We start from the raw sequence: 57,671 nt of genomic DNA on the forward strand, positions 1-57,671 counted from the left end.
CCGTGTCCCTGGGCGCCGATGGGCGCACGCTGACCATCGACAGCGAGGCCGGCACCACCACCTGCACCCCCTGGGACGGCGAACTCGAGGCCGCGCGCGCGTCGAACCTGCCCTATGCGCCGATCTGCGACCAGCGGTTGTTCGTGCGCAACCACGGGTCCGGCAGCCGCACCACGCGCGAGGCGGTGACGGATTTCCTGCGCAGCTATGTCCCGTTCGGGGAAAGCCTCATCAACGTCATCAAGGACACCCTCTACGAGGATGCCTATCTGACCTCGGCCCAGACCATGGACGAGGCCGAGGCCGGCTCGGTCGTGGCGGCGCTGGGTCAGGCCGACCTGCGCTCGCACCCGGTGATGCGCTCGAACCTGCGGGTCGATCTGGTCGGCGCCGAAGCCACCCAGATGGAGGCCGGAAGCTGGTATGCCGTGCAGAACGCGCCTGGTATCTACGCCAGCGTGGTGCAGCCCGGAATGGTCAGCCAGGCGGTGCTGAACGTGCCCGGCGCGAACGGTCTGGACGGGGTCGAGAACCGTTCGGACGTGCACATGTTCGCCTTTGATCTCAGCCGGTTCGATCTGCGCTACGAGGTCGGCACCGATCACCCGCAGGTGGACTGGTCGCCGCGCCCCTCGGGCCAGGGCCGCGATTATTCGCTGCCGGGTCCCGACGGGTTCGGCACGGTCGATCCCCTGCAAATGACCGGCATGTTGAACCCGATCTTCATCGACCGGGTCGCGGGCATCTTTGCCGGCGGGTTCAAGCGCGACCACGGCGCCTGGCGGCTGACCGATTTCGCCTATACCAACCACGGCCATCACTATGGGTTCGTGGTGAACGGCGTGGTCCTCAGCCGTCTGCAACCGGGTCTGGCGACGATCTATGTGCTGCAAGACGGCAGCGTGCACATGGAAACCTGGTCCGAGGACCTGAATTCCCTGCTGCCGCATATCCGCTTCGCGCGCCAGAACGGCACGCCGCTGGTCGAACCCGATGCCGAGGGCGTGGGCGTTCCGGGCGCGCAGGTGCGCAGCTGGATGGGCGGCAACTGGTCAGGCAGCGCCGAGGCACAGCTTCGCACCCTGCGCTCAGGGCTGTGCGAACGCGCGGTGGACGGCCGCCAGATCCTGATCTACGCGGTGTTCATGTCCGCCACCCCCTCGGGCATGGCGCGCACCTTTCAGGCCTATCACTGCGACTATGCGATGCTGCTGGACATGAACTCGCTCGACCTGACCTATTCTGCGGTCTACGCGCGCGAACCGGGATCGCAGACCTTTACCATCGAACATCTGGACCGGCGCATGGCGGAAAGCGATTCCCGCCACCGCGACGGCACCCCGATGGGGCGTTTTATCGAGTTCTCCGACAATCGCGACTTCTTCTACCTGCTCCGCCGCTGAGGGAGGAACCGTCATGAACAGGCTGGCAAGGCTGGCTCTGGCGCTGGGGATCGCCCTGGCGCCGCTGGGCGCGAGCGCGCAGACGCTCCAGCAGAACAACGAGGCGATGTTTCGCGAGATGCAGCAGTGGCGTGGCCTGAGCGCCGCCACCATGAGCCGCATCCGCGCGATCTTTGCCACCGCGCCGCACATGGGTCAGGGCAACCCCGCCGTGACCCGCCACCCGCTGACCCCGGACGAGGCGGCGCAGCGGCAGGGCGGGTCGGTGGACAGCGTTCGCCGCGCCTATCGCAACGCGCGCTTCGAACGGATCTGCGGCCACCCCTACGAGGTGCCGCTCTACGATCCCGCCACCCAGACGCCCGAGGACGCGACCGTCTGCGCCTTCATGTTCGAATATCCAAACGTGCCGCTGGTCTATCCGGTGACCTGGGTGCGCGCCGACCAGGCGGTGGCGCTGTGCGCGGCCGAGGGTGCGCGCATCGGCGACGCCCATGAATGGGAGGGCGCGGCGGCCGGCGCCCTGCTGCCGCCCGACTACAATTTCGCGCTTGGCAGCCAGCAGGCGATGCGGGCCTGGCACAACCAGCATTACGCCAGCCAGTCGAACGTCTATTCCATCGGCACCTGGCGGCGCGGGGTCTGCGCGACGGGCAGTTTCAAGACCCCGGGCTGCAACGGCGGCTCGTGGTCGGGCTGCGGGTCGAACACCTATCCGGCGGGGTCCTTTCCACAATGCCATTCGCCGCTGGGGGTCTACGATATCGATGGCAACGCGGCCGAGCACATGAACCTGCCGCTGGCGCCCGACCAGATGGCCTCGCGCGGATCGACGACGCTGGGTGTGACCGAAATGAAAGGATCGTGGTTCATCTGGGACACGGTGCGCGCGCATGAACACTGGGCCCGCTGGCGGGCGCCGTTCTGGCATGGCTCGCGCGTGCTGTCACCGGCCAGCCATTCCAACTATCACCTGGGATTCCGCTGCTTTCGCGACCTCTGAGCACCGCCTCGGAAATCGGGCGGTGACGGACGCGACGATCTGACATCGGCGGGGCTCCGAAACCTTGGCGCGGGCCCTGTCGAACGCAGGGCGAACCCGCTGGAGGCCGACGACAGCGACCAGGCGCGGAACGAGGCAGTCCACCGCGTCGCCCCGCCCGGGACCAGCCGGACCGATCCCGGGGGCGCAGGTCACGGCCTTCGTGCGGACCGACCGGCTGAAACGGATCGGTGCCCGGATCTGAAGGGAGGGCAAGGGTCGGTGGATCCCCTTGCCCACCCCGCCGGCCCCACGCCGCCCGTGGTGGACAGCCGCGCGCCCCGGGGCTGCGTCAACCAGATCGAGACCGCCCGGCAAGGCGCTGGGGTGTCGATCCCGTGCGCTGAGCGGTGCAAGGGGCCTCCTCCGCGCGCCGTCAGGTGTAATCGGCGCGGCTCAGGCCGTATTTTGCCATCTTCTCGTTCAGCGTGCGGCGCGGCAGGCAGAGCTCCTCCATCACCGCGACGATCGAGCCCTTGTGCCGGCGCATCGTGTTGTCGATGAGCGTGCGCTCGAAGGCTTCGACATAATCCTTGAGCGGCTTGCCCTCGGTCGTCAGCGCCCCGCCCGAGGCCTCGTTTTCCGCCATCACCAGCGACACGACCGAGCCCGTTCCGCGCCGGTTCTGCAACACCGCCTGTTCCGCGATCGCGATCAGTTGCCGGACGTTCCCGGGCCAGGGCGCCTGCAACAGATAGGCCGCGTCCTGGGCGCTGAGATCGGGTGCGGGGCTGCCGTATTCCTCGGCGTAATCTTCGGCATAGGACTTGAACAGCGCCAGAATGTCCTCGCCGCGCGTCCTGAGCGGCGGCAGGGTCAGCGTCATTGCCGCCAGGCGAAAGTAGAGATCGGGCCTGAGCACGTCCTGCAAGGTGCGCCCCGGCTTGTGATCGTTGCAGATCGCGACGATGCGGGTGGCGGGCGGCGTCGGCTGGTCGTTGATGACGCTCAACAGGCGGCCCTGCATCGCCGGGCTCAGGGCCTCGATGTCCTCGAGACACAGCGTGCCGCCGCGCGCCTCTTCGACCAGGGGCAGGCCGCCCTGCTCGACCGGGCCGAACAGACGCGCGGCCAGCGTCTCGTCATCGAGCCCCAGACACGAGACCGTCACGAATTTCCGTCCCGCGCGCGGACCGACCGCGTGCAGGGCGTGCGCCACCAGCGTCTTGCCGGTGCCCGTCTCGCCGTCGATCAGCACATGGCCGTCGGCCTGGCCGTAATCCAGGATATCCTCGCGCAGGCGCACCATCTCGGGGCTGTTGCCGACCAGCCGGCGCATCAGCGTCGATCCGTCGGCCAGTTCCTGGCGCAGTGCCCGGCTTTCCAGCGCCAGCGCGCGCGCCTTGAGCGCCGCGCGCGCGAGGTCGGCCATGCGCTCGGGGTCGAAGGGTTTTTCCAGAAAGTCCCAGGCCCCCAGCCGCATCGCCTCGACCGCCATCGGCACATCGCCGTGCCCGGTGATCAGGATAACCGGCAGGGTCGCGTCCATGCCCATCAGCTTTTTCAGCAGAACCATCCCGTCCATGCCCGGCATGCGGATGTCGGTCACGACGATGCCCGGGAAATCCGCGCCGAGATTGGCCAGTGCCTCTTCGGCGCTGGCGTAGGTTTCCGGCTGGAAGCCCGACAGCGACAGCCATTGGCTGATCGACGCGCGCATGTCCTGTTCGTCGTCGATCACGACGATGCGCGAGGGGGTCCGCCCCGAATGGGTCCCGTCGGGGGAAGCCAGTTCGCTGGGGGTCATGGAAGCACTCTCCTCGTGGTGGTCAGGTCGGTCAGGGTCACGCCGCGCCCTCGCCCGCAGGCTCCAGCACCGGAAGCGCGATGTCAAAGGCCGCGCCCCCCTCGGGGACGTTGCGCGCGGTCAGGCGGCCGCCGTGGTCGGCGACGATGCCGGACGAGATCGCCAGGCCCAGCCCGACCCCCTCGCCCGGTTTCTTCGAGGTGTAGAAAGGTTCGAACACCTTGTCGATCGCGGCGATGCCGGTGCCGTTGTCGCGGATCGTCAGCGTCACCGTGTCGCCCTGCGTCAGGATCAGGTCGATCTGCGGCGCGTTCACCCCGCGCGTGGCATCGACGGCATTGCGCATCAGGTTGATGATGACCTGCTCCAGCCGCAGCCGGTCGCCCATCACCCGAACCGGGTCCTTGGGCAGGGTCCGCACCACCAGCACACGGCGCTCGCGCAGGCGCGGCTCCATCATCGTCAGGGCCTCGGTCACGCAGTCGCGCAGATCCAGCGGCTGGAACGCGTCGCCGCCCTTGCGCGCGAAGCTCTTGAGCTGGCGGGTGATCGCGCCCATCCGGTCGATCAGGTCGTCGATGCGTTGGACCGACACCAGCGCCTCTTCGGACCGGCGCCGGTTCATCAGCAGCCGCGCGCCGGCCAGATAGGTCTTCATCGCCGCCAGCGGCTGGTTCAGCTCGTGGCTGACGGCGGCCGACATCTCGCCCAGAACCGCCAGTTTCGACGATTGCGCCAGCGTTTGCTCGGCCACGGTCAGGTCCTGCTGGGCTTTCTCGCGCGCCGCGATCTCGCGTTGCAGGCGCAGGTTCAACTGCCTGAGTTCGACGGATTCCTGTTCGAACCGCGCCGACAGCGACCACGCCCGGCGCGACAGCATGTAGAACACCATCGCCAGAAGCAGCGCGAACCCCATGATGACCAGCGCCAGAACGCCGTTCACCTTTTCGCGCACGCCGTCGTAGGTGGTGAAGCTGATCAACCGCCAGCCACGGTGGCGCACCCGCGTTTCCGACCGCAGCACGGCGGCGTTGCTGACAAAGGCGTCGGGCCCGCGCCCGGCCAGGTCGGCGGTGTATTGCAAGGCGCGCTCGATGGCCGTCGGCGGCGCGCGCAGGGCCAGGGCCTCGGCCTCGGTCCGGCCGCGCCAGCGCGGTTCGGTGGCCAGGATGATCCGCCCCTCGCTGTCCAGAAGCGCCACCGCGTCGGCCAGTCCCGCCCACGAGCGTTCGAACTTGGCCAGGTCCACCTCGACCGTGACGACGCCCAGCACCTGCCCGGCGGACCTGAGCGCGCGGCCATAGAAAAACCCATACCCGCCGGAATCGCGGGGCTGCACGGAAAAGATCGTGTCGTTGGCGCGCCGCGAATCCACGAACAGCGGGTCGGTCGCGCGCATCACGCCCAGTCGGTTGCGATCCGTGGCGGCGACCACCCGTCCGGTCGTATCCAGCAGTTCGATCGCCGCCGAGCCGACCTCGCCCTGCAACTGGATCAGCACCTGCGAGATCGACGCGTAGTTGGCGTTTTGCAGCGCCTCGCGCAGGACCGGGTCGCGCGCCAGCAGGATCGGCACCACCTGGGTGCGCTGCAACTCGGCCTCGATGTTGCCGGCATACAGCACCAGCCTGAGTTCGGCCCGGTTGCGCGTATCGACCGCGAAACTGTCACCGAGCCAGCCATCCATCACCCAGACCGTCGCCACGGCCGCGACCAGCAGCACGCCGACCAGCACCTTGCCCCAGGCGGGCACGCCGGTGCGCAGGGCCGCCACGGGCGACGAGAGGGCGGGGTCTTGGCTCATGCCGGTCAGTGTAGGCAGCCGCGCGGGCGGGCTCAAGCAGCGGCGCGAGCGGTTGTGATCACGTCAGCGCCAAAGCGCCCATCAGCCCCTCGAACAGCGCGACGCCATCGGTGCCGCCGTGCTGGGCGCTGATCGCGCGTTCGGGGTGTGGCATCATGCCCAGGACGCGGCGGTTGGCCGACAGGATGCCGGCGATGTCACCCATCGACCCGTTCGGGTTCTGCGCATAGCGAAAGGCCACGCGGTCCTCGGCGTGAAGCTGCGTCAGGGTCTCGGCGTCGGCCTGATAATTGCCGTCGTGATGGGCGATCGGAATGGCGATCCGCTGGCCCGGCGCGTAGCCCCGGGTAAAGGCGCTGTCGGTCGTCGCGACCTCGAGCGTGACGGATTTGCACAGGAACCGAAGCCCGGCGTTGCGCATCAGCACGCCCGGCAGCAGGCCGGATTCGACCAGCACCTGAAATCCGTTGCACACGCCCAGCACATAGCCGCCGCGTTCGGCGTGGCTGCGCACCGCGTTCGCGATGGGCGAGCGCGCGGCGATGGCGCCGCAGCGCAGGTAATCCCCGAACGAGAACCCGCCCGGGATGCCGACCACGTCGGTGCCCTGGGGCAGCGCCGCGTCCTTGTGCCAGACGCGTGTGACCTCGGCGCCGGCGGCTTCGAAGGCGACGGCAAGGTCGCGGTCGCAGTTGGAACCCGGGAACGTGATGACCGCGGCCTTCATGTGCGCCTCCAGACGTGTGCGTTCGGGCCTCCTTTACTGCGCCCGCGCGCCGGGGGAAAGCGGTTTTCGCCAACGCTGGCGGGGGCCCGGCGGACTAATCCTAAGGTGGCATATGCCTCAGGGGCGCATCGTGCTTTCATGACCGCATCCAAGGGAGGATTTCATGACCAAGGTAACATTGACCGTGAACGGCCGGTCCATGTCGGGCGAGGCCGAGGGGCGCACGCTCTTGTCGTCGTTCCTGCGCGACACACTGGGCCTGACCGGCACGCATGTGGGCTGCGACACCAGCCAGTGCGGCGCTTGCGTCGTTCATGTGGACGGTCTGGCAATGAAAAGCTGCACCGTTCTGGTGCAGGACGTGGACGGCGCCAGCGTCACCACGATCGAAGGGATGGCCAACGCCGACGGCACGCTGGGCCGGGTGCAGCAGGCGTTCCAAGATCACCACGGTTTGCAGTGCGGTTTCTGCACGCCCGGCATGGTGATGTCTGCCGCCGCCCTTCTGGCCGAGAACCCCAAGCCGACCGAGGCCGAGATCCGCCACCATCTCGAGGGCAACATCTGCCGTTGCACGGGCTATCACAACATCGTCAAGGCGGTGCTTGCGGCATCGGGACAGGACGTCTCGGGGCTGGGCGTGGCGGCGGAATGATGCGCGCGCGCACCCTCGCCCTGGCCGCCGGCCTGACGCTGCTGCCGACGCTCGCCCTGGCCGAAGGCTTCTTCGACCGCGACCTCGGCGATGGCGGCAGCCCGGCCGAGTGCATGGACCGCGCCGAACGCACGCTCAACGCCTACGGGCGCGCGAGCGGCAGCACCGACATCTATGTCGCGCGCGGCAGCTGGTCGGTCGATGGCTATCATCTGGAACCCGGCAACATTGCCGTGCAGTTCCTGTGCCCCTACCGCGATTCGCACGTGTCGGTGACGATCCTTGTCGCGCACAGCGACACCACCGGCGACGCCGCCGAACCCGTGGTCAATGCCCTGGCCCAGATCTGGGACAACAACGGCATGAGCAACGGCAAATAAACCCGCCCCTGGCCTGCACCGCGGGCCCGAGGACACGGACACGCGGCGGGAACACGCCCCGCCGGTCACAGAACTCAGGGAGGACACCATGCCCATGGACGGCGGCATCGGCGCCAGCACGAAGCGGCGCGAAGACCTGCGTTTCCTGACAGGGAACGGACGCTACACCGACGACATCAACCTGCGCGGCCAGCTATACGCCTATTTCCTGCGCAGCCAGGTGGCCCACGGCCGGATCAACGGCATCGACTCGGCCCAGGCGGCGGCGATGCCCGGCGTCGTGCGTATCTTCACCGGCAAGGATTTCGAGGGGGTCGGCGGACTGCCCTGCGGCTGGCAGGTGACGGACAAGCACGGCCAGCCGATGCAGGAACCGGCGCACCCGGTGCTGGCCCAGGGCAAGGTGCGCCATGTCGGCGACCCGATTGCCGTGGTGGTGGCGGAAACCGCCGAACAGGCGCGCGACGCGGCCGAGGCGATCGTCGTTGACATCGACGAGTTGCCGGCGGTGATCGACATGAAGGCGGCGCTTGCGGCGGACGCCCCAAAGGTGCACGAGGACCTGACCTCGAACCTGTGCTACGACTGGGGTTTTGTCGAAGAAAACAAGGGCGCCGTGGACGCGGCCTTTGCGGCAGCGGCGCATGTCACCACGCTTGAGCTGGTGAACCAGCGCCTGATCGCGAACCCGATGGAACCGCGTGTGGCGGTGGGTGACTACGATCCGTGGAACGACATGTCCACGCTCTACACCACCTCGCAGAACCCGCATGTGATCCGCCTGCTGATGGGCGCCTTCGTGCTGGGCATCCCCGAGCACAAGCTGCGCGTGGTCGCGCCCGACGTGGGCGGCGGCTTCGGCTCGAAGATCTTCCATTACGCCGAGGAAGCGTTCTGCACCTTTGCCGCGCGCGCCCTGAAGAAACCCGTCAAATGGACCTCGACCCGCTCGGAAGCCTTCATGAGCGATGCGCATGGCCGGGACCATGTGACCAAGATCGAGCTGGCGCTGGACGCGGACAACAATTTCACCGCGATCCGCACCGAGACCTACGCCAACATGGGTGCGTATCTGAGCACCTTTGCGCCCTCGGTGCCGACCTGGCTGCACGGCACGCTGATGGCCGGGAACTACAAGACCCCGGTGATCTATGTGAACGTGAAGGCGGTCTTCACCAACACCGTGCCGGTCGATGCCTACCGCGGCGCGGGTCGCCCCGAGGCGACCTTCCAGCTGGAACGCCTGATCGACAAGGCGGCACGCGAGCTGGGGGTTTCGCCGGTTGATCTGCGGCGTCAGAACTTCATCCAGCCCGACCAGTTCCCCTATGCCACCCCCGTGGCGGTCGAATACGACACCGGGAACTATGACGCGACGATGGACAAGATGCTGGCGCTGTCCGACTACGCCGGATTCGAGGCCCGCGCGGCCGAGAGCGCCAAGGCCGGCAAGCTGCGCGGCTTCGGCATCGCCCATTACATCGAGGCCTGCGGCATCGCGCCGTCGAACCTGGTGGGGCAACTCGGGGCCCGCGCGGGGCTTTACGAAAGCGCCACGGTGCGGGTGAACGCGACAGGGTCGATCAGCGTCTTCACCGGATCGCATTCGCACGGCCAGGGCCACGAGACCACCTTTGCCCAGGTCGTGTCCGAGCTGATCGGCATCGACGCCGGCCAGGTCGAGATCGTCCATGGCGACACCTCGAACACGCCGATGGGCATGGGCACCTATGGCTCGCGCTCGCTCGCGGTCGGTGGCTCGGCGCTGGTGCGCGCCACGAACAAGATCATCACCAAGGCCAAGAAGATCGCCGCGCACCTGCTGGAAGCGTCGGAAGCCGATATCGAGCTGAAGGATGGCAAGTTCTCGGTCGCCGGCACCGACAAGTCGGTGGATTGGGCCGGCGTCACGCTGGCGGCCTATGTGCCGCACAACTACCCGCTGGAAAGCCTGGAACCCGGGCTCGAGGAAACGGCGTTCTACGATCCCTCGAACTTCACCTACCCCGCCGGGGCCTATGGCTGCGAGGTCGAGGTGGACCCCGAGACCGGCAAGGTGACGATCCTGAACTTCACCGCCGCCGACGATTTCGGCAACGTGGTGAACCCGATGATCGTCGAGGGGCAGGTGCACGGCGGCCTGGCGCAGGGCATCGGTCAGGCGATGCTCGAGGCCTGCGCCTATGACGCCGACGGCCAGTTGCTGACCGGGTCCTACATGGATTACGCCATGCCGCGCGCCGACGATCTGCCCGCGTATACGGTGGACCACAGCTGCGTCACGCCCTGCACCCACAACCCGCTGGGCGTCAAGGGCTGCGGCGAGGCCGGGGCGATCGGCTCGCCGCCCGCCGTCGTCAACGCGGTGATCGACGCGCTGCATCGCGGCGGTCACACCCACGTCACCCATATCGACATGCCCGTTTCGCCTGCGCGCGTCTGGGCTGCCATGCAGGCCAAATAAGGGAGGCCGCGATGTATAACTTCGATTTCGTGAAACCCGCGAGTATCGCCGAAGCCGTCGAGGCCCTGTCGGGCGACGAGGCGCAGGCCCTGTCGGGCGGCATGACCCTGCTGCCGACGATGAAGCAACGGCTGAACGCGCCGGCGACGCTGGTCTCGCTGTCCGGCATCGCCGAGATGAAGGGCGTGCGCCGCGATGGCGACACGCTGGTCATCGGCGCGGCCACCCCGCACGCGGTGGTGGCCCGCGAGGCCGCCGGTCACTATCCCGCGCTGGCCGCGCTGGCCGGGCAGATCGGCGACCCGGCGGTGCGCAACCGGGGCACCATCGGCGGCTCGATCGCCAACAACGACCCCTCGGCCTGCTATCCTGCGGCGGTGCTGGCCTCGGGCGCGGTGGTGGTGACCAACACGCGCGAGATCGCGGCCGACGATTATTTCCAGGGGCTGTTCGAAACCGCGCTGCATGACGGCGAAATCATCACCGCCGTGCGCTTTCCGATCCCGCAAAAGGCCGCCTATGCCAAGTTCCTGCAACCGGCGTCGCGCTTTGCGCTGACGGGGGCGTTCGTGGCGCAATACGCGGGCGGTGTGCGGGTGGCGATCACCGGCGCGTCCGAAGGCGGCGTGTTCCGCTGGACCGAGGCCGAAACGGCGCTGTCGGCCGATTTCAGCCCCGCGGCGATCGCGGGCAAGTCGGCCTCGGCCGATGGCATGATCGGCGACCTGCACGGCACGCCGGCCTACCGCGCGCATCTGGTCGGCGTCATGACGCGCCGCGCGGTGGCGGCCGCGCACTAGACACCGGGTTGGGATTCCGGCCGAAAAGGGGGCTTCGGCCCCCTTTTCCATGGCTCAGGCGCGCGGGTGGCGGGCCTTGCATTCCCAGCGGCCCGACTCGCGGCTCCAGTATTCGGCCTCGATCCCGGCTGCGGTCAGCGCGCGCCACTGGTCGCGCGCCCGCGCCAAGGCCTGCTGGTCGAGCCCGTCGAAGACGATGCACAGCCGTTCGACGGCGCGGACCTCGTCCGCGCCGACCTCGGCCCCGTCCAGCGCGATCAGGCAGCCGGTGGCGTTGGGCAGGTCGGAGACGCGCGTGCCGTCCCAGGTCAGCAGGCAGGGCTGGTCGGCGTCATGCGCGCCGCCCGCCAGCCCGTGCGGCAAGAACCCCTCGCCCAGCCAGAGCTGACGGTCGAGCGCCTCCATCCGCGCGCGGTCGGTGCCGCGCAGCGCGACCGCCAGGCCGATCTCTTGTGCCTTGCCGATCAATGTCGGCAACAGCACCTCGAGCGGGTCCTGCGTCAGATGGTAGAAGCGCGCGACAGCCATGGTTCAGGCGCTTGTCCCGGTCTCGAACCGGGCCCTGACCAGCGCGTCGAGCGTGCGCACCCCCCAGCCGGTCGCCCCTTTGGGCGCCAGCGTCGTCTCGCCCGGTGGCAACGTGACCCCGGCGATGTCGAGATGCACCCAGGGCGTGCCGGGCTTGACGAAACGTTGCAGGAATTGCGCCGCGGTGATCGCCCCGCCCCAGCGCCCGCCGGTGTTCTTCATGTCGGCCATGCGCGATTTGATGAGCTGGTCATAGGCCGGGCCCAGCGGCATCCGCCACGCGCCCTCGCCCTGCCCCTCGGCCGCTTTCAGCACCGCCCCGGCCAGCGCGTCGTCATTGGCGAACACGGCCGCGTTTTCGTGACCCAGCGCGACGACGCAGGCCCCGGTCAGCGTCGCCAGGTCGATCATCGCGGTGGGCTGGAACCGCTCTTGCGCATACCACAGCACATCCGCCAGCACGAGCCGCCCCTCGGCATCCGTGTTGATGATCTCGATCGTGTCGCCCTTCATCGATCGCACCACGTCGCCCGGCCGCTGGGCGCGCCCGTCCGGCATGTTCTCGACCAGGCCGACCAGACCGACGACATGCGCTGCCGCCTTGCGGGCGGCCAGCGCCATCATCGTCCCCGCGACGACACCCGCGCCGCCCATGTCGGTGATCATTTCCTCCATTCCGCCGGCCGGCTTGATCGAGAGGCCGCCACTGTCGAAGACCACGCCCTTGCCGATCAGCGCCAGCGGCGGGGTGTCGGCGCCCTTCCACTGCATGACGACGACCTTCGACGGGCTGTCCGACCCCTGCCCCACGCCCAGCAGCGCGCGCATCCCCAATTCGGCCAGTTGCGCCTCGTCCAGCACCTCGACGTCGAGCCCCAGCGCCCGCAGCGCCAGCAGGCGGTCGGCAAAGGTGCCGGTGGTCAGGACGTTGGCCGGTTCGTTGATCAGGTCGCGGGCGAAATGCACCGCCTCGGCCAGATGCAGGACCTCGGCGCAGTCCTTTGTTCGCGCCTCGGGATCGGCCACCATCAGGGCCACCGGACCGGGCGCCTTGGGGGCCTCGGCGCGCATGGCAAAGTCGTAGGCGCGCAGCGCGATGCCCTCGACCAGGAGAGGCAAACGGCGCACACCCTGCGCCAACACCAGCGCGCCCTCCGGCTTGAGACCGCGCGCGATGGTCGCGCCGGCCTTGCGCAGGTCCGCGGGCCCGGCCGCGCGCGCCAGTTTGACAAGCATCACGCCCGAGGCCTCGATCCCGGCCGGAAACGCCAGTTCGATGCCCTCGCCCGCCGCCAGGGCCGACCAGCGGTCGCTGGCCAGAGCCCGGCTCAGCGCGCCGCGCGCGCGGCGATCAAGCGGACGCGCCGCGAGCGGCAGCTCGGATTCGGCCAGCACGACGACACGCCCGGCGTGGTGGATCGCGGTGTCCGGGTCGGGGGCAAGGAAACGAAGTTCGACAAGGGCCATGGCGGGCGCTCCTTTCAGGTCGGCGCGAGCCTAGCGGCAAGCCCGACGCTTGACCAGTGGTGCGCCGCACCGGCCGGATTCCGCCGATAAGCTGTTTTCCTGCCGTGCGAATCCCGCTAGATTGCAGCCCCGTCGAGATCAACCGAGGATTCCCCGCGTGACGCGCCTGGACCGCTACATTCTGGCGCAACTCCTGTGGGTGTTCGGCTTCTTTTCCCTGGTGCTGGTGTCCGTCTATTGGGTCAACAAGGCCGTCAGCCTGTTCGACCGGCTGATCGGGGACGGCCAGCCGATGTCGGTGTTCCTGGAGTTCACCGCCCTCAGCCTGCCGATGCTGATCCGCACCGTGCTGCCGATCTCGGCCTTTGTCGCCACCTTGCAGGTGACACTGGGCCTGTTGCGCAATTCCGAGGTCGCGGTCATCCAGGCGGCGGGGATCTCGCCGCTCAGGCTGGCGCGGCCGGTGGTTCTGTTCGGGCTGATCGTCACCACCTTTCTGGTCGTGCTGATGCATTTCATCGTGCCCGAGGCCCGCAGCCAGTTGGCCCGGCGCCAGGCCGAGGTGGCGCAGAACATCACCGCCTCGCTGCTGCAAGACGGCGTGTTCCAGCACCCGGCCGAGGGCGTGACCTTTTTCATCAACGAAATCACCGAGGACGGGACGATGCGCGGCATCTTCCTGTCGGACGCGCGCAGCCAGTTGCAGCGCGTCGATTACACCGCCCGCACCGCCCTGATCGTGCCCGAGGCGACCGGGCCGAAACTGGTGATGATCGACGGGCAGGCGCAGATCCACGACCGCCGCTCAGGGCGACTTTCGGTGACGGGGTTCAGCGATTTCACCTATGATCTCAGCATCCTGGCCGGGCCGGCGGGGCGCGGCCGCTCGGTGCAGGAGCTGCCGACCCGCGACCTGATCGCCCCCACGCAGGCGCTGTTCGACGAAACCCATGCCACCGCGGCGCAGTTCCGCTTCGAGCTGGTCTCGCGTTTCGTGGACGGGTTCACGGCGCTGACGGCGGCGCTGATCGGCTACGCGGCGCTGGTCGCGGGCGGGTTCAGCCGGCTGGGGTTCTGGCGTGAGATCGTGCTGGCGGTGGCGCTGATCGCCGTGGTGCAATCGCTGGCCAACGCGCTGGCCGGGGCTGCCATGCGATCGGTCGGCCTGTCCTGGCTGGGGGCGATCCCGCTGGCACTGGCGGCACTGGCGGCGCTGGGGCTGATCGCCTGGGCCTCGCGCACGCGGCGGCTGCCGGGGGGCGCGCCATGACGCTGGGGCGCTATCTGGTGATGCGCCTGGCGGTCAGCTTCGCGCTGATCGCGGCCGTGTTCTTCGGGATGCTGATGCTGTTCGAGATCGTCGAAATGGTGCGCCGGCTGGGCGGCGGCACCACGCCGATGGCGGAAATCCTGTGGCTGTCGTTGCTGCATGTTCCCGCGACGTTCTACGAGATCCTGCCCCTGTTGACGATCCTGGCCTCGATGACCTTCGTGCTGGGGCTGGCGCGCACCTCGGAACTGGTGGTGATCCGCGGCGCGGGGCGCTCGGCCATGCGGATGCTGCGCGAGCCGTTCCTGGCGACGCTGCTGTTCGGCGCGCTTCTGGTCGCGGGGTTCAATCCACTGGTGGCCTCGGCCACGCGGGCCTACCAGGATCGGCTGGGCCGGCTGCAAAGCCCCGATCAGCAGACCCAGATCTCGCTCGAGGGGGCGGCGGTCTGGATGCGTCAGGGCGACGCACAGGGCCAGACCGTGATCCGCGCGCAGTCCGTGGACGCGGACGGGCTGGGGTTCCGGCACGTCACCTTTCTGTCGTTCGACCGCGACACCGGCGTGCCGCTGATCCGTATCGAGGCCGACCACGCGCGGCTCGATCCCGGGACCTGGCACCTCGAGGGGGCCAAACGCTGGGACCTGCGCGCCGACAACCCCGAACGGGAATCGCAGAGCTTTGCCGCGCTGGACCTGCCCTCGGACCTGACCGGCGAACGCATCCGCGAAAGCTTTGCGCGCGCCGGGACGCTGTCGGTCTGGGACCTGCCCGAATTCATCCACGCGCTGGACCGCGCGGGCCTGTCCTCGCGGCCACACCGCGCGCAGTTCCAGGCCGAGCTGGCGCTGCCGTTCCTGATGGCGGCGATGCTGATGGTCGGGGCGGTGCTGAACTTTCGCCACACCCGTGCTGGCGGCACCGGAACGCGCATCCTGATGACCGTGCTTGCCGGATTCGCCCTGTTCTTTCTTCGCAATTTCGCGCAAGTTCTGGGAGAGAACGGGCAGATTCCGTTGTCGCTGGCGATCTGGACACCACCTGTTGCTTCCATGCTGCTGGCGCTTGGGATATTGCTGCACCTGGAGGATGGCTAGTTTGGCGAGAGTGACGCGCAAGACCCGAGGACCGGCCGGGACCGCTTCGGCGGTTGCGGGCGGCGTCGTGCGCGTGGCCTGGCTGGCCTTTGCTCTGATTCTGGGGCTGGTGTCGGGGCTGTCGGTCGGCGGACCCGCCGCCGCGCAATCGCGTCCGGCGACGCTGATGGCCGATCAGGTCTATGTGGACGGGGCGGGCCGGCTGGTGGCCTCGGGCGCGGTCGAGGTGTGGCACGGTTCCACCCGGATGACCGCCGAACGCGTGGTTTTCGACCGCCGCCAGGACCAGTTGATCGTCGAAGGGGCGATCAGCGTTTCGGACGGGCCCGACCAGGTGATCCTGGCCGATGCCGCGCAACTGTCGCCTTCGCTGCGCACCGGCATCCTGACCAGCGCCCGGGTCATGCTGGACCAGCAGTTGCAGATCGCCGCCGCCCGCGTGCGCCGCGGCGCCAACGGCGTCAGCCAGATGGATGCGGTCGTCGCCTCGAGCTGCCCGGTCTGCGCCACGAACCCGACCCCGCTGTGGGAAATCCGTGCGGACCGCGTCACCCATGACGAGAACACGCGCCGCCTGCTGTTCGAACGCGCGCAATTCCGGCTGGCCGGGGTGCCGGTGTTCTACGCGCCGCGCCTGGCGCTGCCGGCGCCCGGAAACCCGCGCCTCAGGGGGTTCCTGCGGCCGGTCTTCGGCATGGACAGCGCGCTGGGGTTCTCGGTCGGGATGCCGTATTTCATCCCCTTCGGTGACACGCGCGACCTGACCCTGACCCCGACCTTGCGCAGCAGCGGCTCGGCCACGCTGGGCTTTCGCTGGCGCGTCGCCCGGCAGAACGGCGGAATCGAGATCGGCGGCCAGATCTCGCGCGATACGATCCGCCCCGGCGAGTTGCGCGGCTATGGCTATTTCCGCGCGCTGTTCCAGTTGCGCGACGATTGGCGGCTGACCGCGGATGTGATGATCCCCTCGGACCGGACCTATCTGGAAACCTATGACATCACCGACGACCCGCGCCTGCGCGGCCACGTCACGCTGGAGCGGATCCACCGCGACCAGGCGGCCCGGGCACGCGTCCTGGGGTTCTATTCGCTGCGCGCCGCCGACGTGAACGACGAACTGCCCAACCGCGTCGTCGAGGCCGATCTCGACCGGCGTATCGGGCTTGAATCGACGCCCCTGGGGGGGGAACTCAGGCTGCGGCTGGGCGCACGGGCGTTCTGGCGGAACTCGGCCATCGACGGGGTGCGCGGCCGCGACGTGGCGCGGGCCCATGCGGAACTGGGCTGGCGCCGCAGCGGCGTGCTGGCTGGCGGCGTGCTGGTCACCGGGGCGCTGGACGCGCGCGTGGACCATGTGCGGGTTTCGGACGACAGCGCCTATCCCAATCCCGTCACCCGCCGGGCGGTGCAGGGCATGATCGAATTCCGCTGGCCCTGGGCGCGGACCTCGGACGGCGGTGTCGCGCAGGTGATCGAGCCGGTCGTGCAGGTGATCGGCAGCCGGCTGTCCGGCGGCGCGCTGCCCAACGACGACCACACGATGCCGGAACTCGACGGCGGCAACCTGTTCGCGCTGAGCCGCTATTCGGGCGAGGACGCGCCCGACGACAACAGCCGCCTGAACGCAGGCCTGCGCTGGACGCGCCACGATCCCCAGGGCTGGACCGGCGAGGCGCTGGTCGGCCGGATCTGGCGCCGCACGCCGCTGGCGGGATTCAACCCCGCGCATGTCCAGCCGCTGGGGTTCAGCGCCTCGAACTGGTTGCTGGCGGGGCGCGTGAGCAACGCCGACGGCTATGCGATGAGCCTGCGCCTGCTGATGGACGCCAACGCGCGCCTGACCCGCACCGAGACCAATCTGGCGTGGGAGGGCACGCGCACCAGCCTTTCGACCACCTATCTGTATCTGCCCGCCAGCGCCTTCGAATCGCGCACCACCGACCTGTCGGAATGGAGCATCGATCTGGCACGCCGCTTTGGCAACGGCTGGGCGACGACGGTCGGCTGGAACTATGACGTCGGCCAGAGCCTGTTCGCCACGGCGCGCGCCGGCATGACCTATCGCACCGAATGTCTGTCCATGGATATGTCGCTGGTGCGCAATTTCGTGACCTCGACCAATCCGACCGCCTCGACCAGCTTCGACCTGAGGATCGAGTTGCTGGGCATCGGCGGACGGGCGCCCGGCGACAGCGGACGCACGTGCCGGGCATGACCCGCCCCTTTTCAACCCGGGACGAACCCGCTACGCCGGGGGAACCCGCGCGACGAACAGAACGGAATGCTGCGATGCGACCTTCGCTTTCCCGCCCCGCCCCCGTGAAGGCAGTCCTGGTGATGCTGGCCACGGCGCTCTTGTCCGCGATCGCGGCCCCTGCGGCGCGGGCCCAATCGCCCTTTGCGGCGGCCGTCTATGTCAATGACTCGGCGATCACCAATTACGAGGTGACGCAGAAGATGCGCTTGCTCGAATTTCTGGGCGCCACCGGCAGCGATCCCCGCCAGCAGGCCATCGACCGCCTGATCGAAGAGCGCCTTCAGGAACAGGAGGCCACGCGCCTGGGCGGCCGGCTGGAGCCGGGCGATCTGACCGACGCGATGACCGAGTTCGCCGGCCGTGCCAACCTTACGCTGGATGCGTTCGTGGCGCGCTTGCAACAGGCGGGCATCGACCGCGACACGTTCGTCAGCTTCATCCGCGCCGGCGCGCTCTGGCGCGGGCTGGTGCAGGCCCGCTTTGGCAGCCAGATCCGCATCACCGACGCACAGATCGACCAGGCCCTGTCGGTCGAGGGGGTGCAACCCGTGACCGAGGTGCTGATCTCCGAGATCTTCCTGCCGACCGACGCGCAATTCGCTGAAACCGTGCAGCGCATCGTCCCGCAGATCCAGCGCATCCGCTCCGAAACCGAATTCGCCAACGCCGCGCGGCAGGTGTCGATCGCGCCCAGTGCCACGACGGGCGGGCGCGTCGATCGCTGGATCAACGTGGCCGCGATCCCCGATCCCGTGGGCTCGCAGATGGCCACCGCCCCGATCGGTGCGGTGGTGGGCCCCGTGGACATGCCCGGCGCTTTGGCCTTCTTCCTGCTTCGGGCCCGCCGCGACAGCCGCGCAGTTGCCGGCAGCGCGATCGAGATCGACTATCGCCGCGTCGCCTTGCCCGGCGGGCGCAGCGACGAAACCCTGGCCCATGTCGCCCGCATCCGCGACGCCGTGGACAGTTGCGCCGATTTCGCGCCGGTCGTGCTGCGCGAGTTTCCGGACCTCGCGCAAGACGCGATCGCCACCTTGGCGCGCCCCGCGACCGAACTGTCCGCCGCCGAGCGCACCGAGATCGAGCGCCTGAACCCGGGCGAGATGTCGGCCAACACGGTCACCGACGGCCGGCTGGTGCTGCTCATGCTCTGCGCCCGGCGCGTCACCGGAGACGGGGTTCCGACGCGCGACCAGGCCCGCCTGGCGCTGCTGAACCGCGCGCTCGAGGGGCAGGCCACGGTCTATTTGCAGCAACTGCGCGCGGACGCGGACATCCGGTATCCGTGATGCCCGCGCCCGCTTCCCCGCCGGCACCGCTGGCCGTGACCTGTGGCGACCCGTCGGGCATCGGCCCGGAACTGGCCGCCCGGATCGCGGCAGAGGGGGCCCCCGCGCCGATGGTATGGATCGGCGATCCCCGCCACTTGCCCGCGGACACGCGCTGGCAGGCGGTCGAAACCCCGTCGGACCCGGTGCCGCGGGGCGTTCTGGCGGTGCTGCCCCTGCCCTTTGCTGGCGCCGCGGTGCCGGGCCGCCCCGATCCCGCCAACGCCGCCGGCACCATCGCCGCGATCGCGCGCGCGGTTGCGTTGGTGCAGGCCGGCGCGTGCAGTGGCGTGGTCACCGCCCCCATCAACAAGAAGGCCCTGAAGGACGGCGCCGGCTTCGCCTTTCCCGGCCATACCGAGTTTCTGGCGCATCTCGCCGGCGGGGTCGATGTGGTGATGATGCTGGCCTGCCCCGGTCTGCGCGTGGTGCCCACGACGATCCACATCCCCCTGGCCGAGGTTCCCGCCGCCCTGACCCCCGCGTTGCTGGCGCGCACGATCGCCATCACCCGGGCCGCCCTGATCCGCGATTTCGGCCTGGCCGATCCGCGGATCGCCGTGGCCGGTCTCAACCCGCACGCGGGCGAAGGCGGCGCCATGGGCACCGAGGAGAGCCGTTTCATCGCGCCACTGATCCGGGACCTCCAGGCCCAGGGGGTCGCCATCACCGGCCCCCTGCCCGCCGACACGCTGTTCCACCCCGCCGCCCGCGCGCGCTACGACGCGGCGATCTGCATGTATCACGACCAGGCGCTGATCCCGATCAAGACCATCGACTTTGCCGGCGGCGTGAACGTCACGCTGGGCCTGCCCTTCGTGCGCACCTCGCCCGATCACGGCACCGCCTATGACATCGCCGGTCGGGGCATCGCGGACCCGGCCTCGATGCGCGCGGCGCTGGTCATGGCCTGGGAGATGGCCGAGGCGCGTCGCAGGGCGCACCCCGCCCCATGAGCCAGATCGACGGCCTTCCGCCCCTGCGCGCGGTGATCGCGGCGCACGACCTTCAGGCGAAGAAGGCGTTGGGACAGAATTTCCTTCTGGACCTCAATCTGACCGCGCGCATCGCGCGCGCAGCCGGCGACCTGACGGGTTCCGACGTGATCGAGGTGGGCCCGGGCCCCGGCGGGCTGACCCGGGGATTGCTGGCCGAAGGCGCGCGCAAGGTCCTGGCGATCGAAAAGGACCCGCGCTGCCTGCCGGCCCTGGCCGAAATCGCCGCCGCCTATCCCGGACGGTTGCAGGTGATCGGCGGCGACGCGTTGCAGGTCGATCCCTTGGCGCATCTGACGCCGCCGATCCGCATCGTCGCCAACCTGCCCTATAACGTCGGCACCGAATTGCTGGTGCGATGGCTGACGCCGGCCCGTTGGCCGCCGTTCTGGACAACGCTGACGTTGATGTTCCAAAAGGAAGTCGCCGAACGGATCGTCGCCCGTCCCGGCACCAAGGCCTACGGGCGGCTGGCGCTGCTGGCGCAGTGGCGCGCCGATGCGCGCATCGTGCTGACGCTGCCGCCCTCGGCCTTTACCCCGCCGCCAAAGATCGAGTCCGCCGTGGTGCATCTGACCGCCCTGGCCGAACCGCGTTTTCCCGCGCCGGCGAAAACGCTGGAACGGGTCGTCGCGGCGGCGTTCAACCAACGCCGCAAGATGCTGCGCGCGGCGCTGAAATCGCTGGACCCGCAGATCGAATCGCGGCTGGAGCGGTTGGGAATCGCGCCGACCGCCCGGGCCGAGGAGATCGGCCTGGAGGCCTTTTGCACCCTCGCCCGCGATCTTGATCCGGCCGGCGCCTGACCCCGGACGCGGCGGCGATCGTTTCGCCCCCGCAGACCGACTGTTGCCCCCTGTGCAACACTTAACCCGGTCTTCGCCTTTTCCCTGCCACATTCGCGCCCTTTGGCGCCCCATTTCAGCCACCTCTGTGCGTTAGACAGGGTGTTGGACTGGTGCGGGTTCCCTGCGCCCTTTGTAAAAGGTGATGATCATGCGCCCCAAAGTTTGGACCACCCCGACCCGGGTTTCCGCAGCGACACGCGCAAGGATTGGCCGTTTTGCCCACCGTGACGAGGGCACCTTTGCGGTTCTCAGTATCTTTGTTTTCGTGTCCATGCTCATTTTCGCGGGCCTCGCCATCGACATGATGCGCCACGAGGATGTGCGCCTGCGGATGCAAGGCGCCAGCGACCGCGCGGTGCTTGCCGCGACCATGTTGCGCGACAACGCCTCCGCGGCCACGCCCGAGCAGATCCTCCAGGCCTATTTCGCGGCCGAGGGTTTGAGCGATCAACTGGGCGCGAATTACCGGATCGAGACCGGCGAGGACGGCTCGCGCACGATCACCGTCGTGCCGACCGCGACCGTTCCGTCGCTGTTCATGCGTCTGGTCGGGGTGAACGACTTTGCCGTCGCCACGCCCGCGCGGGCGACAGAATCCGTGGGCGGCGGGGTCAAGCTGGAACTGGTCATGGTCCTGGATGTCTCGGGGTCGATGAACGGCCAGGGCAAGATCGGCGCGATGCGCGACGCCGCCGTTGCCCTGACCGACACGCTGCTGACGGGCGCGGAACCCGGAACCGTCGCGATCACGCTGGTGCCCTATGACACCTGGGTGCTGCCGCCCCCGGGCTTCCTGAATTATTTCTCGTCCCTTTCGGGCAGCGGGGCGTGCAACGACTGGGCGATCTGGAACCAGATCACGGGCAGCCTGAACGAACCCTCGGCGCGCCGGAACTGCAGCACCGCCACCTGGCGCACCGTGCACCCCTATGTGTCCAACCAGACCCAGGCCGAGACCTATATCAACGAGCTGATGGCCTCGGGGACCACCTCGATCGACCTGGGGGTCCGCTATGGCGCGCTGTTCTTCGACCCGTCGATCCGTCCCGCCATCTCGGGCCTGATCGCCAACGGCATTATCGATCCGGCATTCGAGGGCCGCCCCTATGACTGGGACGAACCCAACGTGGTGCGCGCGCTGATCCTGCTGACCGACGGTCAGAACTGCTGCGGCGAACGCTATGGCACGGGCCAGCAGGACACGAACACCGAAAACGTCTGCACCGAACTGAAGGATCACGGCATCCTGGTCTATACGGTCGCCTATCAGGCGCCGACCAGCGGCGCGAACCTGATGATGGCCTGCGCCTCGTCGCCCAGCCACTACTTCAACACCAACGCCAGCGGCATCGCCGACGCCTTTGCCGGGATCGCCAGCAACATCCAGACCCAGGCGCTGAGGCTGACGCTATGACCTGGCTTGCCACCCCTTTGCGCCGGTTCCTGCGATCTGATCGCGGCACCGCCACGATCGAATTCGTGATCGGCATTCCCCTGATCCTGGCCTTCCTGTTCTCGGCCATCGACTACGGCACGGTGATGCTGCGTCAGGTGTTTCTGGACCGCTCGGTCGATATCGCGGTCCGTCAGGTCCGGCTGGGCGCCATCACCGGCAACGACTTTCAGGAGTTCCGCGCGATGGTGTGCCGCAACAGCTTTCTGATCAGCGATTGCGAAAACAGCATCGCCATCGAGCTGCGCCCGATCGACACCGAAACCTGGGCCGGTCTGGACACGCCGGCGCAATGCGTCAACCGCGCCGAGAATCTGTCCCCGGTGCTGGCGTTCACCCCCTCGGCCGGTCAACAACAACTCATGCTGATCCGCGTTTGCGCGGTGGTCGATCCCTTCATTCGCATGACCGGCATGGTGCTGGGAATGCCCGACGATGGCTCGGGCGGTTTCTTCCTGGTGTCGCGCGCGGCCTTCGCCAACGAACCCGCATGAGGACTGACATGGAACACGGTCGCCAACTGCCCCGCCTTTTCACCCGCCCCGCGCGTCGCTTCGGCGCTGACAACGGGGGCTCGGTCTCGCTCGAACTCGTGCTGACGCTGCCACTGCTGTTGTGGGCGCTGGCCGCGACCGCGGTCTTCTACGACGGCTACCGCGCGCGCTATCAGGCGGAAATGGCCGCCCAGACGGTCGCCGACATCATGTCGCGCGAAACCGATCTGTTCACCGCGGATTATGTCGAGGGGTTGAACAACGTCTTCGATTTCCTGGCCGATTCCCGCTATCCGACGCGGATTCGCGTGTCCTCGGTGATCTGGGACAGCACCAACCAGCGCGACCGGCTGCAATGGTCCTATGGCACGCGCGGCCTGCAAGGGTTGCCGGACGACACGTTCGCGTTGATGCAACAGAACGATCTGGACACGTTGCTGGGCGAATTCGGCCAGGACACCAGCGCCAGCTTCGCCGGCGCCTGGGCGCAGATGCCGGTGTCGGACCTGCCCGACCGCATCCCGCCGATCCTGCCCGGCGAGGCGCTGCTCTTGGTCGAGACCTTCTCGATCTGGTCGCCTTTTGCCAATGTCGGCGTCGGCCAGATCCGGTTCGATCCGGTGGTCGTGGTGCGTCCGCGCTTTGCGCCCTGGATCAACTTTGAAGGGTTCGATCCGGTCTATCCGGAGACCACCTATGAAATCGCCTGGACCGGCAGCAACGATTCGCTGCCCGACCCCGGGGATACGACCACCGATCCGACCCCGCCCGATGCCGGCCAGAGCTTCGACTTCGAACGCGGCGACACCACCGGCTGGTCGGTGTCCACCGTGACCCAGGGCGGACCCAGTGGTGCGTTCCTGGGGCCCTTTGGCAAGGAAACGTGGGATCGGCCGGTTTCGCTGGATGTCGCGCTGGTGCAAGACGGCAATGCGTCGATTTCCTTTGACCTGCTGATCATGGACAGCTGGGATGGATTTTCGCCCACCTACGCGGCGGACCATGGCGACATCTTCCAGATCATGATCGACGGCACGCCGATTTCCTGGGACCCTTTCGAGGTCCGCCTCTCGCCGCCCTACAGGAACAATCGCAGTTCCTCGGGGTTCCTGAACGGCATGACGTATCGCGTGTCGATGTCGCTCGTTCGCTCGGGCACCGATTTCATGGGACAGATCGACCGGGTCGATCCCGACCAGGTTTGGCGTGTCACCATCTCTTTGGAAAACGCGCCGCAAAGGTTCGTCCTGGGGCTTTCCGCCGGGCTTGACGAGGACACCGGGGAATCCTTTGGGATCGACAACCTTGCGGTTTCGTCCTCGGGCAGCCTGACGCCCATGAGCTTTGCCGCCAACGTCGCGGCCCTGGACACGCCCGACCCCCAGACGCGCTTTCCGCGCTATGTCGGGTGCCCGGAATACCGGATCTCGGCGCCGTGGCTGACCATGACCCGCGACGACCTGCCCACCGGCATCACCATGCCGCGCGAGATCGGCGGATCCGTCAGCCTGTATGATTGCCCGAGCAGCGGGGGCTGGGGCTATATCAGCGCCTCGCCGCAGCTGGTGTTGAACTACAACAACTTGAACGTGCTGGATGCGAACTCGGGCCTATTGATCACGATGGACGACGGCAACAGCGGGTATACCTGCGACTCGACGTTGCTGATTCGCGATCCGAACGGCCAGTTCTGGTTCAACGACGATTACGTCGGCTGGAACGCGGGCTTGCGCATCCCCAATCCGGTGTCGGGCCAGTATGTCATCTTCCTCGGGCATTACAGCCCCGGGCGCTGCATGTCGAGCTTGTCCATATCGCGGTTCTGACCCCGGTTCGGAACGGTTGGACGGCGCGATCCCAACCTCGCGCCGTCCGCCGTAGCCGCGGCCCGCAGCCAACGCGGGCCGCGGTTTACGTTGCGCCACCCGCGCCGGCGGCTTTCAGCACCATATCCACATAGATGTCCTCGACCCGGGCGCGGGTCAGACGCCCGCCTTCGCGGAACCAGGTGTTGACACCCGTCAGCATCGCAATCAGCGCCATCGCCGCCAGTTTGGTGTCGGGCACGGTCAGGCTGCCCTCGGCCTGACCGGCCTTCAGGATCGCCTCGAGTTCGGCCTCGTAGTGGCCGCGCAGGGCTTCAACGCGGGCGAAATTCCCGGGGGTGAGATTGCGCAGTTCCATATAGGCGATGAACACGGCATCCGCGCGCGCGGCGTGAAAGCGGATGTGAAAGCGCGCGAAATGATCGAGCCGCGCGGGCGCCGGTCCGGCGGGCGGATCGCTGTCCGCCCAGGCGGCCAGCAGCGCCTGCAAGTGGTCGATCATCAGATCGGCCAGCAGCGTCTGCTTGTCAGCGGTATACAGATAGATCGCCCCGGCCTGCACCCCCACCTCGGCGGCGATCTGGCGCATCGACACCGCCGCATATCCGTCGCGCGCGAACAGCCTGAGCGCCGCGTCGCGCAGACGCGGGCCGGTGATCTCGGCGCGGGAACCGGGTTTGCGGGCCATGGCGCATTGTCACTGAACGGCCGTTCAATTCAACCCCGAATCCGGCCTGCGCCCCGTGGAAGCGCTTCACAGCCGGCACGCCCCGCGCTACTGTGGCCCCGACCCGAACCGGAGCCCCCATGCGCCGCGCCGCCGCCCTGCCCCTGCTTGCCGCTCTGACCGCCCTGGCGGGGTGCGGCACCGTGGCTGGCGATGCGCCGTCGCTGCTGAGCCGCGACGAACTGGCGGCGCGTTCGGTTCTGGCCAGCGAGGCCAGCCTGGGCACCGAGGCCGCCCAGGCCCTGACCTGGCGCGCCGCGGCCCTGCGCAGCCGCGCCGAGCGCCTGCGCCGCGCGCGTCTGGACCAGCCCGACGACGAATCGCTCAGATCGCGGGCGAATGCCCTGAAGGACCGCACTGAATAGGCCCCGCGCGACACGCGCCGCGCGCCCGGGCCGCGCAGGCGCATTGCACCCGGCCGCCTGAACGGCTAATCCTCGCGCGACAGGCCGCGCCGGCACCGGGTGGCCCTTGATGGCCACGTTTCGGAGCACCCCATGTCCAGCCCTCTTCGTCTCGGCATCGCCGGTCTCGGCACGGTCGGCATCGGTGTGGTCAAGATCCTGCAAACCCACGCCGATCTGATCGAACGCCGCGCCGGACGCCGGATCGAAATTGTCGCGGTCAGCGCGAATTCACGCAGCAAGAAGCGCGGCGCCGACATTTCGACCTATGGATGGGAGGACGACCCCGTCGAACTGGGGCGTCGCGACGATCTGGACGTCGTGCTGGAACTGATGGGCGGCGAGAACGGCGCGGCCAAGGCGCTGGTCGAAACCGCGCTCAAACGCGGCAAGGATGTCGTGACGGCGAACAAGGCGCTGCTGGCGCATCACGGCAACGACCTGGCCGCCCTGGCCGAGGGCCATGGCCGTGTCCTGCGCTTCGAGGCCGCCGTCGCGGGCGGCATTCCGGTCATCAAATCCCTGAACGAAGGGCTGGCCGGCAACGCCGTCAAGCGCGTCATGGGCGTGATGAACGGCACCTGCAACTACATCCTGACGCGGATGGAGACGACGGGTCAGGGCTACAACGTGCTGTTCGACGAATGCGCACGCCTGGGGTATCTGGAAGCCGATCCCAATCTCGATGTCGGCGGCATCGACGCGGGCCACAAGCTAAGCCTGCTCAGCGCCATCGCCTTTGGCACGCGGGTCGATTTCGACGCGGTGGTGTTGCAGGGCATCCAGTCGATCTCGCTCGATGATATCCGGCTGGCGCGCGACATGGGCTATTCGATCAAGCTGCTTGGCGTGGCGCAGATGACCGGTCGCGGCCTCGAGCAGCGCATGACGCCTTGTCTGGTGCCCGAAACGCACCCGCTGGGGCAGCTCGACGGGGGCACCAACATGGTGGTGATCGAGGGCGACAGCGTTGGCCAGATCGTGCTGCGTGGCGCCGGCGCAGGCGAGGGTCCGACCGCCAGCGCGGTGATGGGCGACGTGATCGACATCGCGCGCGGGTTCCGGATGCCGGTGTTTGGCCAGCCCGCCCAGACCTTGATCGCTGCCGCGCCGGCCGTCGTCAGCGCCGGCGCGCCGTGGTATCTGCGCATGACGCTTCTCGACAAGCCGGGCGCGCTGGCCAAGATCGCCACCGCGCTGGGGGAATCGGGGATCTCGATCGACCGGATGCGGCAATATTCGCACGAAGGCGCCGATGCGCCGGTGCTGATCGTGACGCACAAGGCCTCGTCCGACGACATCACCGAGGCGCTGGCCCGCTTTGCTGGAACCGGCGTGCTGGTGGGCGAGCCCGTCGCGATGCGGATCGAGGAAGTCTGACCGCCGCAGATAGCGCAATCATCGCGCCACGCCACAGTATCTTGGGGTAAAAGCCGCGGCGACGGGGCCTTCCGGCTTGGCCTGAAACGGCCGAACCGCTAGAACGGGACCCGAGCAGTCAACCCCGAAGGTGCCCCGATGACCGAATCCCCCCTGTTCCATGATCGCCTGTTGTCGCTGGGCCTCGCCCGCGTTTCGGAAGCCGCGGCGCTGGAAAGCGCGGCCTGGGTGGGTCGCGGCGACGAAAAGGCCGCCGACCAGGCCGCCGTCAACGCCATGCGCAACCAGCTGAACATGCTGGACATCAAAGGCGTCGTGGTGATTGGCGAAGGCGAGCGCGACGAAGCGCCGATGCTGTTCATCGGCGAAGAGGTCGGCACCGGCAACGGCCCGGCCGTGGACATCGCGCTGGACCCGCTGGAAGGCACCACCCTGACCGCCAAGGACATGCCGAACGCCTTGACCGTGATCGCCATGGCCCCGCGCGGCACGCTGCTGCACGCGCCCGACGTCTACATGGACAAGCTGGCGATCGGCCCGGGCTATGCCCCCGGCACCGTGACGCTGGACATGGAGCCCGCCGAACGTGTGCGCGCGCTGGCCAGGGCCAAGGGCTGCGAAGCCGACGACATCACCGTCTGCATCCTCGAACGTCCCCGGCACGAGGACCTGATCCGCGAGGTCCGCTCGACCGGCGCGGCGATCCGGCTTATCACCGACGGCGACGTGGCCGGCGTGATCCACTGCGCCGAACCCGAGATCACCGGAATCGACATGTATATGGGCTCGGGCGGGGCACCCGAGGGGGTGCTGGCGGCCTCGGCGCTGAAATGCATGGGCGGGCAGATCTATGGCCGGCTGCTGTTTCGCAACGACGACGAACGGGGCCGCGCGGCCAAGGCCGGGATCACCGACCTGAACCGCATCTATTCGCGCGACGAGATGGTCACGGCGGATGTCATCTTCTCGGCCACGGGCGTGACCAGCGGCTCGATCCTGTCGGGCATCAAGCGCGAGCCGGGCTGGGTGACCACCGAAACCCTGCTGATGCGCTCGAAAACCGGATCGGTCCGGCGCATGAGCTATCGCACCCCGGCGAAGTGAGCGCCTTTCTGGGCGTCGAGGCTTCGCTCACCGGGCGGCGCTGGGTCGGACCCGAACCCGCCGCCACGCGCAAGGCCGAGGCGCTGGCCCAATCCACCCGCCTGCCGCTGGCGCTGTGTTCGGTGCTGGCGCGCTCGGGCGTCGAGCCCGAGGGGGTCGAGGATTACCTCGCCCCCTCGCTCAGGGCGCTGCTGCCCGATCCGCGCGGTCTGCGCGACATGGAAACCGCCGCCGACCGGCTGCTGGGCGCGCTGCACCGGCGCGAGCGGATCGCCATTTTCGCCGATTACGATGTGGATGGCGGGTCCTCGGCGGCGCTGCTGCTGACATGGCTCAGGGCACTGGGCCATGACGCGACGCTTTATGTCCCCGACCGCATCGACGAAGGCTATGGCCCCAACGAACCCGCGATGGAGGCGCTGGCACGCGACCATCGGCTGATCGTCTGCGTGGATTGCGGCACGCTGTCCCACGGGCCCATCGCCGCCGCCAAGGGCGCGGACGTGGTCGTGGTGGACCATCACCTGGGGGCGGAAACGCTGCCCCCCGCGCTGGCCGTGGTGAACCCCAACCGGCAGGACGAAAGCGGTGATCTGGGGCATCTCTGCGCCGCCGGCGTGGTCTTTCTGCTGCTGGTCGAGGCCAATCGCCGGCTTCGCGAACAGGGCACCCAAGGCCCCGATCTGATGGGCTTTCTGGATCTGGTGGCGCTGGCGACGGTGGCCGACGTGGCACCGCTGATCGGCGTCAACCGCGCCTTTGTCCGCCAGGGCCTGCGCATCATGGCGCAGCGCGGGCGGCCCGGCCTGGTCGCGCTGAGCGACGTGGCCCGCGTGGACCGCGCGCCGACCCCCTATCACCTGGGCTTCGTGCTGGGCCCCCGGGTCAACGCCGGTGGCCGGATCGGCGCCGCGGATCTGGGCGCGCGGCTTCTCTCGACCACCGATCCGTTCGAAGCGCAGCGCCTGGCCGCAAGGCTCGATCAGTTGAACGACGACCGCCGCGCGATCGAACAGGCCGTCCGCGAAGAAGCGCTCGCCCAGGCCGAAAGACGCGGGCTGGACGGCCCGCTGGTCTGGGCCGCGGCCGAGGGTTGGCATCCCGGCGTCATCGGCATCGTCGCCGCGCGCCTGAAAGAGGCCACCAACCGCCCCGCCGTGGTGATCGCCCTCGATGGCGCCGAGGGCAAGGGCTCGGGCCGGTCCGTGAGCGGCGTGGACCTGGGCGCGGCGATCCAGCGGCTGACGGCCGAGGGCTTGCTGCTGAAGGGCGGCGGGCACCGCATGGCGGCCGGGCTGACCGTCGCGCGCGACCAGTTGGACGCCGCCATGGAACGGCTGGGCACCTTGCTGGCCCGGCAGGGCGCGGGCACCGGCGGCGCCGGCGATCTCAGGCTCGACGGCCTGCTGATGCCCGGGGGCGCCACGGTCGAACTGATCGAATCGCTCGACCGTGCCGGGCCCTATGGCCAGGCCGCACCAGCGCCGCGCTTCGCCTTTCCGTCGGTGATGGTGACCGATGCCCGGCGGGTGGGCACCGGCCACCTGCGGCTGCGCTTTGGCGAACCGGGCGGCCCGCAGTTGGACGGCATCGCCTTTGGCGCCTTTGACGGCCCGCTGGGCGCCGCGCTGGAACGCCCCGGCCCCGGCCGCCTGCATCTGGCCGGACGGGTCGAGATCAACCATTTCGGTGGCCGCAACCGGGTGCAGCTGCGCCTCGACGACGCCGCGCGCGCCTGACCCCCAAGCCGTGGCACAGGCCGCCGATCGGCTTTGAAAATTTTGTCACACGCGCGGAAAATCCCCCTTGCGCCCACCGCGGCGCTGGCCTAAATACCGCCCCACGCCGCGACGGCAAACGCCAAAGCGGCCTCGGTGGCCCGTTCGTCTATCGGTTAGGACGTCAGGTTTTCAACCTGAAAAGAGGGGTTCGACTCCCCTACGGGCTGCCACTTCAATCCACCAAGACCCTGAAACAACGCGCGAATTTCGTGGCTTTGGCGTTTGCCTGCGGATTTGTGCCGCGCCGTGTCGGGATCGTGCCCGCCCGGCCACAATTGTGTGCGGGACCGCGTGGGTGGCTTGACCTTGGCGGCAATGCTGCGATGGTCGGCGCACAGTGTTATCGGTGAAGGAACCCTCTGGATGACCATCCTGCGCAGCGTGTCGGCGGCTTCCTTGCTGCTGCTTTCGGCCTGTGTCTCGTCGGGCGAGCCGACGACCAACGGCCCCCAGTTTCTCGAGGAGCTTCCCGAGGGGCTGGCCGAGGCCGCCGCGCCGGGTCAGAACATGGCGGCGGTCATCATCGACCAGAACGACGGGTGCTACTGGTATCAGCACGCCGGCGTGGTCGAGACCACCTTCCTGCCCCTGCGCACCAACGACGGCCGGCCGATTTGCTCGCGTCCGCGCGAATAAGGAAAAGGGCCGCGCGAGCGGCCCTTTTTTCTGGTCGATGCCATCCCGCGCGCGGACCCGCGATCACGCGCCGCCGGTGTAGGTGTAGCTGACCTCCTCGGCCGGATACAGATAGACCGTGGCGCCGGTCTGCACGTTCTCGTAAAGGTCGATGATATGCGCCATCACCATCCGCACGCAGCCCGAGCTGGCGCGATAGCCGACCGAGCGCGGCTGCGGCGTGCCGTGGATGCGCAGATAGGTGTCGCGCCCCCCGGAATAGAGATAGAGCGCGCGCGACCCCAGCGGGTTTGTCGGCCCCCCCGGCATCCCGTCGGCGTATTGGGCATAATCGGGATCGCGGGCGATCATCGTCGCGGTCGGCGTCCATTGCGGCCATTTCGCCTTGCGCCCCACGGTGAAGACGCCCGGCTGATACAGGTCATTGCGCCCCAGCGCGACGCCGTAGCGCATCGCCGTGCCGTCGTCGTGGATATGGTAAAGGTAGCGCGCCACCGCATCGACGTGGATGTCGCCCGCCCTGAGGCCCGGATTGGCCTGCACACGGCGCGGCAAGAAGCGCGGCTGCAACCCCCAGGGGTTCGAGATTTCGGGAATATAGCCGGGGGGCGTCACCTCGGCGTCCCAAGTGTCCCAGTCTGCGGGTGACGCCAGCGCGCGGGCGGGGGCAAGGAACGGGGCCGCAAGCGCGGCGGAACTGGTGAAGAGGAACTGGCGTCTGCTGGTCACGGGTCGGATCCTTGGGGCGCGAACGGGCGATTGGCCCTCAATATGCGCAGACCGCGGCCCAAGGCAAACCCGAAAGCCCCCGCGCGGCGGTCAAACCTTTGTCAAAGTCGAAACCGTGTTCAATGTGCCGCGGGTTGGTCCATCGCCCGGCTGAGCAGGATCACCGGGATGATCCCCAGCGCGACGATCAGCAGCGCCGAGGTCGAGGCCTCGTCCAGCCGCCCGTCCGAGGCCAGCCGGTAGGTGCGAATCGCCAGCGTGTCCAGGTTGAAGGGCCGCACGATCAGCGTGGCGGGCAGTTCCTTCATCACATCGGCAAAGATGAAGATCGCCGCCGACAGAAGCCCGCCGCGCAGCAGCGGGAAATGCACCGAAAACAGCGTGCGCCCCGGGCCCGAGCCGAGCCCGCGCGCGGCATCGTCCAGCGACGGAGGAATGCGCTGGAGCGAGGCCTCGATGGTGTTCAGGCTGATCGACAGGAAGCGCACGGCATAGGCATAGAGCAGCCCGACATAGCTGCCGGTCAGCAGCAACCCGGTCGAGACCCCGAAACTGGAGCGCGCCCAGGCGTCCAGCGTCTGGTCGGCCCAGCCCAGTGGCATCAGGATGCCCACCGCGATCACGGCGCCGGGCATGGCATAGCCGATCCCCGCCACGCCCAGGGCGCCGCGCACCAGCGGCGAGCCGTCGAGCCGGCGCGCGTAGCCCAGAAACAGGCCCACCGACAGCAACAGCAGCGCCGCCAGGCCTGCCAGCATCAGCGAGTTCGCGGCAAAGGCGAGGAACCGCGCGCCCCACATCGGATCGCCGACCAGGATCGCGCGGCGCACCAGGTCCACGATCGGCACGAGGAAGCCCGCCACGATGGGAAACGCGCACAACGCCATGACGATCGCCGCGCGCCAGCCGGTCAGCGGATGGCGCGCGGCGGCGGTGGCAGAGCGCCCGGCCGGATCGCCGGTATAGCGCCGCGTGCCGCGCAGGATGCGTTCCAGGATCAGCGCCACGGCGATGAAGCCGATCAGCAGCGCCGCCAGTTGCGCCGCCGCCACCGGCTCGCCGCGCGCGAACCAGGTGCGGAAGATGCCCGTGGTCAGGGTCTGCACACCCAGATGCTGCACGGTGCCGAAATCGGCGAGCGTCTCCATGGCGACAAAGGCCGCGCCCGCGACCATTGCCGGCCGCGCCATGGGCAGCGCCACGCGCAGGAAGGCGCCGCGCGGTGACTGGCCGAGGGCGCGGGCGGCCTCGATCAGGTGCAGCGACTGGGTGGCGAAGGCGGCGCGCGTCAACAGGTAGACATAGGGATAGAGCACCAGCGCCAGCAGCACCGCCGCACCCGGCAGCGACGCAATCTGCGGAAACCAGTAGTCGTGGCGCCCCCAGCCGAAGACCTCGCGCAAGGCGCTTTGCACCGGGCCGGCATAGGCCAGCCGGTCGTAATAGACATAGGCGATGACATAGCCAGGCATGGTCATGGGCAGCATCAGGGCCCATTGCAGCACGCCCCTGCCCCGGAACGCGAACCCGGCGATCAGCCAGCCCGCGCCCACCCCCATCGCCGAGGCCAGCGCGACCGTCAGCGCGACCAGCATCAGCGAGTTGCGCAGATAGAGCGGCAGCACGGTCGAGGCCAGATGCGCCCAGGCCCCGCCCGAGGGGATGAAGACCTGCGCCACGACCGTGACGATCGGCAGCGCGATCAGTGCGGCCACGCCCACCGCGCCCAGGCTCCAGCCGCTGACGCGCGGGCGGCGGCGGGGAATCGGGGCGGATGTCGCGGCGGATGTCGGGGCGGTGCTGGCCATGGCGGGTCCTCGGGTCCGGTCTAGGGCCTAGCCGATCCGGGGCGCCCTGTCCAGTTACCCGATTCTTATTGTCAGAAAAGCCGCGAGGGTCTATGCAGGGCCCCGAAAGACCCCATTCGCCGACCCAGACGCCGTGATGCGGCCCGCCAGGCAGGCTCCATTCCAGCGGAGACAGATCATGTTGCGACGCACGACCCTTTTCGGACTGGCCCTGATCGGGGCCGCGCCCCTGATGGCGCAGATGGCCCCCGCGCAAGAGGTGAACCTCTATTCCGCGCGCCACTATGACACCGACCTCAGGATCTACGAGACGTTCACCCGCGAGACGGGTATCCGCGTGAACCTGATCGAGGGCGACGGCGAGCAACTGTTGCAGCGCATCCTGTCCGAAGGCGACAACAGCCCCGCCGATCTCTATGTCACGGTGGACGGCGGGCGGTTGCAGCGCGCGGTCGAGGCAGGCGTGTTCCAGCCGGTGCACGACGCGTATCTCGACAGCCGGGTGCCTGCGAATTTCCGCGATCCGGACGACCTGTGGTTCGGGCTGTCCGCGCGCGCGCGGGTGATCTTCACCCGCAAGGGCGAACGCCCCGACTGGCTGAACGATTACGAGGACCTGGCCGACCCGCGGCTCGAGGGCGAGATCTGCATTCGGTCGTCCTCGTCGGTCTACAACATCTCGTTGCTGGCGGAACTGATCCAGGACCTGGGCGCCCAGGCGGCCGAGGACTGGGCGGCGGGCGTCGCGCGCAACCTGGCCCGGCCGCCCCAGGGCGGGGACCGTGACCAGCTCAGGGCCCTGGCGGCGGGCGAATGCTCGGTCGCGGTGTCGAACACCTATTACTGGGGGGCGCTGGCGCAATCCGACAATGCCGACGACCGTGCGGTGGCCGAGGCGGTGGAATTCTTCTATCCCAACCAGGGGACGGCAGAGGCCCCGGGGCGCGGCGCGCATGTGAACATCTCGGGCGCCGGCGTGGCGGCCCATGCGCCGAACCGCGAGAACGCGATCCGGTTCCTGGAGTATCTGGTGTCGGACGAGGCGCAGGCGATCTTTGCGGATTCGAACAACGAATTTCCGATCGTTCCGGGTGTGCAGATCCACGGTCCGGTGGCGCCCTTCACGGTGTTCCGCAACTCGGGCGTGAATGTGTCGGTCTATGGGCTCAACGCCGCCGAGGCGACCGAGATCTTCGACCGCGTGGGCTTTCCGTGACGGGCGCGTAGCCGACGGGCGGGGTTTCGCCCTCGGCCGGGAGGCTTCCAGCCTCCAGCCCTCGGGCGACCCGGTGGGGGGCGCTGCCCCCCACACCCCCCGGGATATTTCGGGCACAAAGAGCGGGTTCCGGGGCCGCGCCGGGGTTCGCGAGGCCGGACTTCGGGCCGCCCCGATCAGGCCCCGCTCATGACCGCGCGTGGACAGGCCCTTGCTTTCGGGCCCCCGCGTTCAGGCCCCCGCGTTCAAGCCCCCGCGTTCAGGCCAGCGTGATGCCGAAGATCACCATCATCAGACCGATCACCGAGACGAAGAGCGCCGCCATATTCCAGGCCACGCCCTTTTGCAGGGCTTTGCGCATGGCCGTGTCCGCGAGCCCCGAGCGCCGCAGCCGCAGCACCCAGACGACGCAGGCGAAGAGGCCCAGCACGCCCAGGACCGTGACGGCCGCGCCGCCCCAGATCAGAAGTTCCGCGCCTTGCATGCTGTCGTCCCCCGTGGCCGTTTGCCGCCGTCTAGCGGCTGGTCGCGCGAAGGGCAAGTGACCAGCCGCTTGCCCCGGGCGCGGGGCTTGGCTAGGAACGGGGTCCAACCAAGGAGGCAAGGATGAGCAGCCCGGACACCGCCTATGACGTCACCGCCGACGAGCTTCGCCAGTTCGTCGAGCGTTACGAGCATCTGGAAGCCGAGAAGAAGGACATCACCGACCAGCAGAAAGAGGTGATGGCCGAGGCCAAGGGGCGCGGCTATGACACCAAGGCCCTGCGCAAGATCATCGCCCTGCGCAAGAAGAAGCCCGACGAAATCGCCGAGGAAGAGGCGGTTCTCGACCTTTACAAGGCCGCGCTGGGGATGAGCTGACGGCTCAGGGTTCGAGCAAACGCACGCCCGGAATCGACGCGATCAGATCGAGATCCTCTTCATAGAGCGCGGAGAGGGTCTCGACCGTGTCCTCGGTCCAGCCGGGCAGCAGGTCCTCGATCTCGACCGCGTCGGGGCGCACGAAGCGGGCCAGCAGCGCGGCCAGCATCTTGCGCCGCGCCAGATCGTCCGAGGGCGGGTTCTTGTCGAACCAGCGGCGCATCGCGGCGTGGCCGGTCGGGGTGACGAGGTCCCAATACCAGGCCAGCCACCCCTCCATCACGCTGTCGGGCCGGTGGTCGGCGACGGCGCGCAGGATCTCGGGCCACAGAAGCGGCGTATCCTCGTCGCACCAGACGGTCAGAGGCAGGTCGGGATGGGCCTCGGCGATGCGGGCCAGGGTCTGCGACCAGCGCAGCGCCATCGGATCGGTGTCCTTGAGCACCTGCTCGACCCCGCCCGAGGTCTTTTCCGCGCAAAGCGCGGGCAGGAAGGTCGCCGGATTGCGGATCGCCAGGAACAGTTCGATACGCGCCGCCGGGAACAGGTGGCGCAGCAGGGCGATCCGGTCCTCGGCCGCATGATAGAGACGATTCGCGCTGACCACCCATTTCGGCAGCGACAGGAACGCCTCCGAGGAAAACACCACGCGGCGGATGTTCTCGTCCTCGACGATGCTGTCCAGGATTTCCTCCTGCGTGTCCAGCGTCGTTTCCTGGTCGCGCAGCGCAAAGGCCAGCCTGCGCAGTTGCTGGCGATACTGGCCGGGGCCTGGAATGGCGACGCCCTGTTCGAGCAGCGCCGGGCGATTGCGCATCAGGCACCGCACCAACTGGTCGCGATCGGTCACATGGGCGCCAAGATGAAACGCGATTTCCATGGCTTACGGCATAGCGCGAGTGCCGGCGACGACGCAAGCCCCCGCCGTTGCCCGCGCCGGCGTGCAACCGGCTTGAGCGACGCGCCGATTGCCGGTATCAGGGCGCGACGCCGGTGTAGCTCAGTTGGTAGAGCAGCTGATTTGTAATCAGAAGGTCGGGGGTTCGAGTCCCTCCACCGGCACCAGGCCGCGTGGCTGACAGGCCGGCCCGATCGGACGGCGGGCGCCGCTCGCGACCGACCGTCGCGCCCGGTCCCGGGCCGTCACCGGATGGGCGCGCGCCGGGGACCCCTTGCGCCGCCGTCCCGCTGCGTGGCAGGGTCGCGCAGGAATGGCAGGCAACCCGGTTCATGGCACAGCACCCACAGACCCTCCCCGTGCTGGTCGTTGACCTCGACGGCACACTGATCCGCTCGGACATGCTGTTCGAAAGCTTCTGGTCGGGGTTTGCGCGGGACTGGCGGACGCCGTTGTGGGCCATCGCCGGGCTGGCCCGCGGGCGGGCGGCGCTGAAGGCGCGGCTCGCGGCCATCAGCCCGCCCGATCCTGCGGCCCTGCCCTATGAGCCGGCGGTGCTGGAGCACGTCCGCCAATGGCGCGCACGCGGCGGGCAAAGCGCCCTGGTGACGGCGGCGGACCAGACGCTGGCCAATGCCGTCGCCAATCACCTGGACCTGTTCGACGCGGTGCACGGGTCGGACGGTGCGATCAATCTGAAAGGTCCGGCCAAGGCCGAGTGGCTGCGCCGCACCTATGGCGCGGGCGGCTATGTCTATGCCGGCGACAGCACCGCCGACCTGCCGGTCTGGCAGACGGCGGCCGGCGCGGTCACGGTGGGCCTGCGCCCGGGCCTGCGGGCCCGCGTGGACGCGCTGCACCCCGATGCGGTGCATCTGGCGCCACCCGCGCCGATCTTCCCGGCCGCGCTGCGCGCCATGCGGCCCCAGCAATGGGTGAAGAACCTGTTGGTGTTCCTGCCGATGCTGGCCGCGCACCAGTTCGGCCCGCACACGCTGGCGCAGGGTCTGGTGGCCTTTCTGGCGTTCAGCCTTGTGGCCTCGAGCGTCTATCTGCTGAACGATCTGCTGGACATCGGATCGGACCGCGCGCACCCGCGCAAGCGGAACCGCCCGCTGGCCTCGGGCGCGCTGCCGCTGTCGCATGGCATGGCGATGGTGCCGCTGCTGCTGGCGATGGGGCTGGGGCTGGGGCTGGTTCTGCAACCGCTGTTCCTGCCGGTGCTGCTGGGCTATTACCTGCTGACCATCGCCTATTCGCTGTGGCTGAAGCGCAAGCCGATCCTCGACATCTGCGTGCTGGCGACGCTCTATACCCTGCGGCTGGCGGCGGGCGGTGCGGCCATGGGCATCGTGCCCTCGGTCTGGTTGCTGAGCTTCTCGGCCTTTTTGTTCTTTGCGCTGGCCGCGGTCAAACGGCAGGCCGAGTTGGTGGACATGGCGCATCGCAACCAGGTCGAGGCCGCCGGGCGCGGCTACCGTGTCAGCGACCTGCCGGTGGTGACGCAGATGGCCACGGCCTCGGGCTTTGTCGCGGTGCTGGTCTTCATGCTTTACCTCAACGAGCCGGTGACGCGCGATCTGTATGCCAATCCGATGATCCTGTGGGCGGTCTGTCTGCTGCTGCTTTACTGGGTCGCGCGGATGATCCTGCTGGCGCAGCGCGGCCAGATGGACGACGATCCGGTGGCCTTTGCCGTGCGCGACCGCGTCAGCCAGATCGTCCTGCTGCTCTTTGCCGCCACGTTTGCGCTGGCGACGCTGCTATGAGCGCGCCGCGCGGTTGGGCGCTGGTCACGCGCTACGCGGGATTCGCGGCCCTTGCGACGGTGGTGAATCTGGGCGCGCAGCGACTGGTTCTGGCGGCGTCGGGCCCGGTGGGGACGCGCTATGCACTGGCGCTGGTGCTGGGCACGGGCGCGGGGCTGGTGGTGAAATACCTGCTGGACAAGCGCTGGATCTTTGCCGATCTCGAAACCGGCGCGCGCGCCCACGGGCGCAAGTTCACGCTGTATACCGTGATGGGCCTGGTCACGACGGCGATCTTCTGGGCCACCGAAACCGCGTTCTGGTGGGTCCTGGGCGGCGATCTGGCGCGCGAGGCGGGCGCGGTCCTCGGACTTGCCGTGGGCTATGGGGTGAAATACCAGTTGGACAAGCGATTTGTCTTTACCAGCGAGAGAGCCGATGCAGCTTGAGGGGTGGGGCCGATATCCCCGGATCGAGGGCAGCCTGAGCGCGCCCCGCGACGCCGAGGCCCTGGCCGCGCTGGTGGCCCGGGGGCCGCTGATCGCGCGCGGCATGGGGCGCGCCTATGGCGATGCGGCGATCGGGCGTCACGCGGTTTCGACGCGCCATTTCAACCGCATGATCGCCTTTGACGCGGAGACCGGCCAACTCACCGCCGAGGCCGGCGTTACCTTGAGCGAGATCATCGAGGCCTTTCTGCCCCGGGGTTGGTTCCTGTCCGTCACGCCGGGCACGCAGTTCGTGTCGCTGGGTGGCGCCATTGCCGCCGATGTCCACGGCAAGAACCACCATTCCGAGGGCGCCTTTGGCACCTTTGTGGACTGGATCGAGGTGATGGGCCCCGACGGCGCCGTGACCCGCACCAAGCGGGGCGAGGACCTGTTCGAATGGACGCTGGGCGGCATGGGTCTGACCGGCGTGATCGTGCGCGCCGCGATCCGGCTGAAGCGCGTCGAATCCGGCTGGATCCGACAGCAGACCATCGCCGCGCCGAATCTGGACGCCGCGCTCGAGGCCTTCGAGCGGACCTACGGCGCCACCTATTCGATGGCCTGGATCGACTGCGCGGCCTCGGGGGCGGCCATGGGGCGGTCGATCGTCATGAACGGCGAACACGCCGTTCGCGCCGAACTGCCCGCCGCGCAGCGCGCCACGCCCTTTGTAACGCCGCGCCACAAGGGCCCCCGCGTGCCCGTCGATCTGCCGGGATTTGTGCTGAATCCCTGGTCGATCCGCGCCTTCAACACGCTCTATTTCCAAAAGGGCGCCCATAGCCAACCCTCCAGCCTGGTGGGATGGGAGCCGTTCTTCTACCCGCTCGACGCGATCCGCGACTGGAACCGGATCTACGGCCGCAAGGGGTTCATGCAATTCCAGTGCGTCGTCCCGCTGGAGAGCCACGCCGAGGGGCTGCGCGCGATCCTTGGCGCGATCAGCCGGACAGGCGCGGGGTCGTTCCTGGCCGTGCTGAAACGCTTTGGCGCCCAGGACAGCCGCCTGTCCTTTCCGATGCAGGGCTATACGCTGGCCCTCGACTTTCCCATGACCCAGCGGAGCCTCGCCCTGATGCCCGAACTCGACCGGATCACCGCCGACCATGGCGGGCGCTTCTACCTGGCCAAGGACAGCCGGATGAGCGCCGACACCCTGCGCCGCACCGATCCGCGCTGGCAGGGCTTTGCCGACTGGCGGCGCGCGCAGGGGCTGGCGGGGCGCTTCGTCTCGGCACAAAGCGAAAGGCTGGGGCTGTGAGCGGCGCGGTGCTGATCCTGGGCGCGCGGTCCGACATCGCCCGCGCCTGCGCCCATCGCTACGCGCGCGAGGGCTATGCGGTGCAACTCGCCGCGCGCCAGGCCGAGACGCTGGACCCCGACGCCCAGGATCTGCGGCTGCGCCACCAGGTCGCGGTCTCGACCCACCCGTTCGATGCGCTCGACACCGCCGGCTTTGCCGCCTTTGTCGATTCGCTGCCCGTGCTGCCCGACACGGTGATCTGCGCCGTCGGGTTCATGGGCGAGCAGAGCACCAGCCAGACCGACCCGGCCGCCGCCGCGCGCGTGCTGCGAACGAACCTCGAAGGGCCGGCGCTGATCCTCGAGCTGCTGGCTGGCCGGTTCGCGACGCGCGGCCACGGCGCGGTGATCGGCATCTCGTCGGTCGCCGGGGACCGGGGGCGCGCGTCGAACTATGTCTACGGCGCCGCCAAGGCCGGGTTCACGGCCTATCTCTCGGGCCTCAGAAACCGGCTGTCGCGGACCCAAGTGCAGGTAATCACGGTGAAACCCGGTTTCGTCGCGACCCGCATGACCGAAGGCATGGACCTGAACCCGCGCCTCACCGCCAGCCCCGAGGCCGTCGCCCAGGCGATCTGGCAGGCGCAACGCAGACGGCGCGACGTCGTCTATGTCAAACCCGTCTGGCGGCTGGTGATGGCGATCATCCGCGCCCTGCCCGAGGGGATCTTCAAGCGCACGCGGCTCTAGCGGTCGGCGGCGCGCCGCCGATGACCGCGCGGCGCGCAACAGCCTTCATTGTCGGTTAGGGATTTCCTGCGTATGGAAGATCCATGACCCTGCATCCTTCGCTTCCACCCCTGCACGATGCAGCGCCCTCGCGCGCTGCGCTGTCCTTCCGCCTGACGCTGGTTGCGGGCGGCCTTGGCGTGCTGGCGCTGGCGGCGATCGGCGCGGGTGCCTTCTGGCCCGCCGCGACGCCCGGCGGCCCCGTTCCCTCCGGCCCCGCGCCAGAGGTCTGGCTGTCCAACCTTGTCCTGTCCGACGGCACCGGCTTTGCCGCGCCCGAGATGCAGATCGAACCGGTCCTGCCGCGCAACCGCGCGCCCCTGGTCACGGAACCCGCCCCACCGCGTGCCGAAAGCCGCACCGCCGTGGCCGTGAATGACCACGGCGCGGCGCCTGTCGCCACGGTCGAGCGGGTGCGCCTGACCCCGGTGCCCGGCGTCGTCGCGCGTCTGGAAAGCCCCACGGTCGTGCCACCGCCGCGATCCCTGCCCGTGGAAACGGCGCAAGCCGACAGCCCGCGCGCGCCAACCCGCTCACCCTTTCCGCGCCTGCGCCCACAGAGCGCCCCGATCGAAACCGTCCCCGATGACGGCGCCGCCGCGCTGGCCGCCCTTGCCGCCGATCCCGACCTGGCACCGCGCGGTCTGATCCGTTCGCGCACCCCCCGGGCGCGGCCCGAGGCCGTGACCCGTCTGGCCAGCCTGGACCTCGACACCCCCGCCAGCGCCGCGCCCCCGACGGCCCCCGCGACCGCGCCCGTGATCGAAATCGCGCCCCTGGCCTCGGCGGCCGTTTCGCGCGACCAGTGCGACGCGGGCTTGAGCCGCGCCATCCCCCGCCGCCGTGGCGGCGCCGGCGATGGCAGCACCGTGATCGGTGGCCTGGGCGGCTTGGGCGGGCGACAGCGCGACGACGCCATCCTGGCCGAGGTTCTGGCCGGAAACGTGCCCGATTTCCTGCGCAACCTGGTGCCGGTGACCTTTACCGGGACGGGCTCCAACGGACAGCCCACGCGCATCACGATCTGTGTGACGCCCGATTACCTTGCCGTCGGGTCGAACCGCGATTTCGTCCGCGTGCCCCTGGGCCTGCCGGCGGCGATGCGTGTGGCCGAACGGTTCGACATGGTGCTGCCGACGACGCGGATGGTCGATGCGATCTACCAGCAAGCCAGCGTGCACCTGTCCCCCGCCCCGATGGAGCCCGGCTCGCAAATGTCCTCGACGGCGTATTTCCTGCGCCACAACGCCACCGTGCAGGGCCAGTTGCATCAGGTCGGCGCGCGGCTGGGCCAACTGGTCGCCGGACAGAAAAAGGACCTGGTCCTGACAAACCGCCTGAACAGCAACCCCGGGCGGGTGGCGATCTATGGCTGGCACCGGCGCGGCGGCGCGGCGATCCAGCCGCTCAGCACCGTGCACGGCGCACAATATGCCGATTACAGCCACGGCATCCGGCTGGTCAGCCGCCGCGCCTTTGTCAACGGCCGCGCCGTGGACCTGCGCGACCTGCTGGGCGACAGCCGGCTGGCCAGTCTGGTCAGCGCCGAGGGCACGATCACCAACCGCCGCCTGCTCGCCGCGCTCGACTGACCGCGGGCCGCGCCCCGTCGCGGGCGGCCCCGTTTGGGGCGTCCGGGCGACCGGCTGCTGACCCGCGCCGGCGTGGGCCGTGACGAATCCCCATTGGCAAGGCCACCCCTCGGGAATATGATCAAATTCTCGAAACGCCGGACCCTCCGATGCCCCCCGACCTGACCGCCGACCCGGCCCTCGATCCGGCCCCTGTTCCGCACCCGGACCTGACCGTTCCGCGCCCCCCGGCCGGAGCCGCGCGCCGCGCCCTCGACCCCGAGCGAGTCGCGGCCTTTGCCGCGCGCGAGGCCGTGCGTTTCGCCCGGGCCCGGCCGCGCACCCGCGCGCTGCTCGATCAAGGCGCTGCGCCCTGGCTCGCCGGGGTGCCGATGCACTGGATGCGCGACTGGCCCTCGCCCTTTCCGCTGGTCGTGACCCGCGCGCAAGGTGCCCGCCTGACCGATGCCGACGGATTCGACATCGACGATTTCTGCCTGGGCGACACGGGGTCGATGTTCGGCCATTCGCCCGAACCCGTCGCCCGCGCGATCCGCAAACAGGCGCGGCGCGGCCTGACGACGATGCTGCCGACCCGCGCCGCGCTGCGTGTCGGCGCGCTGTTGCAAGACCGGTTCGGCCCGTTCCTGTGGCAGATCGCCACCACCGCGACCGATGCGAACCGCATGGCGCTGCGCATCGCCCGCGCGGTCACCGGCCGCGACAAGGTGCTGGTCTTCAACGGCTGCTATCATGGCACGGTGCAGGACACGATGGTCACCCTGGATCACGGCCGGACCATGGCGCGCCGGGGACTGGTCGGTCAGGTCTTTGACTTGTCGCTGGGCGCCGTCGCGGTCGAATTCAACGACCTCGAGGCCGTCGAGGCGGCGCTGGCCACCGACGAGATCGCGGCGATCCTGACCGAGCCGGTGATGACCAATTCCTGCATGGTCCTGCCCCAGGCCGGGTTCCACGACGGCCTGCGCACCCTGAGCCGCCAGTATGGCGCGTTGCTGATCCTGGACGAGACACACACGATCTCGACCGGGCTGGGCGGCTACATGCGGCGCCATTCCCTGAGCCCGGATCTGTTCGTGCTGGGCAAATGCGTCGCCGGGGGCATTCCGGCGGCCATCCTGGGTCTTGCGCCATCGGTCGCCGAGCGCCTCGCGCGCTACGACGCGACGCGCCCGCCGGGGCATTCGGGCATGGGCACCACGTTGTCGGGCAATCCGCTGCAAATGGCCGCGCTCGAAGCCACGCTCGACGCCGTCATGACCGCCGAGGCCCATGCCCGCATGGACGCCGGCGCGGAACGCCTGGCGCGAGGGCTTGCGGCGGCGACGGCGCGGCACGATCTGGACTGGCACATTGCCCGGGTCGGCGCGCGGGTCGAATTCATCTGCGCCCCCGGCCCCTTGCGCAACGGCACCGAGGCCGCCGCCGCCCATGCCCCCGACGCCGAGGCCGCGCTGCATCTGGGCCTGCTGAACCGGGGCTGCCTGATCGCGCCGTTCCACAATATGATGCTGGTCTCGCCCGTGACGCGCAAGCGTCAGATCGACCGGCTCGTGACCGCCTTTGACGAGATCCTGACCGAGTTGACCCGATGACCGAGACCTGCCCCTCGGGCGCCACCAAGGCCGAAGCCGAAGCCTTTCTGAACGCCCATCCATCGGTCGAGGCCATCGACATCCTGCTGCATGATTCCAACGGCATCGGACGAGGCAAGATCATCCGGCGACACGAGTTGATGTCGGTCTTTGAAAGCGGGCGGCATCTGCCGATCTCGATCCTGGGGCTGGATATCGTCGGCGAGGACGTTCACGAAACCGGCCTGATCTGGGACGCGGGCGACGGCGATCTGCGGGCCTGGCCGGTGCCCGGCACCCTGAAGGCGCTGCACGGCACCGACCCGGCGCGGGCCGAGATGTTCCTGGGGCAATACCACCTCGATGGCACGCCGATGCTGTCGGACCCGCGCCACGCGCTGGCACGGCAGGTGCGCGCCCTGGCCGAAATGGGCCTGCACCCCTCGGCCGCGTTCGAGCTGGAGTTCTTTCTGCTCGATCCCGAACGCGACGCACTGGGCCGGGTTCAGCCCGCCCGCGACGTGCTGGATGGACGGTTCTCGGCCAAGACCGAGGTCTATTCGGTCGATCAGCTGATCGGCATGCAACCGCTGTTCGACGATATCTATGCGGGCGCCTCCAAGGCCGGCATCACCGCCGAGACGCTGATTTCGGAATACGCGCCGGGGCAATACGAGCTGACGCTGCATTACCGCGACGACATCCTGACCGCCGCCGACGATCTGGTGCGGCTGAAACGGATCGTACGGGCGCAAGCGCGCCGCCACGGGGTGGTGGCGTGTTTCATGGCGAAACCGATCGCCGATTACGCGGGCTCGGGGATGCATCTGCACGTCTCGTTGCGCGACGACGCCGGTCGCAATGTGTTCACCGAGGCGCCGGGCGCGGACTGGAGCGGGACAATCCGCCACGCGCTGGGCGGGCTGATACGGACGATGGGCGAATCGATGCTGGTCTTTGCGCCGCACGCGAATTCCTGGCGGCGCTTTGCGGCGCAATCCTATGCCCCGGTCGCGCCCACCTGGGGGGTCAACAACCGATCGGTCGCGCTGCGCATACCGGCCGGCGACCGGCGGGCGCGGCGGATCGAACACCGCCCCTCGGGCGTGGACGCGAACCCCTATCTGGTGGCGGCGACGGTGCTGGCGGGGATGCGCAAGGGCCTGATCGAGCGCATCGACCCGGGTCCCGAGACCACCGGCAACGGCTACGCGGCCGACGCGGGCGACATCCCCCGCGACTGGCGCGCGGCGATCGAGGCGGCGCAAGACTCGGTGTTCCTGAAAGAGGCGCTGGGCGCGGAGATGCACCGCACCTTTACCGCCGTGAAGGGCGCCGAATACGCGCGCGTGGCGCGGACCATCCCGGACGTGGATTTCGATCTCTATCTGCACCGGGTGTAGCGGGGGCTGCCGCCCCCGCACCCCCGCTTCAAGGGGGGCACGCCCCCCTTGAAAATCCCCGTGCGTATTTCGGACAAGATGATGGGGCCGGGTTGACCCGGCGGGGGCCGCGTGGTCCCCTGGGGTCCATGCGCGCCCTGGTGTTTGCCCTTTCGCTTCTGGTTTCGCCCGCAGCGGCGCAGGTCTGCGCCCCGGCGGACCTGCCCGCGCTCAACGGTTGCGTGGGGCGCGCGCGGGTGAGCATCGCCATCGCCGGGGATGTGCTGGTGCATCGGGCCCTGGCGTGGCGCGGCTATGCGCGGGGGTTCGCGAGCCTTTGGGGGGCGGCCGAGCCGGCGCTGCGGGGCGCCGATCTGGCCATCGCCAATCTGGAGGGGCCGGTCGCGCCCGGGTTTCAGCGCGATGGTCGGCGGGTGGCGGACCCGGGCCCGGTGTTCGACGATGTGGTCTATACCGAATACCCGCGATTCAACTATCATCCGGTGTTGATCCGCGCCTTGCGCGCGGCGGGCGTGGACGTGGTCACGACGGCGAACAATCACGCGATGGACCGGGGCGCGGCGGGAGCGGACGCAACCTTGCGGGCGCTCGACGCGGGCGGGTTGGCGCATGTCGGCACGGTGGCCGGTGGCCAGGCGCCCTGGCGGGCGCTGCGGCTGCGCACGTCGGTGGGTCCGCTGGCACTGGTCGCGTGCAGTTTTGGCACGAACGGGCTGGCCGATCCCCGCCATCAGGTTCCACGGTGTTACGACGATCGCGCCGGTTTGCTGGCCCTGGTTCGGGCCGAGGCCGCGCGCGGCGCCGGCGTTCTGGTGTTGCCGCACTGGGGGCAGGAATACGCGCTGGAGCCCGACCGCGCGCAGCAAGCCCTCGCCCGCGATCTGGCGGCGGCGGGGGCGATGGCGGTGGTCGGCACGCATCCGCATGTGCCGCAACCCTGGGAGGACCTGCGCGGCCCGCGCGGCCTGGTGCCGGTGGTCTATTCGACCGGCAACTTCATCGCCGCGCAGCCGCCGCTGGAGCGCGCGACCGCGCAACTGGCCTGGCTGTCGCTTTGCGCCGGCGCCCAAGGGCCGGTGGTGGCCGGCGCGGGCTATGTGCCGTTGCAGATGGAATTCGCCGGCGCCGACCCTTCGCTGACGCTGCCCCGGCCCGGCAGCGGCGATCCACGGCAAGAGGCCGGCCTGGCGTTGCTGGCGCGGCTGATCCCGGGACGCGCGCTGTCGCTGTCGTGCCGCTAGACCGGGGGTCAATGCGCGGGTTTCGCGCCCGCAAGCCGCCGCAGGAGGGGATCGACGGCCCAGGTCGCCACGGGGATCAGCATGAGCCCCCAGGCCAGCCCCAGCACACCGTCGAAGAACGCGGTGACCGCCCAATGGACCAACCCTGCCGCCTGGTTGACGGCTGTGGCGGCGGTCTCGGCGCGCTGCGCGATCCACTCGGCAGGCAGATGCCAGCCCAGTTCGTGCAGCCCATGCACCAGGATCGACCCGCCGACCCAGATCATCGCCGCCGTGCCGACCAGCGTGAGCGCTGTCAGGAAGCCGGGCATCACGGCGACGATTCCGCGCCCCAGCGCCCGGGTCGCCGACAGCCGCCCGACCCGCGCCAGCCACAGGCCCAGGTCGTCCGCCTTGACGATCACCGCGACGCCGCCGTAGACCACCACCGTGATGCCGACGGCCGCCAGCGCCAGCGCGCCGCCTTCGATCCAGACCGGCTGATCTTGCGGCAGGGCGGCCAGGATGATCGTCATGATCTCGGCCGAGAGGATGAAATCGGTCTTGATCGCGCCGGCGACCTTCTGCTGTTCCAGATGCACGGGATCGCCCGCGGCCGTCACATGGCCGTCGGCATGGGCGGTCCCGGGCCGGAACAGGTGCCAGACCTTTTCCGCCCCTTCGAAACACAGATACGAGCCTCCCAGCATCAGCAGGGGTGTGATCAGCCACGGCGCGAAATTCGACAGCAGCAGCGCCAGCGGCAACAGGATCAGCAGCTTGTTGCGGATCGACCCCAGGGCAATCTTGCCGACGATGGGCAATTCGCGCGCGGGCGAGAAACCGTGAACGTATTTGGGCGTCACGGCCGCGTCGTCGATCACCGCGCCCGCCGCCTTGGCGCCGGCCTTGGCCGCCTGGGCCGCCACGTCGTCGATCTGCGCGGCGGCGACCTTGGCGATGCCCGCGACGTCGTCCAGCAATGCGATCAGCCCGCTCATGGCAGCTCTCCGTGAATGTCCGGCGTCAAGGGTATCGGCGGCCAGTGCGCGCTGCAAGCCAAAGGGCCGCCGAGAAACGCCGCAGGGATGCCCGGCCCCCTTGCGCGCGCTGGCGGAATGCTCCACAAACCGGGGGTTGACGCGCGCAAGACGCGCTTTGGAACACGAAGGCGGATACCATGCTCGATACCCACGCGAAACCCACCGAGGAACTCGATGTCCGCGAACTCTTTGGTATCGACACCGAAATGAAGGTGAAGGGCTTCGCCGAGCGAACCGACCGCGTGCCCGAACTGGACCCGACCTACAAGTTCGACCCCGACACCACGATGGCAATTCTGGCAGGCTTTGCCTACAATCGCCGCGTGATGATCCAGGGCTATCACGGCACCGGGAAATCGACCCATATCGAACAGGTCGCGGCGCGGCTGAACTGGCCGACGGTGCGCGTGAACCTGGACAGCCACATCAGCCGGATCGACCTGATCGGCAAGGACGCGATCAAGCTGCGCGACGGCAAGCAGGTGACCGAATTCCACGAAGGCATCCTGCCCTGGGCGCTGCGAAACCCCTGCGCCATCGTGTTCGACGAATACGACGCCGGGCGCGCCGACGTGATGTTCGTCATCCAGCGCGTGCTGGAGCATGACGGCAAGCTGACGCTGCTGGACCAGAACGAGATCATCACCCCGCACCCGGCGTTCCGACTGTTCGCGACCGCGAACACCGTGGGCCTGGGGGATACCACCGGCCTGTATCACGGCACGCAGCAGATCAACCAGGCGCAGATGGACCGCTGGTCCCTGGTTGCGACGCTGAACTACCTGTCGCACGACGCCGAGACGAACATCGTGCTGGCCAAGAACCCCCATTACAACACCCAGAAGGGCCGGCAAGAGATCAGCCAGATGGTTACCGTGGCCGATCTGACGCGGACCGCCTTCATGAAGGGGCAGCTTTCCACGGTGATGAGCCCGCGCACGGTCATCAACTGGGCCGAAAACGCGCGCATCTTCCGCAACGTGGGCTATGCGTTCCGGCTGACTTTCCTGAACAAGTGCGACGAACTGGAACGGCAGACGGTGGCCGAGTTCTATCAGCGTTGCTTCGGCGAGGAACTGCCCGAGAGCGCGGCCTCGGTCGCGCTGGGCTGAGGCCCCGGGCCGACGCGGGAAATGGCATGAGCCCGGACGGTTGAGGCCTTGATCCTCGGCCTCCCGGCGGCTGCGCCCTGCCCCATTGCGACCAAACCGGACGCGCCCTGCGGCCCGTAGCACCCCGCCGGTGCGTGGGGCGGCCCTGTCTCAGGGCCGCCACGGGGGCCGATCAGGCCGCTTTCGTCCGGGCCTCGGCGCGGGCCGCCATCGTCGCGCGGGTCCACCAGTCCAGCTCGTCCAGCATCGCCTTGGCCGATCCGCCGACCGTCGCTTCGATCGCGCTCAGCGGCTGGTTCTGCTGCCCGAGCGGGTGCACGGCAAAGAAATCGGCGCCCGCGATATGCACGCCCGACCGGGTCGAGACCATTTGCAGTTCGATGCCGATGGTGCGCAGATGCTCGACCGCGCGGGCGGCCCCCAGCGCACCGTAACCGACGACGCCAAAGGCCTTGCGGTTCCAGTCCACATAGGCCTGGTCCAGCGCGTTCTTCAGCGCCCCGGTGATCGAGCGGTTGTATTCCGCGACGACGAAGATGTAGCCGTCGAACGCGGCGATCTTTTCCTGCCAGGCGGTCGCGCGCGCGTCGGCCGAGGGCATCCAGGCGTTCGAGGCCACCTCGTTGAACAGCGGCAGGTCGTGGTCCTTAAGGTCCACCAGCTCGACCTCCCAGTCGCCGCGGGCCTGGGCTTTTTCGAGGATCCACTCGGCCGGTTTCGCGCCAAAGCGCGAATCGCGGGTCGAGCCGAGGATGACGGCGATGCGGGGTTTGCGGGTCATGATTTCAATCCTTGGATCAGACGGGTTCGATGCCCGGAACCTGTATCCCGGGGGCCAAAAAGTCATGTCCACGCCGCCGCACAATCGCTGTGCGCCCATGCGGGTCTTGCCCCGCGCGCCGCGCCGTGCTTGCCTGTGGTATGCGCGCCTTGACCCTTCTTCTCCCGCTCTGCCTTGTGCCCGCGGCCGCCGTCGCGCAGACCCAGCCGCCGGGTGCCCCCATCGCCGCGCTGTCGGGCGACTGGAATGGCGACGACGCTGCTGACGCCGTTCTGTTGCTGCGAGCGGCGGACGGTATGGCCGATCTCGTGCTCTATCAGGGCGCGCCCGAGGACGGGCTGCACCCGCTCATCACGCTGCCGGCCAGCGTTTCCGCCGGTCCCCTGGCCGGGTCGGCGCCGACCCTCGAGGCCCGCAGCGACACCAGCTTTGCCATCGTGACCCAGCAGACCGGCTTTGGCCGCACCCCGTGGACGCAAGTCGTCACCGTCGCGTTTCGCAACGGCACCTACATGGTCGCCGGATTCGACTACGATTTTTATGACCGGCTGGACCTGTCGCATTATGGCGGCTGTTCGGTGAACCTGTTGACGGGCCGATTCACCCTGACGCTGGGCCCCGGCGACGAAGCGCCCGAGGTCCACCGCGCGGGCCCCGTCGGCGAGGCCGCCTTTCCACTCGCCGCCCTGACCGATGGCTACTGGCCACCGGCCTGCGACGCGCTGATGCGCTGAACCACGGCGCGCATTTCGCCCCTTTCCCAAGCCTTGGCCCGGGTGCATAACATCCCCATGCAGAAACCGTCCGACAACCCCGCCGATCCCTTCAAGAAAGCCCTGACCGAGGCGACTCGGGTCCTGGCCGACGATACCGAGGTCGCGGTCAGCTTCACCGTCGATCCGCCCGGCATGACGCGCGACGCGATGCGCCTGCCGCAGGTGACGCGGCGCATGACCCGCGACGAGGTGTTGCTGGCGCGTGGCACGGCGGACGGGTTCGCCATGAAGCGGCGTTACCACAACGAGGGGGTTCACGCCCGCTACCTGCCTCAGGGCCAGATGGCGCGCGATCTCTACGAGGCCATGGAAACCGCCCGCTGCGAGGCGGTGGGCGCGCGGCACATGCCGGGCACGGCCTCGAACATCGACGCGCGCATCGCCCACGAGGCCGACCGCAAGGGCTATGCCCAGATCCGCAGCCAGGCCGAGGCCCCGCTGAGCGTCGCCGCCGGCTATCTGATCCGCGAGATGGCCTCGGGGCGCCCCCTGCCCAAGGGCGCGAACCAGGTCGCCGACATGTGGCGCGGCTTTTTCGAGGAACAGGCCGGCGGCACGCTGGAAGGCCTGGACGCGGCGCTGGCCAACCAGGCGCAATTCGCCAGGCTCGCGCGGCAGGTCATCACCGATCTGGGCTATGGCGACCAGTTGGGCGACGACCCCGACGATCTGGGCGACGATCCCGAGGGCGCCGAGGAGGAAAGCGACGAGGCACCCGACAGCCCCGATTCCCAGGGCGAGGACGACCAGCAGCAAGACGAATCCGAGCAGTCCGACGATGGCCCGCAGGACGAATCGGCGCAGACCGAAACCGTCATGGACGACCAGGCCGACGACGAGTTGGCGGATGAAACGGACATGCCCCAGGCCGAGGCCCCGCCCGAGCCCCCCGCCCCCGCCCCGCATTCCGACGCCGACCCGAACTATACCGTCTTCACCACCGAGTTCGACGAAGAGATCTCGGCCGAGGATCTGGCCGAGGCCGCCGAACTGGAGCGGCTGCGCGCCTACCTGGATCAACAGCTCGAACCCCTGAAAGGGGCCGTGTCGCGCCTCGCCAACAAGCTGCAACGCCGGCTTCAGGCGCAACAGAACCGCAGTTGGGAATTCGACAAGGAGGAAGGCATCCTCGATGCCGGGCGGCTGGCGCGCGTGGTGGCGAACCCGACCACCCCCCTGTCGTTCAAGTGGGAAAAGGACACCGATTTCCGCGACACGGTGGTCACGCTGCTTCTGGACAACTCGGGCTCGATGCGCGGGCGACCGATCTCCATCGCCGCGATCTGCGCCGACGTTCTGGCCCGCACGCTGGAACGCTGCCAGGTCAAGGTCGAGATCCTGGGCTTCACCACCCGCGCCTGGAAGGGCGGCCAGAGCCGCGAGAAATGGCTGGCCGAGGGGCGCAAGCAGTCGCCCGGCCGCCTGAACGATCTGCGCCATATCGTCTACAAGAGCGCCGACGCCCCGTGGCGGCGGGTCAAGGACAACCTCGGTCTGATGATGAAAGAGGGCCTGCTGAAGGAAAACATCGACGGCGAGGCGCTGGAATGGGCGCATCGGCGGATGCAGGCCCGGCGCGAGCAGCGCAAGATCCTGATGGTGATTTCCGATGGCGCACCGGTCGATGACAGCACCTTGTCCGTCAACGCCGCGAATTTCCTGGAAAAACACCTGCGCGACGTGATCGCCATGATCGAAAAGCGCAAGGCCGTGGAATTGCTGGCGATCGGCATCGGCCACGACGTGACGCGCTATTACGAGCGCGCCGTGACGATCACCGATGTCGAGCAACTGGCCGGTGCGATGACCGAACAACTGGCCGCGCTGTTCGATTCCGACCCGCGCGCCCGCGCCCGGGTGATGGGCATGGCCTCGGTCATGGGGCGCTGAGCGCCGGCCGATCCGTTCCGCGCAATTTTCGAGGTCCCATGTTCCAGACCTATGTCGCCGCAACCTCGCCCGATCAGGGACCTCCGCGTCTGGCCCGTCTGCGCGCCGAACTCGAGGCGCGCGGGCTGACGGGTTTTCTGGTGCCGCGCTCGGACGCGCATCAGGGCGAATACGTCAGCCCCCATGACGAGCGGCTGCAATGGCTGACCGGGTTCACCGGATCGGCCGGGTTCTGTGTGGTGCTGCCCGACACGGCCGGTGTCTTCATCGACGGGCGCTATCGGTTGCAGGTGCGCGACCAGATCGACCTCGGGACCTTTCGCGCCGTGGACTGGCCCGAGACCTCGGCCGCCGATTGGCTGCGCCAGCACGCGCCCCAGCAGGCGGTGATCGGCTACGATCCCTGGCTGCACACCCCCGACGAGATCGGCCGGATCGAGGCCGGGCTCAAGGGTTCGACGATCGCCTTGCGGGCGCTCGACACCAACCCCCTGGATGCCGTCTGGACCGATCAGCCGCCGCCCGCGCGGGGGCTGGTGCGCGAACACCCGCTGTCGCTGGCGGGCCGCACCGGGGCCGAGAAACGCGCCGATCTGGCCCAGGGGCTGAAACGCGCCGGGGTGGCGGCGACGGTCATCACCCTGGCCGACAGCCTGGCCTGGCTGATGAACTGGCGCGGTTCGGACATCATCCGCAACCCGGTCGTGCAGGGCTTTGCGATCCTGCACGACGACGCGCGGCTGGATCTGTTCATCGACGCGGCCAAGGTCGCCGCGCTGCCGGGCGACGAGGGCGTTACCCGCCACCCGATCGAGGCCTTTGCCGATGCGCTCAAGGCGCTGAACGGCGTGACGCGCTTTGACCCGCAAACCGCGCCCGTCGCGGTGCAGACCCTGCTGGCGCAGGGTGCGCCGGGCGCCGATCCCTGCCTGATGGCCAAGGCGACAAAGAACCCGGCCGAACTGGAGGGAATGCGCGCCGCGCACCGCCGAGACGGCGTGGCGATGGTCGAATTCCTGGCCTGGTTCGACGCCCACGCGCTGGACGGGCTCAGCGAGATCGACATGGCACGGACCCTGGAAGGGTTCCGGGCCGCCACCGGGCAGCTATTGGACCTCAGCTTCGATTCCATCTCTTCGACCGGGCCCAACGCGGCGATCAACCATTACCGCGTGACCGAGGGCTCGAACCGGGTGCTGGAACCCGGCGACCTGTTCCTGATCGATTCGGGTGGGCAATACCCGGACGGCACGACCGACATCACCCGCACCCTGCCCGTCGGACCCGTGGCCCAGGACCGCCGCGCCGCCTATACCCGGGTGCTGCAAGGCATGATCGCGATGTCTCGCGCCCGCTTTCCCCGGGGTGTTTCGGGCGGCCATCTGGATGCGCTGGCGCGCTATCCGCTGTGGCTGGCGGGGCTGGACTACGACCACGGCACCGGGCACGGCGTGGGGGCCGCGCTCAGCGTGCACGAAGGGCCGGCGCGGCTGTCGCGGGTATCGATGCTGCCGCTGGAACCCGGCATGATCCTGTCGAACGAGCCCGGCTACTACCGGGCTGGCGGCTGGGGCATCCGCATCGAGAACCTGCTGGTCGTGCGCGAGGCCGCACCGCTGGGCGACGACCGGCGCATGCTGGATTTCGAGACCATCACCCTGTGCCCGATCGACACGCGGCTGATCGAACGCGCGATGCTGAGCGCGGACGAGGTTCGCTGGCTCAACGCCTATCACGCGCGCGTGCTGGCCGAGCTGGGGCCGGCGGTGTCCGAATTTGCCCGGGACTGGCTGACACAGGCCTGCGCCCCGATCTGAGCGCCCGCCCCTTGCGCAGCCGCGCTCAGTGGCAGGCCATAACCCAGATGTCAAAGCGCGGATGGTCCAGCGCGTTCAGGGCCGGGCTCGAGGCGACCATCCAGCCATGGAACAGGCGTTCCGCGCTGACCGAATCGGTGATGTCGAGAAACGCATAGGCGTCGGAACTGGGGTTTTCGGCAGGATAGCGGCAGCCGGTCAACGCCACCGTCAGGTGGTGAAAGCTCAGCGTATCCCCAACCGCAAGGGTCATGTCCTGCACCTCGCCCGATATCTTGTCGAGCCCGCGCAGCACCGCCTCGGTGCCCGAGGCCATCTCGGGGCCGTTCGGCCGCTGGTCGCGCAGGGCCTCGCCCAGGACCTGCCAGTTGACCTGCTGGGCGCCCGCCGGCAGCGCCAGCAAAAGCGCCGTCAGCGCCAGGGCGAGCCGCGTCATGGCGCCGCCCCCTCGGGCGCCTCGGAGGCGTCCGACCCGGTAAAGGCGCGCAACAGCAGCGTGATCAGGCTGACCGCGCTCTGGGTATCCTGGAACGTGTCGCCAGGGCGCAGGTTTTCCAGGCCCCCCCCTGGCAGAACCTCGATGAAGGTGCCCCCCAAAAGCCCCTCGGACGCCACCTGGATCGTCGAATCGCCGGGCAGCTCCAGCCCCGGGGTCACCGCGATCGCCAGTTGCGCGCGAAAGCTCTGCGGGTCCAGCGACAGGCCGGTGACGGTGCCGATCTTGACCCCGGCCAGTCGCACCTCGGTCCCGGGGCGAACCCCCTCGGCCGACCGAAAGGTCGCATAGAGCGGATAGCCCTGCGCCTGGGTCAGCGCGGTGCCCGTGGTGCGCAGCGCAAACACCACAAACAGGGCCGCGACGCTCAGCACCGCGGCGCCCAGCAGGATTTCCCAGGGGCGATAGGCCATCGGCCCTTATTCCGGCTGCCAGGCTTCGTAGTCGCGGCGTTCCACCGGCGCGGCGCGGCGCAGCGATCCCGGCGGGACATAGGCGGCGGGTGTGCCGGTCAGGTTCGGATTGTGGGGCAGTTCCCAGGGCTTGTGAGCCAGCGGACGGGCGGTCGGCGGTTCGTCCCAGGTGTGGTGCAGCCAGCCGTGCCAGTCGGTGTCGATGCGGCTGGCCTCGATCTCGCCGTTGTAGATGACCCAGCGGCGTTTGCCGTCGCGCGACCGGTAGAAGATGTTGCCCTGCGCGTCCTCTCCGACCTTGACGCCCTTGCGCCAGGTATAGAGCTGCGTGCCCAGCGTCTGGCCGTTCCACCAGGTCAGGATGCGAAGAAGCAGGTTCATTGGCCGAGTCCCCTTGGTCTTTGTCCCGACATATGACCCAGTTTGCCGGGGAAATAAAGCCCCGCCGCGGTGCGGCGGCGGGGCGTTGCCGTCACTCGGTCACGCGGACATGCGCCATCACATCGGGGGTGCCCAGCACCGCCCCGTTCGGCCCCTCGCCGCGCTTGATCGCGTCGAGCACGTCGAAACCGTCGATGATCTGTCCGACGACGGTGTATTGCCCGTTCAGATGCGGCGCGGGGGCGAACATCAGGAAGAACTGGCTGTTGGCCGAGTTGGGATCGCGCGCCCGCGCCATGCCCATCACCCCGCGATCGAAGGGCTCGGCCGAGAATTCGGCCGGCAGGTCCGGCAGGTCGGACCCGCCCATGCCGGCGCGCGCGGTGTCGCCATCGGCGCGGCCGAACTGCACGTCGCCGGTCTGCGCCATGAAGCCGTCGATGACGCGGTGGAAGACCACGTTGTCATAGGCGCCGGATTCGGCCAGGGCGACGATGCGCGCGACGTGCTGCGGCGCCAGATCGGGGCGCAGGGCAACGCGGATCGTGCCGTTGGCGACACCCGCGACGTCGATCTCCAGCACCGGGGCGCCGGCGGGCGGATCGCTCGCCAACGCGGCCACCGGCGCGAGGAACAGGGCCGCCAGCGCGGCCAGCAGGTTACGCCTGAGCATCGGCCGCCACCGTCACCTTGATCATCCGGTCCGGGGACGCCGGCGGCTCGCCGCGCACGATCTGATCGACGTGCTCCATCCCCGAAATCACCCGGCCATAGACCGTGTATTGCCGGTTCAGAAAGTGGTTGTCATTGAAATTGATGAAGAATTGTGAATTCGCGGAATGCGGGTTCTGCGAGCGCGCAGCGCCAAGCGTGCCGCGGTCGTGCGGGATGCCCGAGAATTCGGCCTTGAGGTCCGGCAGATCCGACCCGCCCGTGCCGGCGCGGCGGATGTTGAAGCTGTCCTTGGTGGCGTTGCCGTTGGCCACGTCGCCGGTCTGGGCCATGAAGCCGTCGATGACGCGGTGGAAGACCACGCCGTCATAAGCGCCCGCGCGCGCGAGGTCCTTCATGCGCTGCGCATGACCGGGCGCGACATCGGCCAACAGCTCGATGACGACGGTGCCCGTCTTCAGCTCGATGAGGATGGTGTTTTCGGGGTCCTTGATCTCGGCCATGCCGCTCTCCTGTGTCGATTGGCGCGCACCCTAGCGCGGGATTTCGCCAAGGAAAACGGCAAAGCGGTGACTTTCGCGTGCGGGACGCCCCGGGGTGGGCCGCGAACCGCCGTCAGGCGTGCAGGTAGCGATCGACCGCGGCGCTTTGTTCAGGCGTCAGATGCAGGCCCAGCCGGGTGCGCCGCCACAGCACGTCCTCGGCCGTTCGCGCGAATTCATGGGTCCTGAGCCAGTCCACCTCGCGGGCGAAGAGGCCAGCGCCAAAGGAGGCGCCCAGGTCCTCGGGCCCGGTGGCGCCGGCGAGCATCGCACCGGCGTCGGTGCCATAGCCGCGCACCAGGCGCCACGCCTGCCCCAGGCTGAGGAACGGGTGGCGTTGTCGCAGGTCGGCGACCAGCGACGGCACCTGATCGACCGGGAAATCCCCGCCCGGCAGCGGCACCCCCGCTGTCCAGTCGCGCCCCATCGGCAGATGCGCGCCCAGCTTGGCCAGCGCCGATTCCGCCAGCCGCCGGTAGGTGGTGATCTTGCCGCCAAAGACATTGAGCACCGGCGCCCCTGCGCCCGTGTCCAGCGTCAGCACATAGTCCCGCGTCGCCGCCGTGGCGCTGCGCGCGCCGTCGTCGTAGAGCGGACGCACGCCCGAATAGGTCCAGACCACATCCTCGGGCCGGACGGGCCGTTTGAAATAGTCCGAGGCAAAGCCGCACAGATAGTCGCGTTCGCTGTCCGTGCAGCGTGGCGCGGTGTCGGGGTCGCTATGGTCGGCGTCGGTGGTGCCGATCAGGGTGAAGTCCTGCTCGTAGGGAATGGCAAAGATGATGCGCCCGTCGCGCCCCTGAAAGAAATACGCCTTTTCATGGGCATAGAGCCGTGGCACGACGATATGCGAGCCGCGCACCAGGCGCACATGGTCGCGCAGGTCGCGGTGCAGCACCTGGTGCAGAACCGCGCTGACCCAGGGGCCGGCGGCATTGACCAGCGCCTTTGCCCGCAGGCTGCGTCCGTTTTCCAAGGTGACGGTCCAAAGCCCGTCTTCCACCCGGGCGGCGGTGACGGCGGTGCGGGTCAGGATCTCGGCGCCGCGTTCGGCCGCATCGCGGGCGTTCAACGCCACCAGCCGCGAATCTTGCACCCAACAATCCGAGTATTCATAGGCGTGGCGGAATTCGTCCCGCAGCGGCCCCCCTTCGGGGGCGTGGCGCAGGTCCAGTTTCGACGTGCCGGGCAGGATCTTGCGCCCGCCCAGGTGGTCATACAGGAACAACCCCAGCCGGATCAGCCAGGCCGGGCGGCGCCCCCGCATCCAGGGCATGACCCAGCCCAGCAGCCGCGAGGTCGGCGTTTCGGCGTCAAAGCGCATCCCCTTGTGATAGGGCAGCACGAAACGCATCGGCCAGGCGATATGCGGCATCGCCGTCAGCAGACGCTCGCGTTCGATCAGGGCCTCGCGCACCAAGCGGAACTCGAAATATTCCAGATAGCGCAACCCGCCATGGAACAGCTTGGTCGAGGCCGAGGACGTCGCCCCGGCCAGATCGCCCTTTTCCGCCAGCAACACCTTGAGCCCGCGCCCGGCCGCGTCCCGGGCGATGCCGC

General features: G+C 68.9%; 52 protein-coding genes and 2 tRNA genes (2 of these 54 only partly in view). 36 read left to right on the plus strand and 18 right to left on the minus strand.

Going from position 1 to position 57,671, the window contains the following annotated elements; translation table 11 throughout:
• Both H6900_12730 and H6900_12735 read left to right on the plus strand, forming a co-directional pair.
• Positions 1–1,403, plus strand: the 3' portion of a protein-coding gene (locus H6900_12730) for a hypothetical protein (GenBank protein ID MCC0074143.1). The gene continues 247 nt to the left of window position 1, outside the view; the window shows 1,403 of its 1,650 coding nt (coding positions 248–1,650); its start codon lies off the left edge, out of view; the stop codon is at positions 1,401–1,403.
• Positions 1,404–1,416: 13 nt separating this feature from the next.
• A complete protein-coding gene (locus H6900_12735; GenBank protein ID MCC0074144.1) occupies positions 1,417–2,406 on the plus strand; it encodes an SUMF1/EgtB/PvdO family nonheme iron enzyme in 990 nt (329 codons plus the stop codon).
• 415 nt (positions 2,407–2,821) lie between these two features.
• Here H6900_12735 and H6900_12740 read toward each other — a convergent pair whose 3' ends face one another.
• Genes H6900_12740 through purQ form a run of 3 tightly spaced genes read right to left on the minus strand, consistent with a single transcriptional unit; the run spans position 2,822 to position 6,723 of the window.
• Positions 2,822–4,192 (minus strand): sigma-54-dependent Fis family transcriptional regulator, encoded by a 1,371-nt coding sequence (locus H6900_12740; GenBank protein ID MCC0074145.1) that lies wholly within the window; start codon positions 4,190–4,192, stop codon positions 2,822–2,824.
• A 37-nt stretch (positions 4,193–4,229) separates the two neighbouring features.
• A complete protein-coding gene (locus tag H6900_12745) occupies positions 4,230–5,996 on the minus strand; it encodes a sensor histidine kinase (protein MCC0074146.1) in 1,767 nt (588 codons plus the stop codon).
• Positions 5,997–6,054: 58 nt separating this feature from the next.
• Positions 6,055–6,723: a phosphoribosylformylglycinamidine synthase subunit PurQ gene (purQ, locus tag H6900_12750; protein MCC0074147.1), complete on the minus strand. Its 669-nt coding sequence runs from the start codon at positions 6,721–6,723 to the stop codon at positions 6,055–6,057.
• A 163-nt stretch (positions 6,724–6,886) separates the two neighbouring features.
• Between purQ and H6900_12755 the strand changes: the two genes are divergently transcribed.
• From H6900_12755 to H6900_12770, 4 genes are all read left to right on the plus strand, one after another.
• Positions 6,887–7,378 (plus strand): (2Fe-2S)-binding protein, encoded by a 492-nt coding sequence (locus tag H6900_12755; GenBank protein ID MCC0074148.1) that lies wholly within the window; start codon positions 6,887–6,889, stop codon positions 7,376–7,378.
• Entirely contained in the window at positions 7,375–7,758 is a 384-nt protein-coding gene (locus H6900_12760; protein ID MCC0074149.1) for a hypothetical protein, read from the plus strand. The genes H6900_12755 and H6900_12760 overlap by 4 nt, the downstream gene beginning before the upstream one ends.
• A gap of 88 nt (positions 7,759–7,846) precedes the next feature.
• The gene (locus H6900_12765; protein ID MCC0074150.1) at positions 7,847–10,222 is read left to right on the plus strand and encodes a xanthine dehydrogenase family protein molybdopterin-binding subunit; all 2,376 of its coding nucleotides are present in this window, start codon (positions 7,847–7,849) and stop codon (positions 10,220–10,222) included.
• A gap of 11 nt (positions 10,223–10,233) precedes the next feature.
• A complete protein-coding gene (locus tag H6900_12770; protein MCC0074151.1) occupies positions 10,234–11,022 on the plus strand; it encodes a xanthine dehydrogenase family protein subunit M in 789 nt (262 codons plus the stop codon).
• A gap of 54 nt (positions 11,023–11,076) precedes the next feature.
• Here H6900_12770 and H6900_12775 read toward each other — a convergent pair whose 3' ends face one another.
• Together H6900_12775 and H6900_12780 are read right to left on the minus strand one after the other, a co-directional pair.
• Entirely contained in the window at positions 11,077–11,550 is a 474-nt protein-coding gene (locus H6900_12775; GenBank protein MCC0074152.1) for a DNA polymerase III subunit chi, read from the minus strand.
• A gap of 3 nt (positions 11,551–11,553) precedes the next feature.
• A complete protein-coding gene (locus H6900_12780) occupies positions 11,554–13,017 on the minus strand; it encodes a leucyl aminopeptidase (GenBank protein MCC0074153.1) in 1,464 nt (487 codons plus the stop codon).
• Positions 13,018–13,174: 157 nt separating this feature from the next.
• Here H6900_12780 and lptF point away from each other — a divergent pair, with 157 nt between their 5' ends.
• From lptF to H6900_12825, 9 genes are all read left to right on the plus strand, one after another.
• Positions 13,175–14,287, plus strand: coding sequence for an LPS export ABC transporter permease LptF (gene lptF, locus H6900_12785; GenBank protein ID MCC0074154.1), 1,113 nt, complete (start codon positions 13,175–13,177; stop codon positions 14,285–14,287).
• On the plus strand, positions 14,284–15,384 hold the full coding sequence (gene lptG / locus H6900_12790) for an LPS export ABC transporter permease LptG (protein ID MCC0074155.1): 1,101 nt from the start codon (positions 14,284–14,286) through the stop codon (positions 15,382–15,384). The genes lptF and lptG overlap by 4 nt, the downstream gene beginning before the upstream one ends.
• A gap of 10 nt (positions 15,385–15,394) precedes the next feature.
• Positions 15,395–17,599, plus strand: coding sequence for an LPS-assembly protein LptD (locus H6900_12795; GenBank protein ID MCC0074156.1), 2,205 nt, complete (start codon positions 15,395–15,397; stop codon positions 17,597–17,599).
• A gap of 104 nt (positions 17,600–17,703) precedes the next feature.
• Positions 17,704–18,930 carry a SurA N-terminal domain-containing protein gene (locus H6900_12800; protein MCC0074157.1) on the plus strand — a complete coding sequence of 409 codons (1,227 nt, stop codon included), beginning with the start codon at positions 17,704–17,706 and terminating at the stop codon, positions 18,928–18,930.
• On the plus strand, positions 18,930–19,925 hold the full coding sequence (gene pdxA / locus H6900_12805) for a 4-hydroxythreonine-4-phosphate dehydrogenase PdxA (protein MCC0074158.1): 996 nt from the start codon (positions 18,930–18,932) through the stop codon (positions 19,923–19,925). The genes H6900_12800 and pdxA overlap by 1 nt, the downstream gene beginning before the upstream one ends.
• Complete coding sequence (gene rsmA, locus H6900_12810; GenBank protein ID MCC0074159.1) at positions 19,922–20,770, plus strand: 16S rRNA (adenine(1518)-N(6)/adenine(1519)-N(6))-dimethyltransferase RsmA; 849 nt, start codon at positions 19,922–19,924, stop codon at positions 20,768–20,770. Before pdxA ends, rsmA begins: the two co-directional genes overlap by 4 nt.
• A gap of 313 nt (positions 20,771–21,083) precedes the next feature.
• Positions 21,084–22,226, plus strand: coding sequence for a VWA domain-containing protein (locus tag H6900_12815; GenBank protein ID MCC0074160.1), 1,143 nt, complete (start codon positions 21,084–21,086; stop codon positions 22,224–22,226).
• On the plus strand, positions 22,223–22,759 hold the full coding sequence (locus tag H6900_12820; GenBank protein MCC0074161.1) for a pilus assembly protein: 537 nt from the start codon (positions 22,223–22,225) through the stop codon (positions 22,757–22,759). Before H6900_12815 ends, H6900_12820 begins: the two co-directional genes overlap by 4 nt.
• An 8-nt stretch (positions 22,760–22,767) precedes the next feature.
• Entirely contained in the window at positions 22,768–24,585 is a 1,818-nt protein-coding gene (locus H6900_12825) for a hypothetical protein (GenBank protein MCC0074162.1), read from the plus strand.
• Positions 24,586–24,670: 85 nt separating this feature from the next.
• Here H6900_12825 and H6900_12830 read toward each other — a convergent pair whose 3' ends face one another.
• Positions 24,671–25,273 carry a TetR/AcrR family transcriptional regulator gene (locus H6900_12830; GenBank protein ID MCC0074163.1) on the minus strand — a complete coding sequence of 201 codons (603 nt, stop codon included), beginning with the start codon at positions 25,271–25,273 and terminating at the stop codon, positions 24,671–24,673.
• Between the two features lie 119 nt (positions 25,274–25,392).
• Between H6900_12830 and H6900_12835 the strand changes: the two genes are divergently transcribed.
• The 6 genes from H6900_12835 (at position 25,393) to H6900_12860 (ending at position 30,617) form a co-directional block, all read left to right on the plus strand.
• Positions 25,393–25,677, plus strand: a complete 285-nt coding sequence (locus H6900_12835) for a hypothetical protein (protein MCC0074164.1) — start codon at positions 25,393–25,395, stop codon at positions 25,675–25,677.
• 132 nt (positions 25,678–25,809) lie between these two features.
• Positions 25,810–27,096: a homoserine dehydrogenase gene (locus H6900_12840; protein ID MCC0074165.1), complete on the plus strand. Its 1,287-nt coding sequence runs from the start codon at positions 25,810–25,812 to the stop codon at positions 27,094–27,096.
• Positions 27,097–27,234: 138 nt separating this feature from the next.
• Complete coding sequence (glpX, locus tag H6900_12845) at positions 27,235–28,200, plus strand: class II fructose-bisphosphatase (GenBank protein ID MCC0074166.1); 966 nt, start codon at positions 27,235–27,237, stop codon at positions 28,198–28,200.
• Positions 28,197–29,939 (plus strand): single-stranded-DNA-specific exonuclease RecJ, encoded by a 1,743-nt coding sequence (gene recJ, locus H6900_12850; protein ID MCC0074167.1) that lies wholly within the window; start codon positions 28,197–28,199, stop codon positions 29,937–29,939. Before glpX ends, recJ begins: the two co-directional genes overlap by 4 nt.
• A gap of 137 nt (positions 29,940–30,076) precedes the next feature.
• A tRNA-Glu gene (locus H6900_12855) sits at positions 30,077–30,151 on the plus strand.
• Positions 30,152–30,344: 193 nt separating this feature from the next.
• A complete protein-coding gene (locus H6900_12860) occupies positions 30,345–30,617 on the plus strand; it encodes a hypothetical protein (protein ID MCC0074168.1) in 273 nt (90 codons plus the stop codon).
• Positions 30,618–30,680: 63 nt separating this feature from the next.
• On the opposite strand, the gene H6900_12865 is transcribed toward H6900_12860, so the two are convergent.
• Entirely contained in the window at positions 30,681–31,346 is a 666-nt protein-coding gene (locus H6900_12865) for a L,D-transpeptidase (GenBank protein MCC0074169.1), read from the minus strand.
• A 119-nt stretch (positions 31,347–31,465) separates the two neighbouring features.
• Positions 31,466–33,154: an iron ABC transporter permease gene (locus H6900_12870; GenBank protein MCC0074170.1), complete on the minus strand. Its 1,689-nt coding sequence runs from the start codon at positions 33,152–33,154 to the stop codon at positions 31,466–31,468.
• Between the two features lie 178 nt (positions 33,155–33,332).
• On the opposite strand from H6900_12870, the gene H6900_12875 reads away from it, so the two are divergent.
• Positions 33,333–34,370 carry an extracellular solute-binding protein gene (locus tag H6900_12875; protein MCC0074171.1) on the plus strand — a complete coding sequence of 346 codons (1,038 nt, stop codon included), beginning with the start codon at positions 33,333–33,335 and terminating at the stop codon, positions 34,368–34,370.
• Positions 34,371–34,629: 259 nt separating this feature from the next.
• Here H6900_12875 and H6900_12880 read toward each other — a convergent pair whose 3' ends face one another.
• Entirely contained in the window at positions 34,630–34,854 is a 225-nt protein-coding gene (locus H6900_12880; GenBank protein ID MCC0074172.1) for a hypothetical protein, read from the minus strand.
• 122 nt (positions 34,855–34,976) lie between these two features.
• On the opposite strand from H6900_12880, the gene H6900_12885 reads away from it, so the two are divergent.
• Positions 34,977–35,231 (plus strand): DUF2312 domain-containing protein, encoded by a 255-nt coding sequence (locus H6900_12885; protein MCC0074173.1) that lies wholly within the window; start codon positions 34,977–34,979, stop codon positions 35,229–35,231.
• Between the two features lie 4 nt (positions 35,232–35,235).
• Here the strand turns inward: H6900_12885 and H6900_12890 are convergent, their stop codons facing one another.
• Entirely contained in the window at positions 35,236–36,111 is an 876-nt protein-coding gene (locus H6900_12890) for a hypothetical protein (protein MCC0074174.1), read from the minus strand.
• 109 nt (positions 36,112–36,220) lie between these two features.
• Here H6900_12890 and H6900_12895 point away from each other — a divergent pair.
• From H6900_12895 to H6900_12935, 9 genes are all read left to right on the plus strand, one after another.
• Positions 36,221–36,296 (plus strand) — tRNA-Thr (locus H6900_12895).
• A 165-nt stretch (positions 36,297–36,461) separates the two neighbouring features.
• Positions 36,462–37,898, plus strand: coding sequence for a UbiA family prenyltransferase (locus tag H6900_12900; GenBank protein ID MCC0074175.1), 1,437 nt, complete (start codon positions 36,462–36,464; stop codon positions 37,896–37,898).
• On the plus strand, positions 37,895–38,326 hold the full coding sequence (locus H6900_12905) for a GtrA family protein (GenBank protein ID MCC0074176.1): 432 nt from the start codon (positions 37,895–37,897) through the stop codon (positions 38,324–38,326). Before H6900_12900 ends, H6900_12905 begins: the two co-directional genes overlap by 4 nt.
• Positions 38,316–39,629, plus strand: a complete 1,314-nt coding sequence (locus H6900_12910) for an FAD-binding oxidoreductase (GenBank protein ID MCC0074177.1) — start codon at positions 38,316–38,318, stop codon at positions 39,627–39,629. The genes H6900_12905 and H6900_12910 overlap by 11 nt, the downstream gene beginning before the upstream one ends.
• Positions 39,626–40,360 carry an SDR family oxidoreductase gene (locus tag H6900_12915; GenBank protein MCC0074178.1) on the plus strand — a complete coding sequence of 245 codons (735 nt, stop codon included), beginning with the start codon at positions 39,626–39,628 and terminating at the stop codon, positions 40,358–40,360. The genes H6900_12910 and H6900_12915 overlap by 4 nt, the downstream gene beginning before the upstream one ends.
• Positions 40,361–40,443: 83 nt before the next feature.
• Positions 40,444–41,991, plus strand: coding sequence for a hypothetical protein (locus tag H6900_12920; protein MCC0074179.1), 1,548 nt, complete (start codon positions 40,444–40,446; stop codon positions 41,989–41,991).
• A gap of 149 nt (positions 41,992–42,140) precedes the next feature.
• A complete protein-coding gene (locus H6900_12925; protein ID MCC0074180.1) occupies positions 42,141–43,586 on the plus strand; it encodes an aspartate aminotransferase family protein in 1,446 nt (481 codons plus the stop codon).
• Positions 43,583–44,968, plus strand: coding sequence for a glutamine synthetase (locus H6900_12930; protein MCC0074181.1), 1,386 nt, complete (start codon positions 43,583–43,585; stop codon positions 44,966–44,968). The genes H6900_12925 and H6900_12930 overlap by 4 nt, the downstream gene beginning before the upstream one ends.
• A 128-nt stretch (positions 44,969–45,096) precedes the next feature.
• Complete coding sequence (locus tag H6900_12935; GenBank protein ID MCC0074182.1) at positions 45,097–46,209, plus strand: CapA family protein; 1,113 nt, start codon at positions 45,097–45,099, stop codon at positions 46,207–46,209.
• An 8-nt stretch (positions 46,210–46,217) separates the two neighbouring features.
• Here the strand turns inward: H6900_12935 and H6900_12940 are convergent, their stop codons facing one another.
• On the minus strand, positions 46,218–47,189 hold the full coding sequence (locus H6900_12940) for a DUF808 domain-containing protein (GenBank protein ID MCC0074183.1): 972 nt from the start codon (positions 47,187–47,189) through the stop codon (positions 46,218–46,220).
• A 179-nt stretch (positions 47,190–47,368) separates the two neighbouring features.
• On the opposite strand from H6900_12940, the gene cobS reads away from it, so the two are divergent.
• Positions 47,369–48,343, plus strand: coding sequence for a cobaltochelatase subunit CobS (gene cobS / locus H6900_12945; GenBank protein MCC0074184.1), 975 nt, complete (start codon positions 47,369–47,371; stop codon positions 48,341–48,343).
• A 172-nt stretch (positions 48,344–48,515) separates the two neighbouring features.
• Here the strand turns inward: cobS and H6900_12950 are convergent, their stop codons facing one another.
• The gene (locus H6900_12950; GenBank protein ID MCC0074185.1) at positions 48,516–49,124 is read right to left on the minus strand and encodes an NAD(P)H-dependent oxidoreductase; all 609 of its coding nucleotides are present in this window, start codon (positions 49,122–49,124) and stop codon (positions 48,516–48,518) included.
• 149 nt (positions 49,125–49,273) lie between these two features.
• Here H6900_12950 and H6900_12955 point away from each other — a divergent pair, with 149 nt between their 5' ends.
• From H6900_12955 to H6900_12965, 3 genes are read left to right on the plus strand one after another with little or no spacing between them, the layout of a single operon-like run.
• Positions 49,274–49,858, plus strand: a complete 585-nt coding sequence (locus H6900_12955; protein MCC0074186.1) for a hypothetical protein — start codon at positions 49,274–49,276, stop codon at positions 49,856–49,858.
• A 57-nt stretch (positions 49,859–49,915) separates the two neighbouring features.
• On the plus strand, positions 49,916–51,790 hold the full coding sequence (cobT, locus tag H6900_12960; GenBank protein MCC0074187.1) for a cobaltochelatase subunit CobT: 1,875 nt from the start codon (positions 49,916–49,918) through the stop codon (positions 51,788–51,790).
• A gap of 38 nt (positions 51,791–51,828) precedes the next feature.
• On the plus strand, positions 51,829–53,607 hold the full coding sequence (locus H6900_12965; protein ID MCC0074188.1) for an aminopeptidase P family protein: 1,779 nt from the start codon (positions 51,829–51,831) through the stop codon (positions 53,605–53,607).
• A 25-nt stretch (positions 53,608–53,632) separates the two neighbouring features.
• Here the strand turns inward: H6900_12965 and H6900_12970 are convergent, their stop codons facing one another.
• The 6 genes from H6900_12970 to glpD all read right to left on the minus strand — a co-directional run.
• A complete protein-coding gene (locus H6900_12970; GenBank protein MCC0074189.1) occupies positions 53,633–54,043 on the minus strand; it encodes a DUF2155 domain-containing protein in 411 nt (136 codons plus the stop codon).
• A complete protein-coding gene (locus tag H6900_12975; protein MCC0074190.1) occupies positions 54,040–54,516 on the minus strand; it encodes an outer membrane lipid asymmetry maintenance protein MlaD in 477 nt (158 codons plus the stop codon). The genes H6900_12970 and H6900_12975 overlap by 4 nt, the downstream gene beginning before the upstream one ends.
• Positions 54,517–54,522: 6 nt before the next feature.
• A complete protein-coding gene (locus tag H6900_12980) occupies positions 54,523–54,897 on the minus strand; it encodes an NADH:ubiquinone oxidoreductase subunit NDUFA12 (GenBank protein MCC0074191.1) in 375 nt (124 codons plus the stop codon).
• Between the two features lie 91 nt (positions 54,898–54,988).
• On the minus strand, positions 54,989–55,570 hold the full coding sequence (locus H6900_12985) for a peptidylprolyl isomerase (GenBank protein MCC0074192.1): 582 nt from the start codon (positions 55,568–55,570) through the stop codon (positions 54,989–54,991).
• Positions 55,557–56,072 (minus strand): peptidylprolyl isomerase, encoded by a 516-nt coding sequence (locus H6900_12990; protein MCC0074193.1) that lies wholly within the window; start codon positions 56,070–56,072, stop codon positions 55,557–55,559. The genes H6900_12985 and H6900_12990 overlap by 14 nt, the downstream gene beginning before the upstream one ends.
• A 112-nt stretch (positions 56,073–56,184) precedes the next feature.
• Positions 56,185–57,671, minus strand: the 3' portion of a protein-coding gene (gene glpD / locus H6900_12995; protein MCC0074194.1) for a glycerol-3-phosphate dehydrogenase. Its footprint extends 61 nt past the window's final position; 1,487 of the gene's 1,548 nt are visible here — the last part of the coding sequence; its start codon lies beyond the right edge, outside the window; it ends in the stop codon at positions 56,185–56,187.

It is taken from the genome of Rhodobacter sp. (assembly GCA_020637515.1).
Lineage (GTDB): Bacteria > Pseudomonadota > Alphaproteobacteria > Rhodobacterales > Rhodobacteraceae > Pararhodobacter.

Coding starts and splice junctions, on each gene's coding strand:
- H6900_12735 (MCC0074144.1), top strand. CDS start 1,417: ATGAACAGGCTGGCAAGGCTGGCTCTGGCGCTGGGGATCGCCCTGGCG.
- H6900_12740 (MCC0074145.1), bottom strand. CDS start 4,192: ATGACCCCCAGCGAACTGGCTTCCCCCGACGGGACCCATTCGGGGCGG.
- H6900_12745 (MCC0074146.1), bottom strand. CDS start 5,996: ATGAGCCAAGACCCCGCCCTCTCGTCGCCCGTGGCGGCCCTGCGCACC.
- purQ (MCC0074147.1), bottom strand. CDS start 6,723: ATGAAGGCCGCGGTCATCACGTTCCCGGGTTCCAACTGCGACCGCGAC.
- H6900_12755 (MCC0074148.1), top strand. CDS start 6,887: ATGACCAAGGTAACATTGACCGTGAACGGCCGGTCCATGTCGGGCGAG.
- H6900_12760 (MCC0074149.1), top strand. CDS start 7,375: ATGATGCGCGCGCGCACCCTCGCCCTGGCCGCCGGCCTGACGCTGCTG.
- H6900_12765 (MCC0074150.1), top strand. CDS start 7,847: ATGCCCATGGACGGCGGCATCGGCGCCAGCACGAAGCGGCGCGAAGAC.
- H6900_12770 (MCC0074151.1), top strand. CDS start 10,234: ATGTATAACTTCGATTTCGTGAAACCCGCGAGTATCGCCGAAGCCGTC.
- H6900_12775 (MCC0074152.1), bottom strand. CDS start 11,550: ATGGCTGTCGCGCGCTTCTACCATCTGACGCAGGACCCGCTCGAGGTG.
- H6900_12780 (MCC0074153.1), bottom strand. CDS start 13,017: ATGGCCCTTGTCGAACTTCGTTTCCTTGCCCCCGACCCGGACACCGCG.
- lptG (MCC0074155.1), top strand. CDS start 14,284: ATGACGCTGGGGCGCTATCTGGTGATGCGCCTGGCGGTCAGCTTCGCG.
- pdxA (MCC0074158.1), top strand. CDS start 18,930: ATGCCCGCGCCCGCTTCCCCGCCGGCACCGCTGGCCGTGACCTGTGGC.
- rsmA (MCC0074159.1), top strand. CDS start 19,922: ATGAGCCAGATCGACGGCCTTCCGCCCCTGCGCGCGGTGATCGCGGCG.
- H6900_12815 (MCC0074160.1), top strand. CDS start 21,084: ATGCTCATTTTCGCGGGCCTCGCCATCGACATGATGCGCCACGAGGAT.
- H6900_12820 (MCC0074161.1), top strand. CDS start 22,223: ATGACCTGGCTTGCCACCCCTTTGCGCCGGTTCCTGCGATCTGATCGC.
- H6900_12825 (MCC0074162.1), top strand. CDS start 22,768: ATGGAACACGGTCGCCAACTGCCCCGCCTTTTCACCCGCCCCGCGCGT.
- H6900_12830 (MCC0074163.1), bottom strand. CDS start 25,273: ATGGCCCGCAAACCCGGTTCCCGCGCCGAGATCACCGGCCCGCGTCTG.
- H6900_12835 (MCC0074164.1), top strand. CDS start 25,393: ATGCGCCGCGCCGCCGCCCTGCCCCTGCTTGCCGCTCTGACCGCCCTG.
- H6900_12840 (MCC0074165.1), top strand. CDS start 25,810: ATGTCCAGCCCTCTTCGTCTCGGCATCGCCGGTCTCGGCACGGTCGGC.
- glpX (MCC0074166.1), top strand. CDS start 27,235: ATGACCGAATCCCCCCTGTTCCATGATCGCCTGTTGTCGCTGGGCCTC.
- H6900_12860 (MCC0074168.1), top strand. CDS start 30,345: ATGACCATCCTGCGCAGCGTGTCGGCGGCTTCCTTGCTGCTGCTTTCG.
- H6900_12870 (MCC0074170.1), bottom strand. CDS start 33,154: ATGGCCAGCACCGCCCCGACATCCGCCGCGACATCCGCCCCGATTCCC.
- H6900_12875 (MCC0074171.1), top strand. CDS start 33,333: ATGTTGCGACGCACGACCCTTTTCGGACTGGCCCTGATCGGGGCCGCG.
- H6900_12880 (MCC0074172.1), bottom strand. CDS start 34,854: ATGCAAGGCGCGGAACTTCTGATCTGGGGCGGCGCGGCCGTCACGGTC.
- H6900_12885 (MCC0074173.1), top strand. CDS start 34,977: ATGAGCAGCCCGGACACCGCCTATGACGTCACCGCCGACGAGCTTCGC.
- H6900_12890 (MCC0074174.1), bottom strand. CDS start 36,111: ATGGAAATCGCGTTTCATCTTGGCGCCCATGTGACCGATCGCGACCAG.
- H6900_12900 (MCC0074175.1), top strand. CDS start 36,462: ATGGCACAGCACCCACAGACCCTCCCCGTGCTGGTCGTTGACCTCGAC.
- H6900_12905 (MCC0074176.1), top strand. CDS start 37,895: ATGAGCGCGCCGCGCGGTTGGGCGCTGGTCACGCGCTACGCGGGATTC.
- H6900_12910 (MCC0074177.1), top strand. CDS start 38,316: ATGCAGCTTGAGGGGTGGGGCCGATATCCCCGGATCGAGGGCAGCCTG.
- H6900_12920 (MCC0074179.1), top strand. CDS start 40,444: ATGACCCTGCATCCTTCGCTTCCACCCCTGCACGATGCAGCGCCCTCG.
- H6900_12925 (MCC0074180.1), top strand. CDS start 42,141: ATGCCCCCCGACCTGACCGCCGACCCGGCCCTCGATCCGGCCCCTGTT.
- H6900_12930 (MCC0074181.1), top strand. CDS start 43,583: ATGACCGAGACCTGCCCCTCGGGCGCCACCAAGGCCGAAGCCGAAGCC.
- H6900_12935 (MCC0074182.1), top strand. CDS start 45,097: ATGCGCGCCCTGGTGTTTGCCCTTTCGCTTCTGGTTTCGCCCGCAGCG.
- H6900_12940 (MCC0074183.1), bottom strand. CDS start 47,189: ATGAGCGGGCTGATCGCATTGCTGGACGACGTCGCGGGCATCGCCAAG.
- cobS (MCC0074184.1), top strand. CDS start 47,369: ATGCTCGATACCCACGCGAAACCCACCGAGGAACTCGATGTCCGCGAA.
- H6900_12950 (MCC0074185.1), bottom strand. CDS start 49,124: ATGACCCGCAAACCCCGCATCGCCGTCATCCTCGGCTCGACCCGCGAT.
- cobT (MCC0074187.1), top strand. CDS start 49,916: ATGCAGAAACCGTCCGACAACCCCGCCGATCCCTTCAAGAAAGCCCTG.
- H6900_12965 (MCC0074188.1), top strand. CDS start 51,829: ATGTTCCAGACCTATGTCGCCGCAACCTCGCCCGATCAGGGACCTCCG.
- H6900_12970 (MCC0074189.1), bottom strand. CDS start 54,043: ATGACGCGGCTCGCCCTGGCGCTGACGGCGCTTTTGCTGGCGCTGCCG.
- H6900_12975 (MCC0074190.1), bottom strand. CDS start 54,516: ATGGCCTATCGCCCCTGGGAAATCCTGCTGGGCGCCGCGGTGCTGAGC.
- H6900_12980 (MCC0074191.1), bottom strand. CDS start 54,897: ATGAACCTGCTTCTTCGCATCCTGACCTGGTGGAACGGCCAGACGCTG.
- H6900_12985 (MCC0074192.1), bottom strand. CDS start 55,570: ATGCTCAGGCGTAACCTGCTGGCCGCGCTGGCGGCCCTGTTCCTCGCG.
- H6900_12990 (MCC0074193.1), bottom strand. CDS start 56,072: ATGGCCGAGATCAAGGACCCCGAAAACACCATCCTCATCGAGCTGAAG.